We start from the raw sequence: 40,635 nt of genomic DNA, 5'->3' as shown, positions 1-40,635 counted from the left end.
CCCCCGGCGAGGTGCCGCGGCGCAGCCTGGCCGTGCTGGCCGTCGCCTGCGCGGCGGTCGGCGCCGCGGCCCGGCTCGGCGGCGGCGACCTGGACGGCCTGATGCGCGCCACGTCCACCTGCCTGGCCTCGGTCACCCTGGCCGGCCTCCTCTCGGCGCTGGCCCTGCTGCCGCGACGGACGTGGCTGTGGCCGGCAGCGGTGGCCAGCGCCCTGCTGACGGCGGGGGTCCTGGCGTTCTCGGGGGTCCTGCTGCTGATACCGGTGGTACTGGCGGGGCTGTCGTGGGGCTTCACGACGCTGTCGGGGCGGCGGGGGCGGGGGCGCGTCCGCGGCGAGGCGTGAGCGGGGGGCGCCCCCGACGCGGTTCACTTCCCCCAGCGACTGGCTTCGTTGGCCTCCCGCACCTTGGCACGGAGCGCTTCGGATGGCGACGGCTCGGGGTGCGGCTTGGCGGCACAGGTGCAGGAGCCCAGCGGGCCGGGGTAGCTGAGGTCGATCCCGTGAGCGGTCGCCCAGAGGTAGACGTTGCAGGAGGGGGACGACGGGGGTGGTTCGGGCGCCTGGATCGGCACGAACTCGGGGGCGGCTTCTTCACGGGCATGGGTTCCGAACCCGAAGGCCCGGAACCATGCCGTGCATCGGGCGATAAACTGGCGCACGTTAACGCTCCTTGGGCAGCGTTGACCACGCCCCGGGGTCGTTGCCGCGACCGCCGGGGTCTTCTTCTGGCCAGAAGCATGCACACCCCGCTCGCAGCAAGCAACGCGAACCGTGAAAGTGCATCGGAACGTGTGAACGTTGGCTGCAGCCGTCGGCTCCTACGGCACACTGAGCGCCACACGGCCACCCACGGAGGTTCGAAGTGCCCGCGCTGCCCACTGTGCGCCGCCGGATTCTCGGCGCCGAACTGCGCCAGCTCCGCGAGGGGTTGGGGCTCACGACCAGTGAAATGGCCGAGCGCATCGGCTGGCCCCAGTCCAAAGTGAGCCGGGTGGAAAACGGACGCTCCGGCATCCGCACCCACGAGGTCCCCTCCGTGCTGGACGCCTACGAGGTCTCCGCCGCCGACGCCCGGGCCGCGCTCTCCGCACTCGCCGCGGAGGGCAGGCAACGGATGTGGTGGACGCCCTACGCCGACGTGATCAGCAAGCGGTATGCGTCGTACATCGCCCTTGAGGCGGACGCGACGTCCATGAGGAACTTCCGCGACACACTGATCCCTGGTCTGCTCCAGACCGCTGACTACACCCGGGCAGTACTCGGTGCGCTTCAGCCGGACTTGACGCCGAACGCGATCGACGCCTTGGTGAGCGTCCGGCTCGCCCGGCAGAACGCCGCACTGCGCCGCAGCGATCCGCTCGACCTACGGGTGGTCCTCGACGAAGCGGCACTCCGCCGGGCGATCGGCGGCCCGCAGACCATGGCCCAGCAGCTCCGCCACCTCTTGGAGGCATCCGGCGAACCCCACATCACCTTGCAGGTACTGCCGTTCGCGGCGGGTGCGCACGCCGGGATGACGGGATCGTTCGTGATCCTTCAGTTCCCCGTCCGGAGCGATCTCGACGTCGTGTACACCGAGTCCCACACGAGTAGCATTCAGCTGGAGCGGAAGTCCGACCTGACGACCTACAGCCAGCTGTTCGAGAACATCTGCGCAACCGCGCTCAGCGCGGCGGCATCGCGTGACCTCATCGCACACGTCATAAAGGATCTGGAGTGAGGTACCCCGACCTGCAAGAGACGGCCTCCGGAAGCCTCACCTGGCGCAAAAGCACGTACAGCGGCCACCAAGGCGACTGCATACAGATAGCCGACGGCGTCACCGGCGCCGTCCCCGTCCGTGACAGCAAAACCCCCGACGGCCCCGCCCTGGTCTTCCCCACCAGAGCGTGGGCCGCTTTCGTGTCCCACCTCAAGGGCGCCGTCTGACGGCGGAGCCCGCTCCGCCTTCTCGGGTCACTTGTACGCCGCTCGCGACCGCGAGCCGGTGGAGTTCCGTACCCGGTGCGCCGCCGGCCCACATGCGCTGCTCGACCACCACATATCGGCCATTCGTTCGAATCCCGCTGTGGGTTCCCCCTCCCACGTTTGATGATCTCTGCGGTTCATCAGAGTGGGGGGTTGCTCATGTTCACAGCCGCACGGCGTGGCGTCGTCCACGTGCTGGCGCTGGTGTTGTTAATGACTGCGGGAGTCGGCGAGGCTGCTGCCGCGGTGCCGCAGTGGCAGGAAGTGGTCCAGGGTGCGAGCCCGCTGAAGGCGCGGGCGGTCCCGAAGCCTCCGAGGGCCATGTCGCTGGCGGAGCGCAAGAAGCAGGTGAGCAGCTCGCGGGGCAGCTACTCGCCGATGCGCGAGTTCGTCCGCCCCAGGGCGTCGGAGCCGTCAGCGCATCCGGGCGAGAAGCCGGACAGGCCGCTGAAGAACGGCCCCGCGGCGAGAGGTTCGGGGAGCTCTTTAGCGCGTGCTCCGGCTCCTGCAGGCGTTCCCAACCCTGACTGGGTGTCGTCATTTGCGGTTGCCTACCCAGGCACGCTGGCCATCGGCGGTCACCTGCAGTTCTCGTCTGTCCCGGCTTCCTCTGTCTCGGGGCTGTGGCTGTATGTCCTGGATGAGCAGAAGCGGCCGGTTCACCAGCAGGAGATCAAACGGCGGGATGCTGACGATCCGGTCGGGAAGTACCTGGAGAACGGTGTCTGGTGCTACGGCTGGTGGCCATCCGGCCCGTCTAACCCCTACCCCGACAACCAGTGCTTCTGGTGGACCTCCAGCTCGCTGGGCGGGCATCTGGAGGACGGCAAGAAGTACTACGCCTGGATCTTCCTAGAGGGCACCGACGGCTCGGCGAGCCCGACCGGAACAACATCGCCGTTCGTCGAGGCGTTCTACACCCCCGACATCCCGGGCGCGCAGGCCGGAAGCTGCACGTGTTACGGGCAGACGTACCGGGCGGATCCGGTCAACACCGCCACTGGCATGTTCTACGACCGGAACACCGATGCCACGCTCGTAGGCGCCGGAACGCCATTCTCCCTGGACCGGACCTACCGGTCCGACTCGTCCGCTGCCGGGCTCCTGGGCAGGGGCTGGTCCACACCCTTCGATTCCAAGCTGACGGCAGCCGCCGACGGCAGTGCCACGCTGCAGGAATCGGACGGCGCCCGGATTGTCTTCAAAGAGCGATCAGGAGGTTCCTACACCGCCCCGGCAGGCTCCGCGCTGAAGCTGGCCAAATCCGGGGGCACCTATACCGTCACCAGCCCGGATCTCACCCGCCGCACGTACAACGGTGCCGGCCTGCTCACCTCTGTCACCGATCGCAGCGGGCAAGGGCTGAGCCTGGACTACGCCTCGGGCCGGCTCGCCTCCGTCAAGGACGCCGCGGGACGGACCATCCCCTTCACCCTCGACGCCGCAGGCTTGCTGACCAAGGTGGCGCTACCGGACGGCACCTCGGTCTCGTACAGCTACACCGGCGGTCTGCTGACCTCCGTCACCGACCAGGCCGGTAAGACCTCGTCCTACACCCATGACGCGAACAAGCGTCTTGTCACCGCCACAGGCCGCGGTGGCGGAAAGGTGACGAACACCTACGACAACGACGGGCGGGTCGTCTCCCAGACCGACAGCTTCGGCAAGACCACCACGTTCACCAGGTCCGACAACCGTGACGTCCACACCACGGACCGCAGCGGTGGGGTGTGGACCGACGTGTACTCCGGGAACGTGCTGATGGCCAGCATCGACCCGTACGGCAAGAAGGTCGAGTACAGCTACGACCGCAACCTCCGGCCCGTATCGATCACTGACGCGCTCGGCAACACCACGGAGATGACCTACGACAGCGCCGGCCGCATGACCATGCGGAAGTCGCCGTCCTCGGTGGGCCTGGCGGAAACGTGGACCTACGACTCGGCCGGAAACATCGCGAGCCACTCCGACAGCCGGGGCAAGACCTGGAGATACGGCTACGACTCCGCCAACCGGATCACCACCAGCACCGACCCCTCGGGCGGCAAGGTCACCTACGACTACACCGAGCGCGGCGCGCTCGCCGGCGTCACGACACCGCAGGGCAAGAAGACCACCTATGCCTACGACGGGGCGGGGAACCGTACCTCCGTCACCAGTCCGCTGGGTGAGAAGACCACTTTCCGCTACGACGCGATGGGCCGGGTGACGGCCGTCACCGACCCTCGCGGCAACGCGACGGGCGCTGGCCCGAAGGCCTTCACCACCACGTACTCCTACGACAGCCGCGGCCTTCTCAGCAGCACCACCGACCCGCTGGGCGGTACCACCGCATACGGCTACGACGACGCAGGCCGCCTCACCTCGGTGACGGACCCCGCGGAGCGGACGACGTCTCGGGCCGTCTCACGAAGACCACCAACCCGGCAGGCAAGTCCGAGACGCGCACGTACGACGCCGCCGGCAACCTCCTCTCGGTCACCGATGCGCTGGGCAACAAGACCACCCACGCCTATGACAAGGCGAACCGGCTGATCAGTACGGTCACGCCCCGAGGCAATACCAGCGGCTCCGATCCCGCAGCCTTCACCACCAGCTTCGGCTACGACGCAGCAGGCCGGCGCATCTCCGTCACCGACCCGAGCGGCGCCGTCACGACAACCGCGTACGACGCACTGGGCCGGCCCACATCCCTTACCAACGCCCTCGGCGAAACGACCAGGACGACTTACGACGGCAACGACAACGTCCTGACCCGCACGGACGCGACCGGCAAAGTCAGCTGGTACAGCTATTCCGACACCGGCCTGATGACGGCCTCCGCCGACCCGCTGAACAACGTCACGTCCTTCGGCTACGACCCCGACGGCAATCGCATCAGCCGTACGTCCCCGCTGGGTAACAAGACCACCTGGACCTACGACGACGACGGCCGCCTCGCCTCGGAGACCGACCCGCGGGGCAACACCTCGGGCGCTGATCCGGAGAAGTTCAGGACCACTTACGGCTACGACCTCGCAGGCAACCGCACCAAGGTGACCAACCCCCTGGGCAAGGTCACCAGCACGACCTATGACGCCGCGAACCGTGCCGTGGCGGCGACCGACGAGCTGGGCCGGCAGACCAGGACCGAGCACGATGCGCTGGGCCGCATCAGCAAGGTCATCGGCCCGGACGGCGCAGCCACCACCTACACGTACAACGCGGCCGGCGACGTGGCCACCCGCAAGGATCCCAATGGCCGCATCACCACGTACGAGTACGACGACGCCGGACAGCAGAGCTCGATCACTGACCCGCTCGGCCGCAAGAAGACCTTCGGCTACGACGCCGACGGCAACCTGACGAAAGCCACCAACGCGCGGGGCATCACCACCACAACCGCCTTTGACGCACGCGGCCTGGCGACAGCCGTGACGTACAGCGACTTCACGCAGCCGCTGTCAGCCACATATGACGCCCTCGGACGCCGCCAGACGATCACTGATGCCACGGGCACGCGAACCCTGGGGTACGACACCAACGGAAGGCTCAGCACCGTCACCCCCGGGTCCGGAAAGGGCTCTTATAGCTACACCTACGACGACGCCGGTCATCTGACCTCCCGCACGATCGACGGCCTGAGCCAGTCCGGCCCGGTGACAGGTCTCGCGGGCCTGTGCATCGATGTTGCGGGTGGTCTGAGCGCTGACGGCACGGCCCTGCAGACATGGTCGTGCAACGGAACTGCCGCCCAGCGGTGGACGCTGGAAGGCGGTCAGCTCAAAGCGCTGGGCAAGTGCGTCATAACAACGGGCACGGGCAATGCCAGCGCGGTGCAGTTGGCCGCGTGTACGGCCGATCAGGGGCAGCAGTGGACGGCCCGCGACGACGGCAGCCTGCTGCACAACGCCTCCGGTAAATGCATCGACATTCCCGGGTCCAGCACGACACGTGGCACTAAGCTCCAGCTCTGGGACTGCAACGGCACCACCGCACAGCGCTGGGCGCTGCCGAGGCCGCCCGGCCCTGTGACAGGACTTGCCGGCCTGTGCCTGGATATTGCGGGTGGTCTGAGCGCTGACGGCACGGCCCTGCAGACATGGTCGTGCAACGGAACTGCCGCCCAGCGGTGGACGCTGGAAGGCGGTCAGTTCAAGGCACTGGGCAAGTGCGCCGCACCGGCCGGCACCGGCAATGCCAGTGCCGTTCAACTAGCCACGTGCACAGGTGATCAGGGCCAGCAGTGGTCACTGCGCGACGACGGCAGCCTGCTGCACAGCGCTTCCGGCAAATGCATTGATATCCCCGGTGCCAGCACTACACGCGGCAGCAAACTTCAGCTCTGGGGCTGCAACGGCACCACCGCACAGCGCTGGTCACTGCCCAAGCGCTCGGCCGCCGTGACGACGGTCCAGTACAGCCACGACGCCGAGGGCCGCAGGACCAGCCAGTCCAGCACCGCAGGGTCCGTCCTCTACGACTACGACCCCGCAGGCCACCTCACCGGCACGACCCTGCCCGCCACCAACGGGCACTCGGAAAACCGCGCCTACGACAACGCCGGCCGGCTGACCTCCATCACCAGTTCCAAAGGCGACAAGATCCTCGCAGGCCGGCAGCTCGCACTCGACGACACCGGCCGTCCTGTCCGTATCACAGCAACCCGCGCCGGACAGGCCCCGAACTACCAGTACTACACCTACGACGACGCAGGCCGGCTGCTCACCGACTGCACCTCCACCACGCAGAACACGGCCTGCCCGGACACCACCGCCGCCACCGTGTACACCTACGACGCCGTCGGGAACCGCAAGACCCAGGCCAAGGCAGGCACCACAACCGGCTACACCTATGACGACGCCGACCAGCTCGCCACCGTCACCACCGGATCGTCCACCCGCAAGTACTCCTACGACGCCGACGGCAACCAGACCTCGGACGGCAGCAACACCTTCATCTATGACGCCAGCAATCAGCTGACCGCGATCACCGCCGGCACGGACACCTACACGTACACCTACGACGCCGACGGCAACCGCACCAAGGCGGCCAAGGGCAGCACGGCCCTCCGCACCACGTCCTGGGACATCAACGGATCCCTCGCGACCATCGGCGCGGAGTACAACGCCGACGGCAGCATGACCGCCGACTACCAGTACAACCCGCTCGGACAGCTCCAGACCCAGTCCGCAGGCGGGAACGCCTACCAGTACCACCACGACCAGCTCGGTTCCGTCACCGACATCACCGACGCCGGTGGCGCTCCCCGCATCCGCTACAGCTACACCGCGTACGGCGAGACCACGAGAACCGACGTCGCCCCGAACCCGCCGGCCAACGCCTTCACCTATACCGGCGCGTACACCGAACCCACCACCAGCGCCGCGGGCTACTACCTGCGCGCCCGCAACTACGACCCCACGACCGGCCGCCTCACCACCACCGACCCCGTCACCCGTCCGGTGGGCAGTCCCGCCGTCTCGGCCTACGCCTACGCCGACAACACCCCGACCCGCTGGACCGACCCGACCGGCCTGACTCCTGACGCCCCAGACGCCCCGGACGCGCACGTCAAGTCTCTCGGTGAAGGCCTGAAGACCTTCGGAGAAGGCTTCCTGGAAGGCCTCAAGCTCCCCTTTGAGGTTTTCGGCGACCTCTACAGCGCCCTCCGGGGCGAGAACGGCGGCGCCGGTGGCTTCGTCGACAAATACCTCCCGGCCCGACCTGCCTACCGCCTCTACCGCGCGGCTGAGATGTTCCGAGACCAGGGGTGCGAGGCGCTCGCGGACCGCTATGACAAGGCCGGCGACGAAATCACACAGCAGATCGCGGCCATGGGCCTTGGCGGTCTCACTGGGTGGCAACGGGCAGCAGTACTGCCCGAGGTCACGGAAATCGAAGTGGGCAATCTACGCTTCGGGCCGGGAGGAGGAGTGACCTCGGGCTATGGCGGCATCCCGTACAAGACTCCGATAACCCCTCAACTCAAGGAGCTGGTGAATCCCCAGCAGGGCGGGGATAACTGCCGTGCTTGCGCGGTAGCCGTCGATCGTTTGCTCGCTGAAGGAGCTCCGTCATCGGCACCCGGAGGCCTGGGCAGAGGCCCTCTTACGCCCCTTGAGAACCTCTACGGAGGGCGGAAGTTCAAGCCGGCCACCCTCTCCGGAATCGTTCGCGAGATCAAGACTGCCGGACACGGTGCCCGAGGTATCGTGTACGGGCAGAAGGGTAGGCAGGCACACGTCTTCAATGTCGTGAACACCAAGGGGGATGTCATCTTCATCGATGGCCAGAGCGGGCATGCCGACGTCGCTTCGTGGAGATCTTTCGCACTCTTGAGGACGGACTAATGCTAAGTTTCGAGCAAGCGGCCGAGCTGGCCGAAGAATTCCTAGCAGAAGAAGCAAAGAAGCCCGGTATTCCTCTCGTATTGGACGAGGAGTACCAAACCCAGGCGGGAGGGAACTTCTACTTCGGTTGCCAGTCGGCTGCCTACCTCAAGTCCCATCAGATTTCCGACATGATCATTGGCACTGGGTACGTCTGTGTGGATGGCGAGACCGGAGAGGTCCGGCTGCTCGGGGCCCTTGAGTCGGCTCAGCTCAACCTGTTTGACGATTAGGGTTGTTCAGCTGGCCATTCGAAAATCGCCATGACGTAGCTCATGGTCTCCATAAGCCGTACCCGCCCCAACTGAGCAGGTCACGTTGCATGCCACGGGCTGCGCCGGGTTGAACCACCCGGCGCAGCCCGGCGAGATCACACGGCAAGGGGCGGGCTGAGCAGCCCTCAGCCTGTCGGCCGATCCTTTACCCGACGGTCGACCAACCGTTCCTGCAGGGCACCTAGTGTCTGCCGCATGACAGTGATCAATCTGAGCGACACCGCTGCCGCCCTCCCCGCCGCATGGCGGTCCCGTGTGCTGGGGCGCGTCGGGACCGCCTGCATCAAGGTGCTGCGCATGAGTGAGCTGCCCGTGGAGGAGGAGAGCCACGACGCTCCGGAAGCACTGCTCGTCCTCGACGGACGGCTCGAACTCGGCCTCGACGGCGGGACGGTGACCGTCAGGGCGGGTGAGCTCTTCGTCGTGCCCGCGGGGACGCGGCACGCGGTCCGGCCCGGGAGCCGGGGCACGCTCGTCATCGTCGAGCTGGAGGAGCGCACCCCCGCCGCGGCTTGACCGCAACGTGCCTTGTCCGTGCCCGGATCCGGGTGTTCGCTGGACCATGGAAGTCCTACTCCGCGTCGAAGGAGGCAGTTGACCATGACCGTTCACGAGCCTGTTGCGGCGCCCGCCGCCGATTGCACCTGTGGTCCGGGCTGCAGCTGCGGATGCCAGAACGGTGGCCCGTGCAATTGCGGCGGGTGATCCTGCCGTCTGCGTGACCCAGGGGGCCGGTCGGCTGAGCCGTGGCCGGCCCTTCCCCGTACCGCTAGTCCAGCAGACCCGTCAGCCCGCCGCCGCGTGCCAGTTCCTCCAGCTCGTCGAGGGCCGCGCGGGCCTTCGCCGCCGCGTCGGGGTCGCGCCGTTCCAGGCCGCTCTCCTCGAACTCGTCCTCGTCCAGGCGGAGCACGGTGGCTCCGTCGGCCGAGACCCACAGGTCGAGGTCCAGGTCGGTGGAGACGACGGCGCCCGGGGTGATCTCGGCGGGGCGGGTGATGTCGCAGTACCAGCCCTTCAGGGTGCCGTCGGCGGCGCGCACCTCCTTGACCGCGTACCAGCGGTCGCGCCAGTAGTGCTCGGTGAAGACGTCGCCGCGCTCGAAGCGGACGAAGCCGAAGTCCCGGTCCGCCGGGGCCGCCCACGGCGCGCGCACGACGGCGTGCGTGCCGTCGTCGCGTACGACGACCGCGGGGTAACCGATGCCGGACCGGGACTCCTTGACCAGGGTGACCGTTACGTCACTGCCGGCCTTCAACGGGGTGCTTGCGGTGCTCATGGGGTTCGAGGGTTCCCCATGGCCAGGGCCTGAGGCCACTGGTTTTAGCCGTCGCCTCAGCCGATCACCGAGGCGCACGTGGTCGGCGTCGCATTGGCCGGGTCGAGGGCGTTGGCGACCTCGTGCGCGACGACGCGGTCGACGGTGCCGATCGCGATGTGCTCGGAGAAGTCCACGGCGCAGAGGTTCTGGAGCAGGACGTTGCGCACGTCGGGGCCGGTCAGGAAGCCGGAGGTGTACGGCGTGACGACCTCGTCGTACTTGGTCGCGATGACCGTGTAGCGGACGCCCGGCACGGTGTCGGGGACGGAGTTCATCTTCTTGAGGAAGTCGGAGCCGAGCGCCTGGTCGGTGAGGCCGGGGGTCAGGCCGCCGAGCGCGTTGCGGGCGCCGGGGATCTTGTCCATCAGGGTGACCAGGCCCGACAGCGTCGTGCCGTGGTTGTTGGGGGCGATGCCGGTGAGGGAGTTCACCTTGTCCTTGCCGCCCAGGAAGTTGAGGTAGTAGCGCGGCATCGCGCCGCCCTGGGAGTGGCCGACGATGTCCACCTTGTCGGCGCCGGTGGCGTCGCGGACCTTGTCGACGTACGCGGAGAGCTCCTCGGCCGACTTCGCGATCGGGCCGAGGCCGTAGAAGAGCGGTACGCCGGGCAGCTTGCCGTAGTCGAGGGAGAAGACGCAGTAGCCGCGGTTCTTCAGGTAGGGCGCGAGGACGAGCCAGTTGTCCACGGAGTTGCCCAGGGTGCCGTGCACGAGGACGACGGGGCGCGGGTGGGCGGCCGACGGCTTGCAGGAGTAGTCGTTCCAGCCACTGCCGCCGCCGGTCGCGGCGCCGGCGGCGGCCTGGGAGGCGCGGGAATCGTCAGACGAAGCGGCCGCCGCCCCGGGGGCGGTGAGGGCGGCGGCCGAGAGGGCGAGGGCCAGCGCGGGGAGCAGGGTGCGCAGGGGTCTCCAGGGCAGCTTCATATGAACACCTCGCTGGTGGGGGCTGGTGGGGGGTGATCACTGACGGTGGGCGCACGGGTGGCCCGGAACCGTGGTTTACTGAAAGAGCGTTAACTTACGTTCCAGTAAGGATGCGTGGCACGCCTTGATCGGTCAAGGAATCCGACACACGTTCTTTATGTGGAATACCTTGATCCGTAACGCATTTCAGGCCACGGCCCGCCTGCCCAGCGCCGCCGCCGGCCCCACCGCTCCCGGCCCGAAGCGGGCCCGCGCCCGGTCCACGGCCGCCTCGATCCGGCGCGCCTTCTCGTCGGCCGGGTCGAAGGACAGCTGGTGCGCGGCGGACCCGGCCTCGCCGAGCCCCTCCGCGCGCAGCGCCACGGCCCGGACCCGGGCGCGCTGCAGCCCGAGCGCGTCGTGCAGCGCGTACGCGGTCGCGGTCAGCTCGGGGGTGTGCGCGGTCGGTTCGGCGAAGGTCCGGGAGCGGGTGGTCACCGAGCCGTCGGCGTACCGCACGGTGAGGGTCAGGCCGCGCGCTACCTGCCCGCTCTCCCGCAGCCGGCCGCCCAGCCCGTCGGCGAGCGCCAGCAGCGCGCGGCGGCGCCGGTCGGCGTCCAGCTCGTCCCGCTCGAAGCGGTGTTCCGCGGCCGCCGAACGGGCCCGCGCCCCCGGCGTGACGGGGGTCGGGTCGATGCCGTGCGCCCGCTCGTGCAGCCGCCGGCCCGCCACGGGCCCGAGGATCCGCTGCAGCGCGGGCAGCGGCGCGGCCGCGATCCGGCCGACGGTGCCGAGCCCGTACGTGGACAGGGTGCGGGCGGTGGCCGGGCCCACGCCGTACAGGGCCGCGGCCGGCTTGCCCGCGAGGAACGCGGCGACGGCGGCCGGGTCCCCGGGGAGCGTGCGCACCGCGCCGGGCGGGCCGTCGTGCGCGGCCATCCGGGCCAGCATCGGATTGCCCGCGATGCCGACCGTGCAGTCGGCCCCGTACCGGGCGAGCGCCCGTACGCGTACGAGCGCGGCGAGCCCGGCGGGGCCCTGCCCGAAGTAGCGGGTGGCGCCGCGGACTTCCACGAGCGCCGCGTCCGGCGGGACCGCCTGCACGACGGGGCTGACCTCGGCGAGCAGCACGAGGAGCCCGTCGTAGGTCTCCTCGCCCAGGGGCGCGCCCGCCCCGGCGTGGAAGTGGACGTACAGCACCGTGGGTGCGGGCGGGTCCGGCACCGCGGCGAGCCGCGCCCGGGCGCTCATCCCGCGCTCCCCGGACTCGCGTGCCACAGCTTGCGGCCCGTGGCCGCTCCCTCGCCCGCGGGCTGCAGGTCCGCCCACGGGTGCATGGCGTAGCCGGTGGACAGGCGGATGCGGCGGTCCGGGCCCGCGGTCCCGGGAGCCGCAGCGGGGGCGGCCAGCACCGAGGCCACCGCCTCCAGGCCGCCCTCCGCGCGGAGCTTCGTCAGCTGCGCGAGGTCCCACGCCGCCGCGCCCACCACGCTCAGGCTGCGCGGCCCGCGGCGCTGGACGACGCCACGGACGAGCAGCAGCCAGGAGTGGAAGACGGTGTGCGCGCAGGCGGGGTGGCTGTCGTCGAAGAAGGCGCAGTCGACCAGGCCCGTGCCGTCGTCGAGGGTGGTGAAGATGACGCGGCGGCCGGAGCGGACCGGCGGGGTCTGGGTGGCGGCCTTGGCGCCCGCGACCAGGACCGTTTCGCCGTGCCGGGCGTCCTGCAGCCGGCGGGCGGGGATGACGCCCAGCTCGGCGAGGAACGCCCGGTGGTCGGACATCAGGTGCCGGGAGGCGTCCATGCCGAGCACGCCGAGCTCGGCGCCGAGCCGCTCCTCCGCGTCGAGGTCGGGCAGGCCGAGGGGCTCGGCCCGCGCGCTGTCGATCAGGGTGGGCTGGTCCGGGCCCCCGTGCCCGCGGGCGCGCCCGTGTCCGCGGTGCAGTTCGGCGATGTGCAGGAGCAGGTCGCGGCGGTTGCCGCCGAAGGCGTCCAGCGCCCCGACCCGGGCGAGGCGTTCGGCGACGGGCCGGGCGGGCCGGGCGCGGTGCCACAGGTCGGGGAGGGAGGTGTACGGGCGGCCGGCCGCGATGCGCGCGGCCTCGGCCTCGCCGATGCCCTGCACGTCGGAGAGGGCCATGCGGAGCCCCCAGACACCGCCGCCGCCACCTTCACGATCGGACACCAGTTCGATCATATAGGCCGTACCCGACCGGTTCACGTCCAGCGGCAGGATCGGCACGCCGCGCCGGCGCGCGTCCGCGAGCAGCAGCCGCTTGGGGTACATCCCCGGGTCGTGGGTGAGCAGCCCCGCGTAGAAGGCCGCGGGGTGATGGGCCTTCAGCCACGCCGACTGGTAGGTGGGCACGGCGAACGCGACGGCGTGCGCCTTGCAGAAGCCGTAGCTGCCGAACGCCTCCACGATCTCCCAGGTGCGGCGCACGGACTCCGGCGAGCGGCCGAGCCTCGCCGCCTCCCGCCCGAACCACGTGCGCACCCGCCCCACCAGCCGCGGGTCGGACAGCGCGCGGCGCGTCTCGTCCGCGAAGCTCCGGTCGCAGCCGGTCATGATGCGCAGGATCTCGATGATCTGCTCGTGGAAGACGACCACGCCGTACGTCTCGCGCAGCGTGTCCTCCAGTTCCGGGTGCGGGTAGCGCACGGGGGCGCGGCCGTGCCGAGCCTCGATGAAGGGCCGCACCATGTCGGCCGCGACCGGGCCCGGCCGGAAGAGGGAGATGTCCACCACGAGGTCGTGGAAGGTCTCGGGCTGCAGCCGGCCGACGAGGTCGCGCTGGCCCGGCGACTCGATCTGGAAGCAGCCGAGCGTCTCGGCCGACCGGATCAGCTCGTACGTGCGGGGGTCGCCCGGCGGCACGTCCGCGGGGTCGTCGAGGTCGAGGTGCCGCCCGGTGGCCCGCTCGATCTCGGCCACCGCGTGCGCCATCGCGGACTGCATCCGCACGCCCAGCACGTCGAGCTTGAGCAGCCCGAGCTCCTCCACGTCGTCCTTGTCGAACTGCGCCATGGGGAAGCCCTCGCCGCTGGTCGGCACGACGGGCGTACGGGCGCGCAGGGACGCGTCCGACAGCAGCACGCCGCACGGGTGCATGGCGACGCCGCGCGGCAGCCCGTCCAGCGCCTCGACCAGCTCCCACAGCCGGCCGTGGTCCTCCGCGGCCACCGCGCGCAGCTCGGGCAGCTCGGCCAGCGCCGCGCGGGCGTCACGGGCGCGGATGTGCGGGAACGCCTTGGCGAGCCGGTCCACCTCGGCCGGGTCCTTGCCGAGGGCCGCGCCCACGTCCCGGATCGCGTGCCGGACGCGGTACGTCTCGGGCATGGCGACGGTCGCGACCCGGTCCGCGCCGAAGCGGTCGAAGATCGCGCGGTAGACGTCCAGGCGGCGCGCGGACTCCACGTCGACGTCGATGTCGGGCAGCGCCTTGCGGTGGACGGACAGGAAGCGCTCCATCAGCAGGCCGTGCTCGACGGGGTCGGCGTGGGCGATGCCGAGCAGGTGGTTGACCAGGGAGCCCGCGCCGGAGCCGCGGGCGGTGACCCGGACGCCGAGGGCTCGGGTGTCGTCCACGACCCGGGCGACGGTGAGGAAGTACGAGGCGAGGCCCCTCCCGGCGATGATCGCCAGCTCGTCCTCCAGCCGCTCCCGGTAGCGGCGCTTGCGGTCGTAGCCGCGCAGCACCATGCCCGCCGTGCAGCGGGAGCGCAGCACGCGGTCGGCGGTGCGGTGACCGGCGCCGACCAGGTGCGCCTCGGGGAAGTGGACGCGGCCGAGCCCCAGGTCGTCCTCGGGGTCGACCAGGCAGGCGGCGGCGGTCTCCTCGGTCGTGGCGAGCAGCCGGCGGGCCGCGTCCCGGCCGAGCCCCGCGGCCTCCGCGACCCGCTCGGCGAGGGCGGCCATGGCGGCGGGCCCCTTGAGCCAGCGCTCGCCACTGTCGAGGGACTCCGGCCTGCGGGGGTCGATCGGGACCAGCCGGCGGGCCGCGTCGAGGACGTCGGCGACGGGCCCCTGACCGGGGTCGGCGTAGCGCACGGCGTTGCTGAGGACGGCGGGGACGCCCTGGTCGGCGGCGAAGCCGGCGGTACGGGCGGCGAGGCGCAGCGAGCCGGGACCGGTGCCGGTACGGCCGTGGCAGACGACCTCCAGGCGCAGGGCGTCACCGAACATTTCCCGCCAGGGCGCGAGCAGCCGGGCGGCCCGGTCCGGGCGGCCGGCGGCGAGGGCGCGGCCGGGCTCGGAGCCGGGGCCGAGGAGGACGTGCAGGGGGGTGCGGATGCCGGGGGCGGCGGCCGCGAGGTCCGCGCGGGTGAGCTCGGGGAGGCGGGCGACGGCGTTCGTGTGAGCGCCGGTGTTCGCGTGGGCGCCGGTGTTCGCGTGGGCCGCGGAGACCAGCCCGCACAGGGCGGCCCAGCCGCGCGCGCCGTCCCGGGCGAGGAAGACCGCGCGGGGCGCGGACTCGTCGACGAAGGCGCCGCCGCGCACGGGGGTGCGGGGGCGGCTGTGCGCGGACGGCTGCGACGGCTGCGGCGGGTCGTCCCGTACGGCCAGGTCCACGCCGAACACCGGGCGCACCCCGGCCTTGGCGCTCGCCGTGGCGAACCGGACCGCTCCGGCGAGGGTGTCGCGGTCGGTGAGGGCGACGGCGTCCATGCCGCGCTCTGCGGCGCGCTCAGCCAGCTGTTCGGGGTGCGTGGCCCCGTACCGCATCGAGAAGCCGGACGCGGTGTGCAGGTGCGTGAACGTGTTGAGCCCGGTCATCGCACCTCCTGCCGTTCCTGTCACCCCCTGGCCGAAAACCGCCCTCTCCATCCACCATAAACCACACTCTCGAACATTCGTACGAACACGTGTGCGGCGGGTGCCCCGGGCGTGGGCGTCGATCACCCGGACGGCCCGCACCGCCTGCGCGGGCCGTCCGCACCCCGCAGGCTCGGGGCATGCCCTCATTCGTCCAGGAGCTGCGGAGCGCGGTGACGGGCCGGGCCGCGATCCTGGTGATCGGCACCCTGGTCCTCCAGCTCGCCTTCATCGCCTCGTACGTGGGCGCCTTCCACAGCCCCCGGCCGCGGGACGTCGCGCTCGGCGTCGTCGCCCCGCAGCAGATCAGCGGGCAGCTGGTGCAGCGGCTGGACGGGCTGCCGGGCGACCCCCTGGCCCCGCGCGCGGTGGACGGCGGCGAGGCCGCGGCCGCCCGGAAGATCCGCAACCGCGATCTCGACGCGGCGCTGATCGTCGACCCCCGCGGCACCACCGACACCCTGCTGGTCGCAAGCGGCGCGGGCGCCTCCCTCGCCCAGGCCACCGAGGCGGTGCTCACCCGCGCCGAGGCGGCGGAGGGGCGCAAGGTCCGGGTCAAGGACGTCGCACCCGCCGCGGCCGGCGACGCCCGCGGCCTGACCGCGTTCTACCTGGCGGTCGGCTGGTGCGTGGGCGGCTACCTGTGCGCCGCGATCCTCGCCATCAGCGCGGGCGCCCGGCCCGCCAACTCCCACCGGGCCGTCATCCGGCTCGGCGCCCTCGCCCTCTACTCGGCGGCCGCCGGCCTGTTCGGAGCCGTCATCGCGGGCCCCGTCCTGGACGCGCTGCCCGGCAGCATCCCGGGGCTGTGGGGCCTGGGAGCGCTGGTCGTCTTCGCGGTCGGCGCGACGACGCTCGCCCTCCAGGGGCTGGCCGGGGTCGTCGGCATCGGACTGGCCATCGCCATCGTGGTCGTCCTCGGCAACCCGAGCGCCGGCGGCGCCTACCCGTACCCCCTCCTGCCCCCCTTCTGGAACGCCATCGGCCCCGCCCTCCCCCCGGGCGCCGGCACCTGGTCCGCCCGCTCCATCGCCTACTTCGGCGGCAACGGGCTCGCCCCGTCGCTGCTGGTGCTGGGTGCGTGGGCGGTGGCGGGAGTGGTGGTGACGATGGCGTGCGCGGTGCTTAAACGGCAGGAAAGAACTCCGAAGAGTGAACGCGCCTTCTAGCGGCGGCAGTTGATCCCAGTTCACGGCTAATGTGCTCTGCGGCGCCCCTGATCGGAGCGCCCCCCTTCCAGGAGGAGCCGACAGCTGTCGGGTTCACGGAGGGCCCGGACAGCCGGGTTCCTCCGGAGCGGCCACCGGGCATGGCCGCGTAGGGAAAGGGGGGCGCCCCTATGACGGGACGCCACCGGAAGAAGCCTCTGCGGGAACGGGTCGCTGCGGTGATCCGTGAACTGTTGAGGTGGATGTGCCGGAAGTGACCGGAGGCTTGCAGTAGGAGCCTCCGGCCGGAACATCGTTTCCGGTTGCCCTCGCCGCGGACGCCCATCCGTGGTGAGGGCCCTTTACTTCTTGGTGTGTCCTGGCCGCTCATACATCAGCCCTACGGCCAACCCCAGCCGGATACCGGCCAGCCGAGGCAAGAACCAGCCTAGCGTCTCCCCACCACATCCGGGCGGCCATTCAGCCGCACCGGTGACAAAGCGGCCCGGAAGTCCACCGGCCCAGCGGTCACGCACGCCGCCACCCGGCGCGCAAGTCCGGACCGCGCGCCCAGTGATGCGCTCATGAGCCGTTGGCAAACGGGACAGGGGCATGGATCCGGCGCGGCGCCGGGGTGGACGCTGTGACTCCCCATCCCTCGTCCTTGAGGAACGCCGTGCCCCCCGTGCCCCGTTTCCGGCCGCCGGTCGCCGGGCTCCCCGAGTCCGGTGCCGGGCTGGTTCGCCGGATCAGCCCGCATCTCGACGAAGCCGTCGCGTTCACCGATCGCTGGGTGCGGCGGACCGGGCTGATCCAGTCCTTCTCCGCGCAGCGGCGCTTCCGCAGGGCGGGATGGGCGGAGTTCGCGGCGCGGGTGGCGCCGGAGGCCGAGTGCGGGCGGCTGCAGCGGGTTTCGGCGTGGCTGGTGTGGTTCCACGCCCTCGACGACCGGTGTCATCACCGGGAGGAGGAGAGCGCGTACGGGTACGACGCGCTGCCCGACTTCCTGCCGCCGGACGGCGGGCGCACGCCGCCGCCGCGGACCGCCCTGCAGCGGGCGCTCGCCGACGTCTGGCGGATGACCGCGCCCGCGATGTCGCCCGCGTGGCGCGCCCGGGTCACCGAGCGCTTCCGGGAGTGCGCCGCCGGGCGGCGGGCGTGGGACGGGCTCGCGTCCCGGTCCGTGCCCGATCTCGTCGCATACGCCTGCGGAAACGAATTAGCGGAGCCCGTACGGGAGCTGGCGTCCTTTCAGGCCGCCTGCGAAGCCACGTACGCCGTGCTCACCCGGGGCGGCTCCGCCCGGGAAGCGCTCCGGGGCGCGCTGACCCGTCTCGAACACGAGGCGCCCTCCCCCGCCGTCGCCGCCTGGAGCCGCGCGCTCTCCCTCTGGGCCGACGGCCACCTGGCGTGGGCCCCGCGCGAGGGGCCGGCCGGGGAGACCCGGCGGCTGCTCCTCGCCGACGACGTCACCGGTGTCCCTGTGGACCTGCTGCGTCCCCGGCGTCCCGCGCCGCCGCCCGTCCCCTCCACGAGCGGCGGCGCGGGCACCGCCCTACATCGTGGCCGCGAGTAGCTCGCGCGTGTAGGGGGCCTTCGGATCGTCGAAGACCTCGTCCCGCGCGCCGCTCTCGACCACGCTCCCGGCCCGCATCACCGCCACCCGGTCGCAGAAGTGCCGGACGACGGCGAGGTCGTGCGAGACGAACAGCAGGGACAGGCCCAGTTCGGCGCGGAGGTCCATGAGCAGGTTGAGCACCTGGGCCTGCACGGACACGTCCAGCGCCGACACGGGCTCGTCCGCGATGACCAGGCGCGGGCGGAGGGCGAGGGCGCGGGCTATGCCGATGCGCTGGCGCTGGCCTCCGGAGAACTCGTGCGGATAGCGGTGCAGATGGGCCGCCCCCAGGCCCACCTGCTCCAGCAGCTCGGCCGCCCGCGCGCGGCGCTCCCCCTTGTCCAGGCCGGTGTGCACCCGCAGCGGCGTGGTGACGATCTCCTCGACCGTACGGCGCGGGTTGAGCGACGCGTACGGGTCCTGGAAGACCAGCTGTACGTCGCGGCTGAGCTCGCGGCGCAGGCGGGTGTCGGCCGCGGCGCGGGTGATGTCCCGGCCGTCGAACCGCACGTCCCCCGACGTGGGCCGCTGCAGTCCCGCGAGGACCCGCGCCGTGGTCGACTTCCCGGACCCGGACTCCCCGACGAGGCCGAGGGTTTCCCCCGGGCCGATGCGCAGGCTCACGCCGCGCACGGCTCGTACGGGGCCGCGCCCTCTCCGAAGGAGCCCCCGGCGGCCTCCGAACTCCACGTGGAGGTCGACGACCTCGGCGAGGGGGCGTGCGGGTGCCGCGGCCTCTTGCCGCCCGGCGCCACCGGGCAGCCCTCCTCCCGCCGCGGCGACCGGCACCGGGTCGTCGACCGTCGGCAAACGCGTCCCCGGCACCGTGTTCAGCGTCGGTGCCGCGCCGATCAGGGCGCGTGTGTACGGGTGGGCCGCGGCGGTCAGGAGTTTGCGGGTGGGGCCCTCTTCGAGGCCCCGGCCGCCCCGCATGACGAGCATGCGGTCGCACGTCCCGGCGACGACGCCCACGTCGTGCGTGACGAGCAGCACGGCCGTACCGCTCTCTTCCCGGAGTTCCACGAGGAGTTCGAGGACCTGGCGCTGGACGCGCGCGTCCAGCGCCGTCGTCGGTTCGTCGGCGATCAGCACGTCCGGGCGGTTCATCAGCGCCATGGCGATCATCACCCGTTGCCGCATGCCGCCCGAGAACTGGTGCGGGTAGTCGCGGGCGCGGGCGGCCGGGATGCCGACCCGTTCCAGCATGGCCAGGGCCTTCTCCCGCGCGTCGGCCCGGCGGCGGCCGGCGCTCACGACCGCCCCCGCCCCCGCCGGGGCGTGTGCCCGGTACGCCTCCGCCAGCTGCGCGCCCACCGTGTGGAAGGGCGAGAGCGCGGCCAGCGCGTCCTGGAAGACCATGGCGATCCGGGAGCCGCGCAGGGCGCGCACCGCGGACTCGGGCGCGCCCACCACCTCCTCGCCTCCGATCAGCACGCTCCCGCTCACCCGCGTGCGGGCCGGGTCGTGGAGCCCCATGGCCGCCAGCCCCACCGTGGACTTCCCCGAGCCCGACTCGCCCACCAGGCCGAGGACTTCCCCGGGCGCCAGGTCGAAGGAGAGGCCTTCCACGGCGGTGGTCTCCGTACCGCCCCGCCCCTTGAAGGTGACCGTCAGGTCCCGTACGGACAGTGCCGGGAGGTCCCGTGCGGACGGTGCCGGGGTCATGCGAGCCTCACCCTCGGGTCGAGCCGGGCCGTCACCAGGTCGGCGAGGGCGACGAACACCACCACGAAGAAGGCGGCGAGCAGCACGGTGCCGACGACCGTCGGCAGGTCGTTCTGGACGACGGAGTCGACGGCGAGCTTGCCGATGCCGCCGAGCCCGAAGACGGTCTCGGTGATGAACGCGCCGCCGAAGAGCGCTCCGGCCTCCAGGCCGAGCAGCTGGACGAGGGGCCCGGCGGCGCCGCGCGCCGTGTACTTCGCGTGGGCCCGCAGCGCGGTGAGTCCCTTGCCGCGGGCCGTCCGCACGTACGCCTCGTGCATCGTCTCCAGCGTCTGGGAGCGCGCGAGGCGGGCGAAGACGGCGGCGTTGACGAAGCCGAGGACGAGCCAGGGCAGGAGCAGCCCGGCGGCCCACGCGCCGGGGCCGCCGGCGAGGGGGACGTAGCGGGGCGGCGGCATGAGGCCGGTCGAGTAGACGAGCAGGTACTGCAGGGCGTAGCCGAGGAAGTAGATCTGCACGCTCGCGCCGACGAGGGTGAAGCCGGACAGCAGCCGGTCGGTGGCCGTGCCCCGGCGCAGTGCGGCGGTGAAGCCCGCGCCGATGCCGAGGACGACGATCACCGTGAGCGCCCCGCCCGCCAGCGACAGCGTGACGGGGAAGCGGTCGCCGATGGCGTCGAGGACCGGCTGGTGGAGGGTGTAGGAGTAGCCGAGGCAGGGGGCGGTGCAGTCGATGGGGCTGCCGTCGACGTCGCTGATGGTGCGGCCGGCGACGAGGCCGCGCAGGTAGTCGAGGTACTGGCCGGCGAGCGGCTGGTCGAGGCCCATGCTGTGGCGGACGGCCTCGACCTGTGCGGTGTCGCACTTGGGGCCGCAGGCGATGAGCGCGGGGTCGGAGGGGGCGGCGTAGAAGAGCCCGAAGGCGGCGGCGGTGATGGCGAGGAGCACCGCCGCGGCCTGCAGGGTCCGTCGCAGGAGGTAGCCGGTCATGGAGCCTCACGACCTCTTCAGGTACAGGTCGGCGGCCGCGATGGAGCCGTAGATCGGGTGGATCGCGGCGCCGCCGATGTTCGTCCCCCGGAACTGGGTGACGGCGGTGTAGAGGAACGGCACGACCGGGACGTCCTTCATGACGGTCTCCTCCAGGGCGATGAGCGCGTCGGCCTTCTGCTGCGCGTCGCCGATGCCGGCGATGCGCTCCAGCTCCTTGTCCACCGCGGGGTTGGCGTAGCGGATGGGATTGGCGAGGGCGTCGAGCTTGCTGTGGTAGCTGTCGGGCAGGAGCGTGGAGGGGGTGGGCCAGTCGACGGAGTTGGTGGACAGCCACAGGTCGTACGGGGCGGGCCCGCGGAAGACCTCGTTGGTGAACGCGGCCTTCTCCAGGGGCCGGGTGACGAGCTTGATGCCGGCCTTGGCGAAGGCGTCGACGAGGACCTGGGCGAGCCGGTCCTTCTCGGGGGCGTCGCTCTCGTACGCGTACGTGAGCGTGTCGACCTTGGTCTTCGCCTTCGCCAGGTGCTCCTTGGCCTTCTCGACGTCCCCGGCGGGCGCCACGGGGTAGAGGTCGTACTTCTTCCAGCCGACCACGGCGGGCGAGGAGAGCGTGGTGGCGAAGTCGCCGAGGCGCGGGCCGCCGAGGACCTGGCGGGCCTGCTCGCGCGGGAAGAGGTAGTGGATGGCCTTGCGGACCTCGGGGTCGGTGACGCGGCTGTTCTTGATGTAGAGGTCGCTGGTGTACGCGCCCTGGCTGCCGGTGACGAGGAGGTCCTTCTTCTTGGGGTCGCGCCGGGCCTCGGCGTAGAGCTCCGGCGGCACCTCGCTCTTGGTGGAGAGGGTGCCGGGGCCGTCGCCGCGCCCGTTGAGGACCTCCTGCGCGGTGTTGAGGATCTTCTTGCCGAAAGTGAACTCGAAGCGGTCGGCGTACTGGTGGCGGATGGGGTCGGTCTCCGGCTTCCAGTGCGGGTTGCGCTCCAGGGTCAGGCTCTGGTTCTGCTTGTGCCCGGTGATCCGGTACGGGCCGGTGGCGAAGGGCCTCGTGTCGTAGCCGGTGCCGGTGTCCTTGTCCTTGCGGACGGGGGACGAGGAGGACTGGGCGGCCATGTAGGGCACGTCGGACTGCGGCTGCGGGAAGTGGAAGACGATGGTCTTGGCGTCGGGCGTCTCGATGGCGCCGAGGTCGCCGTGCTCGGGTCCCGCGTACTTCGCGACGGCGGCGGTGCGGTCCTCGGAGCCGGTGAGCCACTCGGGCCAGTAGGTGGGGCCGAGTTCGAAGCCGGGGGCGAAGGTGCGCTCGATGCCGTACTTGACGTGCTCGGAGGTGATCGGCTCGCCGTCCTCCCAGGCGATGCCGTCCTTGAGCTTGTACGTCCAGGTGCGGCCGCCGTCGGAGGACTGCCCGGTGTCGGTGGCGAGGTCGCCGACGAGCCTGGGCTTGCCGTCCACGACCTGATACTGGGTCAGCTGCCGGCCCCACAGCAGGGACGTGCTGTACGACTCGCCCGCGTAGATCTTCTGCGGGTCCAGATGGCCGTAGTCGCCCGCGTTGGCGATGCGGATCGTGCCGCCGCTCCGGGCGCCCTCGACGGCGGGAGCCGGGCCCTGGCTGTCCTTGGCGGTCCCGAGGGTGGCGGTGAGCCGCTGACCGCTCTTGGCGGCGGCCTCGTCCTCCTTCCCCTGGGAGCCCGCCGAGCAGGAGCAGAGCAGCATGACGGCGGCGAGGGCCGGTACGACTGCGGTGCGCGGACGGGTGCGGGGCATGGTGAACTCCGGGTTGAGGAGGGGAAGGGGAAGGTGGGGCGCCCCGTAGGGGGCAGCGCCCGTAGGGGCGCGGGGCTGTGCCGATGTGCGGCTCCGCCGCGTGGGCGCGACCAGCCACGACCGGCCCGCAGCCGGACTCGGCGCGCGCGGAGCGCTAGCGCACGATCCGTGGATCGAGCGCGTCCCGCACCGCATCGCCGAGAACGTTGAACGCGAGGACGAAGACGAGGATCGCCACGCCCGGGAAGACCATGTAGGTCGGGTCGTCGTAGAAGACCTCGGAGCCGCGGGAGATCATGCGGCCCCAGTCGGGGATCGGCTCGTTGATGCCGACGCCGAGGAAGGACAGCGCGGCCTCGGCGGTGACGATGCCGGGGACGGCGAGCGTGACGTGCACGAGGACGGGCGCCCACACGTTGGGCAGCAGCTCGCGCAGCACGATGTGCCGGCGGCTCGCTCCTACGGCCCGGGCCGCCTCGACGAACTCCCGCTCGCGCAGGGCCCGTACGGACGTGCGCAGGACCATCGCGAGCGGCACCCAGCCGAAGGCCGAGAACACCAGGATCAGCGAGGTGAACTGCATCCAGGCGGGCTCGTTCTCGCCGGGGCCGACGAAGCGCGTCCGGATCACCGGGCTGAGCGCGAGGAGAAGCAGAAGTGTCGGAAAACCGAGCAGCACATTGCATACGAAAGTGAAGGCCCGGTCGGCGAGGCCGCTCAGGTAGCCGACGGTCACGCCGAGGACGATGCCCGTCACGGCGATCACGGCGACGGAGGCGAGGGCCACCAGCAGCGAGGTGCGCATGCCGTACAGGAGCTGGGCGAGCACGTCGCGGCCGAGGCCGGGTTCGATGCCGAACCAGTGGTCGGCGGAGATGCCGCCATTGGGCTGGACCGGAAGGCCTTCGGCGCTCAGCAGGCCGGGCGTGTCCTGCCCGTAGTGGGCCGTGGGGCCCTTCCCGTAGAGGGCCGTGACCAGGGGCGCGGCGGCCGCGAGCAGCGCGCAGAAGACGACGGCGGCGAGGGCGGCCAGGCCCGTGCGGTCGCGGCGGAACGCGCGGCAGGCGGTGGCGAAGGGGCCTTGGGAGACGGGGGCGGAGGGCCCTTGGGAGGGCGCTTCGGGGGTGACCCGGGAGGGTCTCCCTGAGTGCTCTTCGGCCATTTGCTGCCGCGCTCCTGTATCGCTCCGGCCGCCGCTCGGTCACGTGGCGGGCCTCTTTTCGGCCGGTGTGCGGGGATCGCCCGATCCGGCGTGCGGATCATTAGATCCAACGAAATAGGCATCCGCAATCCATCTTTTTGAAGGCGGGTTGGGTAATTCATCATTGATTACAAGGAATCCTTGCTGGTCAACATCCCCGTAACATTAAATCCCCGCAATTGCCCCGAACCGGGCGCGCAAGGGAGCTCGACCCCCTCCCCCGAGACTCATACGAGACCTGCATCACATGAAATCCGGCCACTACTGAGGGTTTTCAACCAGCGACTGAAAGTGTTCGATCCATGTGCGTTCACGCTCAACTTGGGTAAGACTGCCGTCCGTTATCTGCAGCCACGAGCAAGGGAGTGTTCGGAATGCGGTACATCACTGGGGGCATCGCGATGGGCGCCGCGCTCGCACTGGGCGGCGGCCTCCTGGCCGCCGGAACGACGACCGCGAGCGCCGCACCCGCACCTGCACCCGCCTCCGCGATACAGGCGCAGAGCCTGTACGCCTCCTCCGCCCTGGTCCTGACCACCGGTCACGGCGCGAACTCCGCCGAGGCATCGGTCGACCGCGCGGTGACGCTGACCTGCTTCCCCAAGGCGATCGGCACCCACCCGGACGCGAAGGGCGCCTGCGCCGCACTGCGGGCGGCCGGCGGTGACTTCGAGAAGATCACCACCATCAAGTCCGGCACGGCCTGCACCAAGGAGTGGAACCCGATCGTCGTCACCGCCGACGGCGTGTGGGAGGGCCAGCGGGTCCGCTTCGAGCGCACCTTCGGGAACCCGTGCGAGGCGAAGGCGGGCAAGGGCACGCTCTTCGAGTTCTGAACCCCCCGCAGGCCGGCTGAGCGCAGCTGAACGCGGCTGACCGCAGACCGGCCGGGCACGGAACGGCCCCCGGACACCGTGGAGGTGTGTCCGGGGGCCGAGTCCTGCGGCCGGCCCATCGCTGCGGCCGGCCCGCGGCTCATGGGACGCCTCAGGGAATCGTCGCGCCGTACGCGGCGAGGATCTCCTGGACCGGCTGGAAGTACGTCCTCGGCGCCGGAACAGGCATCCCGCAGTTCCCGCTGCCGCCCGACAGCACGCCCAGCGCCGTGCTCCCGGCGAAGAGGGGGCCGCCGCTGTCACCGGAATCCGCGCAGGCACTGGTCTCGATGAGGCCGGTGACCTGGCCCTCCTTGTAGTTGACCGTGGCGTTGAGCGCGGTGACCGTGCCGGTCCGCAGCCCCGTCGTGGAGCCGCTGCGGCTGATGGCCTGGCCGACGGTCGCGGCACCGGCGCCGGTGATGGGCTTCAGGCCCGGGTCCACGGCGCTCGGGTGGTCGACCGCGGCGGTGTACGAGGCGAGGGCGTAGTCACGCCCCGGGAACGTCGCGGCCTCGGTCCGCGCGATCACCGCACCGCCGTTCGAGGCGCGCCAGTCCGCCTCGACCTTTCCGCAGTGCCCGGCGGTCACGAAGGCGGGCGGCTTTCCGGCCCGGCTCACGTTGAAGCCGAGCGAGCAGCGGTACTGCGCCCCCCAGATGCCGTCGCCTCCGGCGACGAACCGGGTGAGCTTCGTGGCGGACCGCTTGACCATCACCGCGCTCCCGAGCGATCGGGCGGTGTCCTTGATCCGCGCGAGGTCCGCCGCCGTGACCGTGGGGTCGGCGGTCAGAACCACCTTGTTCAGGCGCGGATCGGCCGCCCAGGCCGTGCCGGGGGTGGTGATGCGGGAGTCCAGCGTCGCGTGCGCGGAGTCGAGCTCGGCCTTCGAGTGCTCCACGACGCGGGGTGCGGCACCCGCCGCGCGGACCAGGTCCGCGGCCTCGCCGTCCGTGACGTCGACGACGAGCCTGCCGAGGGTGGAGTCGTAGTACGAACCGGCGGCGGCGCCCCCCAGCGCGGCGACGAGCCTCCCGGCGAGGGAAGCGTCCGAGGCGGCGGACGGTGCGCGGGCCGGAGCGGCGGGCGAGCCGGGCGAGGCGTCGGCCTGCTGTGGGCTGAGGGTCACCGCCGCGAGGGCGACGGCGGACGCGGCGGCGAGGGCGACGCGCGCGGGAATCCATCTACGCTTCAACTCGGCACCTCCGGTGGGGGGTTGGGCCACGGAGAGCTGATTCGCCGGGCCCGGAGGACAACGACACGGGCTCGCCGACGGCTTTACAGAGGGCGCGTCCATGCCAAGTTGACTTGTCGAGTATCCCGGACCCGGGGAGGGCGCGCACAAGGCGGAATTCCCTTGGCGCGCGTGTCGCGAAGCGCGCCCCCGCCATGCGGCGGGCGCGGATGGGGTGGCGTTTACGGTGCGGGGTTAGCCCGTCGGGGTCACGTGCGGGACCCGCGTCGGGGCGACACGCCTCGGGCGCCGGGCTGCGGCTCGCAAGCGGGGCGCCGGCTCGCAAGGGGCGCCGGCTCTCTCTGTCCGCCGCAACGGCGAGACGCCCAATGGCGTAGTCCGGTGGTGCCGGGCCGACCGGCACCACCGGACTACGCCATTGGAGTTGCGCGCCGCGGCGGATTCAAGAGCCCGGCCGCCGAGCGGCCGACGCTCAACCAGGGGTTCCCCACCGTCCCCGCCGCGACAGCAGTCACGTCTCCGTGGCCGGAGGGAGTTCCTCCGGAGGAGGAGGCGGCGGCGCCGGCGGCTTCTCCGCGGCCCGCGGCGGATCCGGCGGCACCAGCCCCTGCTGCGCCGAGCGCTCCAGGAAGCGCAGGAGCTCCACCGGGAACGGCAGGACCAGCGTGGAGTTCTTCTCCGCCGCCACCGCCACCACCGTCTGCAGCAGCCGCAGCTGCAGCGCCGACGGCTGGTCTGCCATCGTGGCCGCCGCCTCGGCGAGCTTCTTCGACGCCAGCAGCTCCGCGTCCGCGTTGATCACCCGGGCCCGCCGCTCGCGCTCCGCCTCCGCCTGCCGGGACATGGACCGCTTCATCGTCTCCGGCAGCGAGACGTCCTTGATCTCCACACGGTCGATCTGCACGCCCCAGCCGATGGCGGGGCTGTCGAGCATGAGCTCCAAGCCCTGGTTCAGCTTCTCCCGGTTGGAGAGCAGGTCGTCGAGGTCGCTCTTGCCGATGATCGACCGCAGGGACGTCTGGGCCATCTGCGAGACCGCGAAGCGGTAGTCCTCCACGGCGATGACCGCTTCGGCGGGGTTCACGACCTTGAAGTAGACGACCGCGTCGACCCGTACGGTGACGTTGTCGCGCGTGATGCCCTCCTGGGCGGGGACGGGCATCGTGACGATCTGCATGTTCACCTTGCGCAGCCGGTCGACGCCCGGGATGACCATGGTGAACCCCGGCGCGCGGATGTCGGGCATGAGCCGCCCGAGCCGCAGCACCACGCCGCGCTCGTACTGCTTGACCACGCGGGCCGCCGCCATGACGTAGACCGCCCCGGCGGACGCCACGCCCACGACTGCCACCACCAGATCCTCGACCATGGGAGGCCCCCTGCCGTACATCTCAGGTGTTATGTCCACGGTATGCCCGTATCGGGCACAGGGTCGAGCCCCCGGCCCTGCGTACGGACCGGGGGCTCGCGCGCACCGCCGGCAGGGGGCGGCGGCCGGGCGCCGTCAGCCGATGGTCACGCCGTAGGCCTTCAGCGCCGGCCCGACGGGCTGGAAGAACGTCGTCCCGCCGGAGCTGCAGTTCCCGCTGCCGCCGGAGGTGAGGCCGAGCGCGGTGGAGCCGGCGAACAGGGCACCGCCGCTGTCGCCGGGCTCGGCGCACACGTCGGTCTTGATCAGGCCGCGGACGACCTGGCCGTTGCCGTAGTTCACGGTGGCGTTGAGGCCCGTGACCTTGCCGCCGTGCACGCCGGTCGTGGAGCCGCTGCGCTGCACGGCCTGTCCGACGCTCGCGTTGCCCGCGGCGGTGATCCGCTGGGTGCGGCCGTTGTAGAGATTGACCTCGCTGGGGTGCGGGAGGGAGCCGTTGGTGTACTGCACGATGCCGTAGTCGTTGCCCGGGAAGCTGGTCCCGGTGGTGGGGCCGATGCTGGTCGTGTGCCCGGAGTTGGTGTAGTAGGGCGGCTTGCCCTCGGTGCAGTGGCCCGCGGTGAGGAAGTAGGCGGTGTTGCCCTTGCGCACGTTGAAGCCGAGCGAGCAGCGCCAGCTCGGGGCGTAGATCGCGTCGCCGCCGCCGAGGTAGGGGCGGAGGACGCCGGCGGTCCGCTCGACCCGTATCGCGTCGGCGGCGGGACCGGCCTGCTGCCTGATTCTGGCGAGGGCGGCGTCGGGGACGGTGGAGTCGGCGGTGACGACGAGGGTGCCGCTGTCCTGGTCGACGGCCCAGGCGGTGCCGGCGACGTCCGCGGACTGCACGGCGGCGCCGGCGGCGGCGAGTCCGGCCGCGGAGCCGGCGGCTCCGGCGGTGGGTTCGGCGTGGGCGGCGGTGCCGATGAACGCCGCTGCGGCGGCGAGGGTGGAGGCGAGGGCGACGCGGGTCGCCGTGGTGATCCTCACGTGGTTCCTCCCGAGTGGGGTCGGTAGGTGAGGCGCAGTCGTACGGGCACGCGGGATTCCGTTTTCGCCGTGCCCCTGACAAGCGCTTCTCGGGAGTATTCGGGCCACGCGACGACGGCCGCAAGAGCCGCTTTCGGCCGGGCGGGGGCCCCTCGCGGGGGGCGATGGACACGACGTGGGGGTGACCGGGTGCGCGGCACCGCCGGTCTCCGCCGTACGGGTTGCTCGCCGTCGCGGCGGATCCTTCTCGCCTGACGGCGAGCCCGTCGGGGCGGGGGGCAGCCCGGTGTGCGGCACCGTCTGGTCTCCGCCGTACAGGTTGCTCACCACCGCGGCGGACTCTCCTTGCCTGACGGCGAACCCGTCCGGACGGGAGGGGCAGCCCGGTGCGTGGCACCGCCGATCTCCGCCGTACGGGTTGCTCGCCGCCGCGGCGGAACCTTCTCGCCTGACGGCGAGCCCATTCGTGCGATGCAGCCCGGCGGTGCCCGCCCGCCTCAAGCGGAAAAGGAACCCCCTGAACTACCCCCGCACGACGTCCCGTTCCCCTGCCGGTACGGGGACCGTGAGCGTGTTGCCCGGCGGCGGGAACGGGCAGATGAAGTGGTCCGCGAAAGCGCACGGCGGCAGGAGCGCTCGGTTGAAGTCGAGCGTCACCCGGCCGTCGACGCCCGGCGCCGGCGCGCGCAGGAAGCGGAAGCGGTAGCTGGACACGCCGCTCGTCGCGTCGGCGAACACCGCCCACAGCGTCCCGTCCACCTCCAGCGCGGCCTGCAGCGTGTGTTCGGTTCCAGCGACCGTGAACGCGAGCTCGCCGTCCAGGCCCAGCCCGCGTTCCCGCCCGTCCGCGTTCGCCACGCTCACCCGCCGGCTGCTGCCGTACGGGCGGAAGACGCCGGGCAGTTCCCACTTCTCGTCGTGGTCGAAGACGTCGATCCCGGCGAACTCCCGCCGCCCGGCCGAGCCGGGGTCGAAGACGCGGACCGCCCACAGCCCCTCGCGCCGTATCACCACGAGCTTGCGTCCCCCGTACGAGACGCGGGCCGCGGCCGCGGGACCCTTGTCGGGGCGGAGCCGGACCACGCCGTCCAGCGGCCGTCCGTCCAGGGTGAGTCCGTCGACGGCGGTGGCGGTCAGCCGCACCGCCTCCGCTTCCTCCGCCCACTGCCCGGAAATGGCGGGAATCCGCCCCTCGGGGGCGTCGGCGAGCCAGTGCGTCCCCGTCAGGGCGAGGGGCCCGTACGGTGCCGAGACCGTCTCCGTGCGCTCTTCGCGCCACGCGTTCCACTGCTGTCGTGCGTCGCGCGCCGTGTCCGTGCTCATGGCCGTCAACCTTTCCATACGGGCAGCGGCAACCCGAGGTGTTCGCGGAGCGTCGCGCCCGTGTATTCCGTACGGAACGCGCCACGCTCCTGCAGCAGCGGCACGACGCGGCCCGCGAACTCGTCCAGCCCGCCCGGGGTGAAGTGCGGGCGGAGGACGAACCCGTCGGCGGCTCCGGCGGTGACGAGCTCGACCATCTGTGCGGCGACGGACGCGGGGGTGCCGATGAAGGACTGCCGCCCGGTCGTCTCGATCACGGTCTGCCGGATGGACAGCCCCTTGGCCTCGGCCACGGCCCGCCAGCGCGCGGCGACGGCGAGACGGTCGGCTATCGGGGCCGGCCCCGGGGCGGCTTCTCCGGCGGGGTCCGGGTCGATGCGGGGCAGCGGCCCGTCGGGGTCGTAACCGGACAGGTCCCGGCCCCACACCTGTTCCAGGGCGAACAGCGCGCCCTGCGGCGACACCTGCTGCTTGCGTATCTCGGCGGCGTTCTCCTGGGCCTCGGCGTCGGTGTCCCCGAGCGCGAACGTCACGCCCGGCATGACCTTCAGGTCTTCGGGCCTCCGCCCGTACGCGGCGAGCCGCCGTTTGACGTCGGCGTAGAGGGCCTGTCCGGCCTCCGGCGTCCCGGGCGGCCCGGCGAGGAACACGTCGGCGGTGGAGGCCGCGAACTCCCGTTCCTCGTGGGAGTGCCCGCCGGATTCCCCGGCGGATTCCCCGGACCGGATGACGACCGGGTGCCCCTGCGGGCTGCGGGCCACGTCGAACGTGCCGGAGACCGAGAAGTGGCGCCCGTGGTGCGCGAAGGGCCGCGGCACGCCTCCGGGCGTCCACGAGTCCCACAGTTCGCGCGCGGTGGTGACGAACTCGGCGGCGCGCGCGAAGCACTGGGACCGGTCGGGACGACCACCGCACCAGTCGGGACGACCACCGCACCGGAAGTTCTCGCCGGTGAAGGCGTCGGAGGAGGCGACCACGTGCCACGCGGCGCGCCCGTCGCTGAGGTGGTCCAGGGAGGCGAGCCGGCGGGCCAGTTCGTAGGGCTCGTGGAACGTGGTGTCGGCGGTGGCGGCCAGGCCGATCCGTCCGGTGACGGCGGCCAGGGCGCTGAGCACGGTGAGGGGTTCGGGGCGGCCGGCGGCGTCCAGGTCGTGGATCCGGCCCTTGTGCTCGGGCAGCCGCAGTCCTTCGGCGAGGAGTAAGAAGTCGAAGAGGCCGCGTTCGGCGGTGGCGGCGAGGTGCCGGAAGGACGGGAAGCCGATGTGGCTGCCGGAGTCCGGACCCGCCCACACGGTCGTGCTGCCGGCGCCGGGGACCTGGACGGCCAGGTGCATCTGCCGGCGCTGCCGGGCCCCGGGGGCGGTCATGCGGTCCTCCTCGCGGTGGTGTGGCGGTTGGCGGGGCGCGGCAGGCACAGGTGCTCGCGGAGCGTGCCGCCGGGATAGAAGGAGCGGAGCAGGCCCCGGTGCTGGAGGACGGGCACGGTGCCGTCGACCAGCAGCGCGAGGTCCCGGTCGGGGTCCCGGGGCCGGAAGTGGAAGCCGTCGACGACGCCGTCCGCCCACCAGGAGCCGGCCAGGTCGGCGAGGGCGACGGCGTCGGCGGCCGCGTACAGGGCGACGGACAGGGAGGCGAGGACGACGACGCGGCCGGGGTCGCGGCCCAGTGCGCGCAGCCGGGCGTGCAGGTCGTCGCGGGCGGCCCGGACCGCGCCGGGCGAGGGCGTGGGGCCGGTGCGGAGGTAGACGACGTCGGCGTGGCGGGCGGCGGCCGCGCGCGCCGGCAGGCGGGTGGCGTCGACGGCGGTGACCGGACGGCCCTGCGGGGGCCGGGGCACGGCGGAGGGCCCGTGGACGGTCCAGCCGGGTCCTTCGGCGTCGGCGTGGTGCAGCTTGTCGCGGTCGAGGAAGCGGCCGGTGGCGGCGTCGCGGATCTCGGCGCCGTCCTCCCAGCTGTCCCAGAGCCGGGCGGCGGCGTCGGCGACCGCGGCGGCCTCCTGCCACAGCGCGTCGGCGGGGGCCGCGGCGCGCCGCCCGAAGTGGCGGGCCTCGGCCTCGGTGGCGGACACCTCGGCGGTCCAGCCGGCGCGGCCGTCGCTCACCCAGTCGAGGGTGGCGACGGCGTCGGCGACGCGGAACGGCTCGGTGTGGGTGGTGGTGACGGTGGGCACGAGGCCGATCCGGTCCGTGGCGGGGGCGACGCGGGCGAGGACGGCGAGCGCGTCGAGGCGGCTCGCGCCGCGCCGGGGCGGGCCGAGGGTGTCGCCGAGGGTGACGAAGTCCAGCCTGCCGCGTTCGGCGAGGCGCGCGGCGCGGACGTAGGGTTCGGCGTCGCGGACGCCGGGGCGGTCGATGCTCACGGCCAGGTGCAGGGGCCGGATGGGTGCGGACATGGGATTCCCTGGGGGTGTGGGGAACGCGAACGGGCCGGCCGCCCGCTCGGTCGGGCGCACCGGCGCGGCCGGGCCGGGGTGCCGGTCCGGGCGGGAGCCGGGGGCGGGCGAAGGCCGCGCCGGTGGCGACGCGTTCGCGTGAGCCGGTGGGGCCGATGGGGCCGGGACGGCGAAGGAGGGCATGCGGAGGCTCCGTGCGTACGGGACGGCGCCTTCACGACGGACGCGGCGGCCGCGTCGGGCGCGGCGCATCCGGCCGCGCCCCTCAGCACGGCCGAACTCCGAGGCTATTCCGGTGCCTTGGCCAACTGTCAAGCTTGTCCGCCGACAGGTCCGCATCCTGGACACGTCGTCTCAGGGCGGTTGACGAGGAAACGGATGGCTGTTCCACTTGGCCCATGCACTCAGGGCAACAGCTCGTCACCCGGAACCACATCGACTTCGGCCGTGTGTGGTCCGCGTCGTGTCCCGGCTCCCCTGCGCCCCTTCCGGGCGGCTCCTGTCGTCAGGGCTGACCGCGCCGACCGCGGAGCCCTCTCACGTCAGCCACGCTTCACGCGGTGACACCTTCGCTCGGTCACGCCTTCACGCGGTTACGCGTTCGGCGGCGCCGTCAGACACGCCTTCCGTTTCCGTTACGCCTTCACACCAGCGGCACGTACGCGCCGCACCCTCCCCTCGCATTCCCTCCCCTCTCATCCCGTCCGCGCGCTCAACACCCGCAGTCACACCCGCCGCAGTCGCAGCAATCACAGCTCTCGCAACAGTCACAGCAGTTGCAGCAATCGCCGCAGCCGCTGCAATCGCAGTCGCCACAGTCGCACTTGTGGCACCAGCCTTCCCGCTGCTTTCCGTCCCACGGGTCGAAGTAGGGGTCCCGGCAGCAGACCTGGCACGTGCAGAAAAGCGTGGCCCACACGGCACAGCCGGCGATGAGCCCGCGCTGCCGGCCGCGCCGCGGCGGCTCGGGCGGCGCGCCGGGAGGCATGTGCCCGGGCGGCATCCGGTCCGGCGGCATGACGGGCGGAGGCCCGAACGCGCCCTGCAGCGAACCGTCCTGGAGCCCGGCGACCGCGACCGCGTGCCCGGCCCCACCGGCGTGCCCGTCCGCTCCGGCGTGCCCGGCGTGCCCGCAGCCCGCCGTACCGAACGCCCGGTCGACGGCGCGCTCCAGCTCGTGCGCGAGGAGGACATGTGCCAGCCTGCTCTGGCTCTTGCTCGCGAAGTCGACCTCGCGCAGCGCCAGGCGGACGCCGTGCACCGCGTCGTCGCACAGCCTGCGCACCTCGGCGAGCTCCGTGCCCGTCGCGGCGATCGGGTTCCACGCGCCGGTCTCCGCGTCCTCCGCCAGGTCCTCGACGGCGTCCAGCAGGTGGGCGAGCCGTCCGAAGAGCCGGCCCGCCTCCTCCAAGGGCCCCTTGTTGCCGGGCCGTCCGGCGAGGACGGCGGTGTAGCCGAAGGCCGCGGCAGTGGCCGTCTCGGTGGGCTCGGTCACCGTCAGCAGCGACGTCCCCGTACCGGCCAGCGCCTCGATGCCGGCCTGCCGTTCGACCGCGTCGACCAGCACCGCGGTGTCGAACCCGAGGTCGGCTCCCGTACGGGCGCCCGCGCGGTCCCACTTCGCGGCCACGCGGCGCGCCGCCGCGGCGACCGGGCGGCGCGCCAACACGCCGTCGCCGTCCTCGACATGGTCGCGCATCTTCGCCGACGCCAACACCAGCGAGACCGAAGCGGCCAGCCGCGCGCCCTCACCCTTGGCCACGGAAGCGGTGCGCATGCCGCGCAGCGGGCACGGGCCCGCCGTGCGCCGCCAGGAGTTGGCGCCCTCGTCCGCCGGCGACTGGGCCTCCACCAGGACCGATATGACCAGACCGTCGTAGTTGGTGGCCGCGCGCGCGAACTGCCCGTGGTCGCCGCGCAGCGCGAGGCACAGTCCGCACAGATGCGCCATCCATTCCGTGCGCATGGCTTCTGACAACCGGTGCCGGCATGGCCTTATGATCCCGAACAAAACCCAGCCCCCGTGTGTGGTGTGAATGGACCCGGGCATCCTAATCACCTGACCACCCGACCCGACCGGGGCCCGCACCACGCCCCCGAACTGCCCGCCGTAACCGCATATGCCCAGGTCCAGGGCGCAAGAGGGGGCCTACGGGGTTTCTGACGCACCGCCACCCGCTTTGCACCAGATGCGTCACGAAATGCTCGTCCGGCGGCCATCCGCTTGGCACACCATCCGCATCATGGACGACGATAGGGATGCGGACGGAACACACCGCGTGTGAGAGGAGGCGTTCATGGGATCGGTGCGCAAGGCGAGTGCCTGGCTCGGCCTCGTCGACGACAGCGATGACGAGCGCTACTACGACGACGACTACGCCGAGGGACCCGAGCCCGGCGACGCCTGGGTCACCAACCCCAAGGTGCGCGTGGCGGACGAGGCCGCGCAGGAGCAGGGCACGCGCATCGCCACCGTCACGCCGGACGGCTTCCGCGACGCCCGGGGCATCGGCGAGCTCTTCCGTGAGGGGGTGCCCGTGATCGTCAACCTCACGGGCATGGAGCCCAACGACGCCAAGCGCGTCGTGGACTTCGCCGCCGGCCTGACGTTCGGGCTGCGGGGCTCCATCGAGCGCGTGGCCAACCGGGTCTTCCTGCTGACCCCCGCCGACTACAAGGTGGTCAGCGGGGAGCCGGTGGGGCGGGCGAACGGCGGCTTCTACAACCAGAGCTGAGGTGCGCGGCGCGAGCCGCGCACCCCGGGCGGGGCCTTACCGGAACGCGTCGAGACCGGTGAGCGCCTTGCCCAGCACCAGCTGGTGCATCTCCACCGTCCCCTCGTACGTCAGCACGGACTCCAGGTTCGTGGCGTGCCGCATCACCGGGTACTCCAGCGAGATCCCGTTCGCACCGAGGACCGTCCGCGCCGTCCTGCAGATCTCGATCGCCTCCCGCACGTTGTTGAGCTTGCCGAAGCTCACCTGTTCCGGCCGCAGCGTCCCGGCGTCCATCCGCCGCCCCAGGTGGTGGGCCAGCAGGATCCCCTTGTGCAGCTCCACCGCCATGTCGGCCAGCTTGGCCTGGGTGAGCTGGAAGGCGCCGATCGGCTTCCCGAACTGCTCGCGCGTCCGCGCGTAGTCGAGCGCGGTCTCGAAGCTCGTGCGCGCCGCGCCCATCGAGCCCCAGACGATGCCGTAGCGCGCGTGGCTCAGGCAGCTCAGCGGGCCGCGCAGGCCGGTGGCCTCCGGCAGCACGGCGTCCGCGGGCAGCCGCACCTCGTCCAGGACCAGCTCGCTCGTGACCGAGGCGCGCAGCGACCACTTGTGCCGGATCTCCGGCGCGGACAGGCCGGGGCGGTCGGTGGGCACGACGAAGCCCCGGATGCCGCCGTCGGTCTGCGCCCAGACCACGGCGACGCCGGCGACCGAACCATTGGTGATCCACATCTTGCGGCCGGTCAGCACCCAGTCGCCGCCGGCGTCGCGCTTGGCGTACGTGCGCATGCCCGCGGGGTCCGAGCCGTGGTCGGGCTCGGTCAGGCCGAAGCAGCCGATGGTCTCGCCCGCCGCCATCGCCGGCAGCCACCGCTGCTTCTGCTCCTCGGAGCCGAAGCGGTGGATCGCGTACATCGCGAGGGAGCCCTGCACGGAGACCAGGGAGCGGATGCCGGAGTCGGCGGCCTCCAGCTCCAGGCAGGCCAGGCCGTACTGCACGGCGCTCGCGCCCGCGCAGCCGTAGCCGCTGAGCTGCATGCCGAGGGCGCCGATCGCGCCGAGCTCGCGGGCGAGCTCCCGGACGACGGGGAGTTCGCCGGACTCGTACCACTGCGCGATGTGCGGGAGGACGCGGTCGGCGGCCCACTGCCTGACGGTGTCCCGGACGGCGCGGTCCTCGTCGGTGAGGAGGTCGTCGATGCCGAGGGGGTCATGCGGGTCGAACACGGGTGCCTCCGGCGGGGTGCGGCGGGGTGATCGCTTCCGCGGGGCACGCTACGGGCGGGTAGCGTGACCGTCCAGCCCCGGACGGGCGTGAGGTTCGGCACCGCCGGCCCGCGCCGCCGTGGTTGCTCGCCGTTGCGGCGGGGGAAGGGCCCCGGTCCCGCCCTTTCTCCGTTTCCTGGGGGCAAGCCCCAGCCCCCCGCGGGGTTCCGGGGAGGGGCGGCCACCCCCAGCTCCCCGCAGGGGTTTCGGGAAGAGGTGGGACCGGGGCCTCTTCCTCCGCCGCGACGGCGAGCAACCACCCCGCTACCTGACCGGCGGTGCCGGAACCTCCTCGGCTGACGCCGGAGACGGCGCCGCCCCGCAATCCATCGCCCGCGGCAGGCGCAACGCGGCAACCGCCCCCACCAGCAGCAAACACGCACTGAGCGCCAGCGTCACGTGCAACCCGTGCACGAACGCGTCGCGCGCGGCGGCCCGCAGCGCGGCCCCCGCCGGTCCCCCCAGCCGGGAGGCGACGTCGTAGGCCTCGCCGAGGGAGTGGCTCGCGGAGGCGCCGGCCGCGCTGGGGACGCCGGGGACGGAGGCGACGCCCGGCGCGTAGGCGGCGTTCATGACGCTGCCCAGCAGGGCGATGCCGATGCCCGCCCCGAGCTGGTACGAGGTCTCGCCGATCGCCGCGGCGCCGCCCGCGGACTCCGCGGGCGCCTCGCTGAGCATCGACTCGTACGCGCCGAAGAGCGTGGTCTCCAGGCCGAAGCCGAGCAGGACGAAGCAGCCGAAGAGCGCTCCGGGCCGGTCGTGGAGGCCCATCGCGGTCAGCGAGGCGACGGCCGCGGCGGTCAGCACGAAGCCGAGGGCGACCATCGCGCGGGGGCCGAGCCACTGCAGCATGCGCGAGCCGACGAGCCCCGCGGCCATCGCGGCGAGCGTGAGCGGCAGCAGCCGCAGCCCGGTCTCCAGCGGGGTGAGCCCGAGGACGAGCTGGAGGTACTGCGCGGCGATCAGCTCCAGGCCGACGAGCGCGAGCATGGCGAGCACGATGCACCCGACGGACGTCCCGAAGGCGGGCCGGGAGAACATCCGCAGGTCGACGAGCGGGTGGGCCCGCCGCCGCTGCCGGCGGACGAAGAGGACGAGCAGGGCCGCCCCGACCGCGCCGGGGACGACCGTGCCGAGCGAGAGCGCCTCGCCCGTGCCGGCCCGCTTCACTCCGAGGACGAGCCCGAACAGCCCGAACGCGGCCATCAGCGCGCCGGTCACGTCCCACGGCCCGTCGCGGGGCCCGGTCGACTCGGGCAGCAGCCACCGTCCCACGGGCAGGGCCGCGGCCATCAGCGGGATGTTGATGAGGAAGACCGATCCCCACCAGAAGTGTTCGAGGAGGAAGCCGCCGAGCAGCGGACCGACCGCCGCGCCCACCGCGGCGACCGCGCTCCACACGCCGACGGCGAGGGCCCGCTCGCGCCGGTCGGGGAAGACCTGGCGGAGGATGGACAGCGTCGCCGGCATGATCATCGCGCCGCCGGCGCCGAGCAGCGCGCGGGCCCCGATGAGCACTTCCGGGGTGGGGGCGAAGGCCGCGAGCGCGGAGGCGGTGCCGAAGAGCCCGTAGCCGAGCAGCAGCACCCGGCGGCGGCCGACGCGGTCGCCGAGGGTGCCGAAGAGGATGAGCAGCGAGGCGCACACCAGCGGGTAGACGTCGACGATCCAGAGCAGCTGGATCGCGCCGGGCCGCAGGTCCTCGGTGACGGCCGGGACGGCGACGTGCAGGACGGTCGCGTCGACGGCGACAAGGAGCAGGCTGACGCACAGGACGACGAGGACGGTCCAGCGGCTCACCCCGGCGCAGGCAGAGGGCTCGTACGGCGGCCGCTGCCGCTGTCCGCGCCGGTACCGCTGCCGGGGGACGCCGCCGGCCCGCGGCGGGCCGGCCGTGGTCGTCCCGGACATTCACACCTCCGTGTCATGCGCTCGCCGCTGCCCGCGGGCCCTGGGGACTGTGGACCGCGCGGCGTCGTCGGCGAGTGACTCGACAGCGTACGCGAGTCCCGGGCACGGATCCGTGTGCTCCGTCACCGTCCGGGCCGATCGTGGAGGCGCTCCGCTCATGCTGGACAATTGATCGGTGACTGATCTTGTTTCTCCCGCCGGTACGGGCGCCGGGGCGGGCCCGCCCCGGGCCGCCCTCCGGGCGCGTGGCGCGCTGCGCCGTGCGCTGCCCGCCCTGCTGGTCTACGCGGGGGTGCGGGCGCTGGGGATCGCGGTCCTCGCGGTGTGGGCGCACGGCACGGGCAAGAGCGCGCACCGGCTGCTCTCGGCCCGCTGGGATTCCGTCTGGTACTCCCGCATCGCCGAGGACGGCTACAGGTACACGCTCCACCTGCCGGGCGGGAAGGTCCACTCGGACCTGGCGTTCTTCCCGCTGCTGCCCTGGCTGGAGCGGGGGCTGTCGGCGGTCTTCCCGCTCTCGGCGAGGGACGCGGGCCTGGTGGTCAGCGCGGTGTCGTCGCTGCTGGCGGCGTGGGCGGTCTTCCTGATCGGGGAGCGGCTGTACGGGCGCCGGGCGGGCGTGGCCCTGGTGGCGCTGTGGGCGGCGCTGCCGGTAGGCGTCGTGCAGTCGATGGGGTACTCGGAGTCGCTGTTCACGGCGCTGGCGGCGTGGAGCCTGTACGCAGTGCTCACCGGGCGCTGGGTGTGGGCGGGCTGCTTCGCGGCGCTGGCCGGGCTGACGCGCCCGGTGGGTGCGGCGGTGGTCCTGGCCGTGTGGCTGGGGGTGCTGGTCGCGCTGCGGCGCGGGGGGCGCCCGGAGCCGCGGGAGCTGTCCCGGATGATCCTCGGCGCGGTGCTCGCGCCGCTGGGCTGGCTCGCGTACTTCGTGTGGGTGGGCGTGCGCACGGGCAGCCCGACGGGCTATCTGGACGTGCAGGGCGGCTGGGGCAACGGCTTCGACGGCGGGCTGGCCTTCGGTTCGTTCGTCGCGCAGCGGCTCTTCGGCCCGGCGTTCGCCGCGGGGCTGGGGCTGCTGGTGGGCGTGGGTCTGGTGCTGTGGCTGTACGCGGCGTGCGTGCGGCAGCGCCAGCCGCTGCCGCTGCTCGGTTACGCGGGGGCCGTGCTGCTGCTGGCCCTGACGGCGAAGGGGTACTTCGGCTCGAAGCCGCGTCTGATGATGCCGGCGTTCCCGCTGCTGCTGCCGCTCGCGGTGGCCGCGGCGCGGGCGCGGCCGGTGCGGGCGGTACTGACGGTGAGCACGGTGGTGCTGGTGTCGGCGGTGTACGGAGCGTTCTGGCTGAACGGCTCGGGTCCCCCGTGATCCGGCCGCCGGCGGTCGCGCACCGCCCCGGCCGCCTGATCGTTTTCCGGGTGATCGTCCGCACCGGCTCCCGGGCACCCCGGAAAACGCCGTGGAACGCCCCGGCCAATCCCCGATAAACAGCGGCACGGAATACCAAACAAAACGACCCCGGCAGCCGTCCGGAGGGGTGCCGGAATTTCCGGTGCGATGGTTGTCCCGGGGAATCGAATGTGGCGCATGTCATGGCTGAGACGCATTCCACATCACATCGTCATCACAAACAGGCCCGATCGGCCGAAGCTTCCTGTCACTCAATGTAACGTCGATTGAGTGCGTACCAACGACGAGCTCGTCCAAGCGGAGGAGCGCCCGACCGAGCCCGTGCGGCCGCGGATGACCCGGACCCGCCTCGGGATCTTCGTGGCGACCTCCGTGGTGTACCTGGCGATCGTGGTCGGCGTGCTCACCACGTCCTGGCCGGTGCGGTTCGACTGGCAGGTCATGCTCTTCCGGCCGTACAAGCAGTGGCCGGAGATCCACACCTTCCTCGACTACTTCGTGGTCCTGGGCCAGCGCGGCCCGACCGCCGTCGCGGTGGCCGCCTGGCTGGGCTGGCGCACCTACAAGCTGGGCACTCTGCGCCCGCTGCTGGTCCTCGGCACGTCACTGCTGCTGCTCAACGCGACCGTGGGCGCGGCGAAGATCGGCATGGGCCGGCTCGGCCCGCACTACGCCACCTCGATCGGCTCGAACGAGATGTTCGCGGGCGGCGACATATTTCCCTCGGGGCACACCGCCAATGCCGTGGTGACGTGGGGCGTCCTGGCCTATCTGGCCACCACGCCGCGCACCCGCCGGGTGGCCTCGGTGATCGCCGCGCTCCTCGCACTGGGCGTCGGCATGACGACGGTTTACCTCGGTACGCACTGGATGAGCGACGTGACCCTCGGCTGGACCGCGGGCCTGCTGGTGCTGCTCGCCCTGCCCTGGTTCGAGGCGCCGATGGCCCGGGCCGAGGTGTGGCTGCTGGCCCTGTGGCGCCGGGTGCGCGAGCGCGGTGCGCTGGTGCCCGTTCCGGTGGCTCCGGTGCCGGTGGCCGCCCCGCGCGCCCCGGCCGACGACGAGCAGCCGGCCCGCGAGCCGGTGGGCGTCGGGAGCCGTACGGGCGTCCGCGAGGGCCGGCC

The 40,635-nt window shown here is 72.3% G+C and carries 31 protein-coding genes; 13 read left to right on the top strand and 18 right to left on the bottom strand.

The features are described 5' to 3' along the window. A partial coding sequence (locus B7P34_RS20365) for a hypothetical protein (protein ID WP_223268042.1) occupies positions 1–344 on the top strand: 344 nt, incomplete at its 5' end. A gap of 23 nt (positions 345–367) precedes the next feature. On the opposite strand, the gene B7P34_RS36820 is transcribed toward B7P34_RS20365, so the two are convergent. After that, the gene (locus B7P34_RS36820) at positions 368–661 is read right to left on the bottom strand and encodes a hypothetical protein (protein WP_146166873.1); all 294 of its coding nucleotides are present in this window, start codon (positions 659–661) and stop codon (positions 368–370) included. A gap of 203 nt (positions 662–864) precedes the next feature. Between B7P34_RS36820 and B7P34_RS20360 the strand changes: the two genes are divergently transcribed. The 6 genes from B7P34_RS20360 (at position 865) to B7P34_RS20330 (ending at position 9,132) form a co-directional block, all read left to right on the top strand. Beyond that, complete coding sequence (locus B7P34_RS20360) at positions 865–1,722, top strand: helix-turn-helix domain-containing protein (RefSeq protein ID WP_106678432.1); 858 nt, start codon at positions 865–867, stop codon at positions 1,720–1,722. Beyond that, a complete protein-coding gene (locus B7P34_RS20355; RefSeq protein ID WP_223268041.1) occupies positions 1,719–1,931 on the top strand; it encodes a DUF397 domain-containing protein in 213 nt (70 codons plus the stop codon). The genes B7P34_RS20360 and B7P34_RS20355 overlap by 4 nt, the downstream gene beginning before the upstream one ends. A 198-nt stretch (positions 1,932–2,129) precedes the next feature. After that, on the top strand, positions 2,130–4,505 hold the full coding sequence (locus B7P34_RS20350; RefSeq protein WP_286157495.1) for a DUF6531 domain-containing protein: 2,376 nt from the start codon (positions 2,130–2,132) through the stop codon (positions 4,503–4,505). A gap of 275 nt (positions 4,506–4,780) precedes the next feature. Next, positions 4,781–8,302 (top strand): ricin-type beta-trefoil lectin domain protein, encoded by a 3,522-nt coding sequence (locus B7P34_RS39925; protein WP_106678430.1) that lies wholly within the window; start codon positions 4,781–4,783, stop codon positions 8,300–8,302. After that, positions 8,302–8,574 carry a hypothetical protein gene (locus tag B7P34_RS20335; protein WP_106678428.1) on the top strand — a complete coding sequence of 91 codons (273 nt, stop codon included), beginning with the start codon at positions 8,302–8,304 and terminating at the stop codon, positions 8,572–8,574. Before B7P34_RS39925 ends, B7P34_RS20335 begins: the two co-directional genes overlap by 1 nt. 237 nt (positions 8,575–8,811) lie before the next feature. Next, positions 8,812–9,132, top strand: a complete 321-nt coding sequence (locus B7P34_RS20330; protein ID WP_106678426.1) for a cupin domain-containing protein — start codon at positions 8,812–8,814, stop codon at positions 9,130–9,132. Between the two features lie 253 nt (positions 9,133–9,385). On the opposite strand, the gene B7P34_RS20325 is transcribed toward B7P34_RS20330, so the two are convergent. The 4 genes from B7P34_RS20325 to B7P34_RS20310 form a co-directional block, all read right to left on the bottom strand. Beyond that, complete coding sequence (locus B7P34_RS20325) at positions 9,386–9,892, bottom strand: DUF402 domain-containing protein (RefSeq protein WP_106678424.1); 507 nt, start codon at positions 9,890–9,892, stop codon at positions 9,386–9,388. 56 nt (positions 9,893–9,948) lie between these two features. Further along, complete coding sequence (locus B7P34_RS20320; RefSeq protein ID WP_106678422.1) at positions 9,949–10,857, bottom strand: esterase/lipase family protein; 909 nt, start codon at positions 10,855–10,857, stop codon at positions 9,949–9,951. A 186-nt stretch (positions 10,858–11,043) separates the two neighbouring features. Next, positions 11,044–12,087 carry a DNA polymerase Y family protein gene (locus B7P34_RS20315; RefSeq protein WP_106678434.1) on the bottom strand — a complete coding sequence of 348 codons (1,044 nt, stop codon included), beginning with the start codon at positions 12,085–12,087 and terminating at the stop codon, positions 11,044–11,046. Beyond that, complete coding sequence (locus B7P34_RS20310; RefSeq protein WP_106678420.1) at positions 12,084–15,611, bottom strand: DNA polymerase III subunit alpha; 3,528 nt, start codon at positions 15,609–15,611, stop codon at positions 12,084–12,086. The genes B7P34_RS20315 and B7P34_RS20310 overlap by 4 nt, the downstream gene beginning before the upstream one ends. A 179-nt stretch (positions 15,612–15,790) precedes the next feature. Here B7P34_RS20310 and B7P34_RS20305 point away from each other — a divergent pair, with 179 nt between their 5' ends. Beyond that, positions 15,791–16,819, top strand: coding sequence for a DUF3533 domain-containing protein (locus B7P34_RS20305; protein ID WP_106678418.1), 1,029 nt, complete (start codon positions 15,791–15,793; stop codon positions 16,817–16,819). A gap of 655 nt (positions 16,820–17,474) precedes the next feature. Beyond that, positions 17,475–18,374, top strand: coding sequence for a terpene synthase family protein (locus tag B7P34_RS20300; RefSeq protein ID WP_106678416.1), 900 nt, complete (start codon positions 17,475–17,477; stop codon positions 18,372–18,374). Here B7P34_RS20300 and B7P34_RS20295 read toward each other — a convergent pair. From B7P34_RS20295 to B7P34_RS20280, 4 genes are all read right to left on the bottom strand, one after another. Continuing rightward, the gene (locus tag B7P34_RS20295; protein ID WP_106678414.1) at positions 18,354–20,081 is read right to left on the bottom strand and encodes a dipeptide ABC transporter ATP-binding protein; all 1,728 of its coding nucleotides are present in this window, start codon (positions 20,079–20,081) and stop codon (positions 18,354–18,356) included. The genes B7P34_RS20300 and B7P34_RS20295 overlap by 21 nt on opposite strands. Next, the gene (locus B7P34_RS20290) at positions 20,078–21,070 is read right to left on the bottom strand and encodes an ABC transporter permease (RefSeq protein ID WP_106678412.1); all 993 of its coding nucleotides are present in this window, start codon (positions 21,068–21,070) and stop codon (positions 20,078–20,080) included. Before B7P34_RS20290 ends, B7P34_RS20295 begins: the two co-directional genes overlap by 4 nt. Positions 21,071–21,076: 6 nt before the next feature. After that, positions 21,077–22,837, bottom strand: coding sequence for an ABC transporter substrate-binding protein (locus tag B7P34_RS20285; protein WP_189382919.1), 1,761 nt, complete (start codon positions 22,835–22,837; stop codon positions 21,077–21,079). Between the two features lie 154 nt (positions 22,838–22,991). Next, on the bottom strand, positions 22,992–23,999 hold the full coding sequence (locus B7P34_RS20280) for an ABC transporter permease (RefSeq protein ID WP_106678408.1): 1,008 nt from the start codon (positions 23,997–23,999) through the stop codon (positions 22,992–22,994). Between the two features lie 413 nt (positions 24,000–24,412). Here B7P34_RS20280 and B7P34_RS20275 point away from each other — a divergent pair, with 413 nt between their 5' ends. Further along, positions 24,413–24,874 (top strand): subtilase-type protease inhibitor, encoded by a 462-nt coding sequence (locus tag B7P34_RS20275; RefSeq protein WP_106678406.1) that lies wholly within the window; start codon positions 24,413–24,415, stop codon positions 24,872–24,874. 151 nt (positions 24,875–25,025) lie between these two features. On the opposite strand, the gene B7P34_RS20270 is transcribed toward B7P34_RS20275, so the two are convergent. From B7P34_RS20270 to B7P34_RS20240, 7 genes are all read right to left on the bottom strand, one after another. After that, complete coding sequence (locus B7P34_RS20270) at positions 25,026–26,108, bottom strand: S1 family peptidase (RefSeq protein WP_106678404.1); 1,083 nt, start codon at positions 26,106–26,108, stop codon at positions 25,026–25,028. A gap of 511 nt (positions 26,109–26,619) precedes the next feature. Next, a complete protein-coding gene (locus B7P34_RS20265) occupies positions 26,620–27,477 on the bottom strand; it encodes a slipin family protein (RefSeq protein ID WP_106678403.1) in 858 nt (285 codons plus the stop codon). Between the two features lie 135 nt (positions 27,478–27,612). Then, a complete protein-coding gene (locus tag B7P34_RS20260) occupies positions 27,613–28,503 on the bottom strand; it encodes a S1 family peptidase (RefSeq protein WP_106678401.1) in 891 nt (296 codons plus the stop codon). 522 nt (positions 28,504–29,025) lie between these two features. Beyond that, positions 29,026–29,826, bottom strand: a complete 801-nt coding sequence (locus B7P34_RS20255) for a DUF1684 domain-containing protein (protein WP_106678399.1) — start codon at positions 29,824–29,826, stop codon at positions 29,026–29,028. A gap of 5 nt (positions 29,827–29,831) precedes the next feature. Continuing rightward, positions 29,832–31,193, bottom strand: a complete 1,362-nt coding sequence (locus tag B7P34_RS20250) for an NtaA/DmoA family FMN-dependent monooxygenase (protein WP_106678397.1) — start codon at positions 31,191–31,193, stop codon at positions 29,832–29,834. Beyond that, positions 31,190–32,218 (bottom strand): LLM class flavin-dependent oxidoreductase, encoded by a 1,029-nt coding sequence (locus B7P34_RS20245; RefSeq protein WP_106678395.1) that lies wholly within the window; start codon positions 32,216–32,218, stop codon positions 31,190–31,192. The genes B7P34_RS20250 and B7P34_RS20245 overlap by 4 nt, the downstream gene beginning before the upstream one ends. Before the next feature lie 712 nt (positions 32,219–32,930). Beyond that, positions 32,931–34,268, bottom strand: a complete 1,338-nt coding sequence (locus B7P34_RS20240) for a DUF5685 family protein (RefSeq protein ID WP_106678393.1) — start codon at positions 34,266–34,268, stop codon at positions 32,931–32,933. 247 nt (positions 34,269–34,515) lie between these two features. On the opposite strand from B7P34_RS20240, the gene B7P34_RS20235 reads away from it, so the two are divergent. Beyond that, positions 34,516–34,953, top strand: coding sequence for a cell division protein SepF (locus B7P34_RS20235; RefSeq protein WP_030369536.1), 438 nt, complete (start codon positions 34,516–34,518; stop codon positions 34,951–34,953). A 36-nt stretch (positions 34,954–34,989) separates the two neighbouring features. Here B7P34_RS20235 and B7P34_RS20230 read toward each other — a convergent pair whose 3' ends face one another. Continuing rightward, positions 34,990–36,159, bottom strand: coding sequence for an acyl-CoA dehydrogenase family protein (locus B7P34_RS20230; protein WP_106678391.1), 1,170 nt, complete (start codon positions 36,157–36,159; stop codon positions 34,990–34,992). 303 nt (positions 36,160–36,462) lie between these two features. Beyond that, positions 36,463–38,109, bottom strand: coding sequence for an MFS transporter (locus tag B7P34_RS20225; protein ID WP_106678389.1), 1,647 nt, complete (start codon positions 38,107–38,109; stop codon positions 36,463–36,465). Positions 38,110–38,284: 175 nt separating this feature from the next. Here B7P34_RS20225 and B7P34_RS20220 point away from each other — a divergent pair, with 175 nt between their 5' ends. Next, positions 38,285–39,469, top strand: coding sequence for a glycosyltransferase family 39 protein (locus B7P34_RS20220; protein ID WP_106678387.1), 1,185 nt, complete (start codon positions 38,285–38,287; stop codon positions 39,467–39,469). Positions 39,470–39,781: 312 nt separating this feature from the next. Further along, the coding region (locus tag B7P34_RS20215; protein ID WP_106678385.1) for a phosphatase PAP2 family protein at positions 39,782–40,635 on the top strand (854 nt) is incomplete at its 3' end.

It is taken from the genome of Streptosporangium nondiastaticum (genome assembly GCF_003011965.1).
GTDB classification, from domain to species: domain Bacteria; phylum Actinomycetota; class Actinomycetes; order Streptomycetales; family Streptomycetaceae; genus Streptomyces; species Streptomyces nondiastaticus.
Note: the sequence above shows the minus strand (reverse complement) of the source record. Positions and strands in the feature narration are given on the sequence as shown.

Excerpts from the sequence above, each read along its gene's own strand:
- B7P34_RS20330 (WP_106678426.1), top strand. The coding sequence starts at position 8,812 with ATGACAGTGATCAATCTGAGCGACACCGCTGCCGCCCTCCCCGCCGCA.
- B7P34_RS20235 (WP_030369536.1), top strand. The coding sequence starts at position 34,516 with ATGGGATCGGTGCGCAAGGCGAGTGCCTGGCTCGGCCTCGTCGACGAC.
- B7P34_RS20255 (WP_106678399.1), bottom strand. The coding sequence starts at position 29,826 with ATGAGCACGGACACGGCGCGCGACGCACGACAGCAGTGGAACGCGTGG.
- B7P34_RS20250 (WP_106678397.1), bottom strand. The coding sequence starts at position 31,193 with ATGACCGCCCCCGGGGCCCGGCAGCGCCGGCAGATGCACCTGGCCGTC.
- B7P34_RS20265 (WP_106678403.1), bottom strand. The coding sequence starts at position 27,477 with ATGGTCGAGGATCTGGTGGTGGCAGTCGTGGGCGTGGCGTCCGCCGGG.
- B7P34_RS20310 (WP_106678420.1), bottom strand. The coding sequence starts at position 15,611 with ATGACCGGGCTCAACACGTTCACGCACCTGCACACCGCGTCCGGCTTC.
- B7P34_RS20320 (WP_106678422.1), bottom strand. The coding sequence starts at position 10,857 with ATGAAGCTGCCCTGGAGACCCCTGCGCACCCTGCTCCCCGCGCTGGCC.
- B7P34_RS20280 (WP_106678408.1), bottom strand. The coding sequence starts at position 23,999 with ATGGCCGAAGAGCACTCAGGGAGACCCTCCCGGGTCACCCCCGAAGCG.
- B7P34_RS20285 (WP_189382919.1), bottom strand. The coding sequence starts at position 22,837 with ATGCCCCGCACCCGTCCGCGCACCGCAGTCGTACCGGCCCTCGCCGCC.
- B7P34_RS20275 (WP_106678406.1), top strand. The coding sequence starts at position 24,413 with ATGCGGTACATCACTGGGGGCATCGCGATGGGCGCCGCGCTCGCACTG.
- B7P34_RS20335 (WP_106678428.1), top strand. The coding sequence starts at position 8,302 with ATGCTAAGTTTCGAGCAAGCGGCCGAGCTGGCCGAAGAATTCCTAGCA.
- B7P34_RS20225 (WP_106678389.1), bottom strand. The coding sequence starts at position 38,109 with ATGTCCGGGACGACCACGGCCGGCCCGCCGCGGGCCGGCGGCGTCCCC.
- B7P34_RS20245 (WP_106678395.1), bottom strand. The coding sequence starts at position 32,218 with ATGTCCGCACCCATCCGGCCCCTGCACCTGGCCGTGAGCATCGACCGC.
- B7P34_RS20315 (WP_106678434.1), bottom strand. The coding sequence starts at position 12,087 with ATGAGCGCCCGGGCGCGGCTCGCCGCGGTGCCGGACCCGCCCGCACCC.
- B7P34_RS20290 (WP_106678412.1), bottom strand. The coding sequence starts at position 21,070 with ATGACCGGCTACCTCCTGCGACGGACCCTGCAGGCCGCGGCGGTGCTC.
- B7P34_RS20295 (WP_106678414.1), bottom strand. The coding sequence starts at position 20,081 with ATGACCCCGGCACCGTCCGCACGGGACCTCCCGGCACTGTCCGTACGG.
- B7P34_RS20240 (WP_106678393.1), bottom strand. The coding sequence starts at position 34,268 with ATGCCCGGGTCCATTCACACCACACACGGGGGCTGGGTTTTGTTCGGG.
- B7P34_RS20325 (WP_106678424.1), bottom strand. The coding sequence starts at position 9,892 with ATGAGCACCGCAAGCACCCCGTTGAAGGCCGGCAGTGACGTAACGGTC.
- B7P34_RS39925 (WP_106678430.1), top strand. The coding sequence starts at position 4,781 with ATGACGGCCTCCGCCGACCCGCTGAACAACGTCACGTCCTTCGGCTAC.
- B7P34_RS20305 (WP_106678418.1), top strand. The coding sequence starts at position 15,791 with ATGCCCTCATTCGTCCAGGAGCTGCGGAGCGCGGTGACGGGCCGGGCC.
- B7P34_RS20350 (WP_286157495.1), top strand. The coding sequence starts at position 2,130 with ATGTTCACAGCCGCACGGCGTGGCGTCGTCCACGTGCTGGCGCTGGTG.